Below are 57,671 nucleotides of genomic sequence, written 5' to 3'. Positions count from 1 at the left end.
CGACCAGCACGTCGGGCCGGCGCGACTTGTGCTCCAGCGTCTCGATATCCAGCACCAGCTGCTGGTTGTGCGTAAAGAAATCCCAGCGCCGACCAAACTCCTCGCTGACCTCGCCTTCGACCAGTGCCCGCCGGATGAACAGCTCGCGTGCGGCCGGCGGGTTCAGCGGCCCGAAATCAACTCGTCGGCACGGGTCAACGACGATGCCGTACAGCGTGATCCGCTCGAAGGCAATCGCCTGCATCGCCTTCTTCTCCCAGTGCGGGTCGAAGTGGCTGCGCTTGAGCAGGTGCGCGCCGACCAGCTCCAGCCACTTGGGATCGATACGCGCGACACAGCGCGCGAAAAGCCGTGTGGTCTCGCTGATCTCGGCAGCGACGATCCATTTGCCGGCCTTCTTCTGCAGTGCCGATCCCGGATGGATCAGATATTTGATGCCACGCGCACCAAGATAGTGTGCCGAATCTTCCGATTTAAAGCCGATGTTGCCGAGCAGACCGGCCAGCAAGGCGCGGTGGACGGCATCGTAGGTCGCCGGCACCTGATTCTGCCGCCATTGATGCTCGGCCGCCAACGCGTGCAACTGACCATGGACGTCGCGCCACTCGCGCATCCGCAGCGCCGACAAAAAGTGCGTGTGACAGGCCTCGACCAGTTTGCGCTGCGACTTCCGGTGCTCGACCTCGGCCTGGTACCAATCCCACAGTTTCAGCCACGAGAGGAACTCGGACTTGGGGTCGGCGAACTGCCGATGCGCGGCGTCGGCGCTCCCCTGCCGCTCCTGCGGACGTTCGCGCGGGTCCTGTACGCTCAGCGCGGCGGCAATCACCAGCATCTCGCGCAGGCAACCTTCGTCGCGAGCGGCGATGATCATCCGCCCCAGCCGCGGATCGAGCGGAATTTTCGCCAGTTCCTGGCCGGTCGGCGTCAGCGCGTTCTCTTCGGTCACCGCACCAAGTTCGAGCAGCAACTGGTAACCGTCGCTGATGGCCTTGCGTGGCGGCGCTTCGAGAAAGGGAAAATCCTCGATCTCACCGAGACGTAGCGCTTTCATGCGTAGAATCACGCCAGCCAGCGACGAGCGCAGAATCTCCGGTTCTGCGTAAGCCGGCCGCAGCGAGAAGTCCTGCTCGTCGTACAGGCGAACGCAGACACCCGCCGCCACCCGGCCGCAGCGCCCGGCGCGCTGGTTGGCGGATGCCTGCGCGATCTTCTCGATCTGCAGATGTTCGACCTTGTTGCGGTACGAATAGCGCTTGATGCGTGCCAGACCAGAATCGACCACATAGCGAATTCCCGGCACGGTCAGCGAGGTCTCGGCGACATTGGTGGCCAGCACGATGCGGCGGCCGACATGCGGCTTGAAGATGCGTCCCTGCTCCTCGGCCGACAAGCGGGCAAAGAGCGGCAGAATCTCGGTATGCGGCGGGTGATGCTTGCGCAGCGCTTCGGCCGCCTCGCGAATTTCCCGCTCGCCAGGAAGAAAGACCAGCACATCGCCCGGCCCGCATCGATCCAGCTCGTCGCAGGCGTCGACGATCGCCTGGTAGAGATCACGCTGGTCGTCGCCGGGCTGCTCGCCTTTGTCCGTCTGCAGCGGTCGATAGCGCAGCTCGACGGGGTGCAGCCGCCCCGAGACCTCGATCACCGGCGCGTCATCGAAGTGCTGCGAGAAGCGCCCGGCATCAATCGTCGCCGAGGTAATGATCAACTTGAGATCGCGACGCTGCGGCAAGATCTGCTTGAGATAGCCCAGCAGGAAGTCGATATTCAGACTGCGCTCGTGCGCCTCGTCGATGATCAACGTGTCGTACTGCTCCAGCCAGGCGTCGCCCTGCGTCTCGGCCAGCAGGATGCCGTCAGTCATCAGCTTGACGAAGGCGTCGGGCGAGGTACGGTCGCTGAAGCGGATCTTGTAGCCCACCAGCTGGCCGACATCGCTCTGCAGTTCGTACGCGATACGTGCGGCCGTCGAACGCGCGGCGATCCGGCGCGGCTGTGTATGACCGATCAATCCGGCCGTTCCGCGCCCGAGTTCCAGACAGATTTTCGGAATCTGAGTGGTTTTTCCAGAACCCGTCTCACCGCAGACGATCACCACCTGGTGCCGGTCAATCAACTCCGCAATCTCTAGCCGCCGCCGGTTGACCGGCAGATCGTCGGCAAAGACCGGCTTTGGTAGCCGCGCACGGCGGACTTCGACTGCCGCACGCGACTTTTCGAGCAGGCTGTCGCGCTCGGCCAGCCGCGCATCGCGTTTTGCGCCGAAGGCGTGGCGAAGGTCACGGGTCAGCGCGCGCAGCCGGCGCTGATCGAGCGCCAGGCAGTCGGCGAATGGGTTGACGGGCGGCACGGACATGCGACTGGCGATAGGGGTAGTTTCAGGAATCATCGGTCGGGGAAAATAGCGTGCCGGTAGGGTCGGTCAACATCGTCCGACGACCGCGCGACTATCGCGCCGGAACATCGCTGTGGCAACGGACTGCGACGTGGCCCGCGCGGTGCCATTCTACCGCAACGCGTCGACCGGGATGCGCGTGGGCACCGTGATGGCGTCAGGGCCTGTCGCCGCTGTTGCTCGCCGCGCCTCTCGCCATCTCGTTCAGTATCTGGCCCGTTCCCCAGAGCATCAGGGCAATCCCGACGACGACCGTGATCAGCGCGGCCGCCGTGCTGGTCGGGAAGTTGGGGATGAACAAGGTCTGTCCTCTGCCAAGCCACATCGCACCGCTCGAGAAGACGAGCATGCCGGCGACGTCAAAGAGGGCAAAGAACATGACCTTCAAGGTCACGCGCGGGCGCTTGCGGGCATACATGATGCGCTACTTGGCACGCATGCCGGGCTGCGCACCGGCGTCGGCCGAAAGCAGGAAGATGCCGGGCGTCTGGCCGTCAGCGTCAGATGCGGCAAGGACCATCCCCTCGGAGATGCCGAACTTCATCTTGCGCGGTGCCAGGTTGGCGACCATCACCGTCAGGCGGCCAACCAGTGTCGCCGGATCGTAAGCCGCCTTGATGCCGGCGAAGACCTGCCGGGTGCCCAGCGGACCGATGTCGAGCAGTAGGCGGACGAGCTTGTCTGCGCCTTCGACCTGCGTCGCCTCGACGATGCGCGCGATGCGCAGATCGACATTGAGGAAGTCGTCAATGCTGATGTGCGGCCCCGCACTTGCACCGACGGCGACCTGCGCGACGGCAACGGCGGCAGCTTTCTCCTGCTGTTCGGCATGACGTTGTGGCGCGGGAGGCGGAGTGGCGGTCAACGACTCACGGTTGGCCTCGACCAGCGCATCGACCTGTTTCTTGTCAACGCGCGTCAACAGGTGTTGGTAGGCGTTGATCGCATGCCCGGCGGCGAGCACCGAATTGCTATCTTCCCAAACGAAGGGCGAGACGTTGAGGAAAGCTTCGGCCTTGGCGCTGAGCGCCGGCAACACCGGTTTCAGCAGAATGGTGAACAGGCGGAAGAGGTTCAGCGCGTTGGTGCACGCCGCCTGCAGCTCGCCCTCACGACCCGGCTGGCGGGCGAGCTCCCACGGTTTGACGCTATCCACGTACTGGTTGGCGATATCGGTGAGCGCCATGATCTCGCGAATCGCCTTGCTGAACTCGCGCGCTTCATAGTGCTCGGCGATCAATGCACGGCGATCACGAACCGCCTGGATCGCCGGCAGTGATTCGTCGCAGGTGCACAGCTGGCCAGCGAAGCGCTTGACGATAAAACCGGCGGCACGGCTGGCGATGTTGACGAACTTGCCAACCAGGTCGGCATTGACGCGGGCGATGAAGTCGTCGAGATTGAGGTCGATATCCTCCATCGAGCTCGATAGCTTGGCGGCGTAGTAGTAACGCAGCCATTCCGGGTCGAGGCCCTGGACCAGATAGCTGTCGGCGGTAATGAAGGTGCCACGGGATTTCGACATCTTGGCGCCATCGACCGTCAGGAAGCCGTGCGCGAAGACCTTGCTCGGCGTCCGATAGCCGGCGTGCTGCAGTTCAGCCGGCCAGAACAGCGCATGGAAATAAAGGATGTCCTTACCGATGAAGTGATAAAGCTCGGCCGTCGACTCCGGGCCCCAGTACTCGTCGAAATCGAGGCCTTCGCGAGTACACAGATTCTTGAAAGCGCCCATGTAGCCGATCGGTGCATCGAGCCAGACGTAGAAGTACTTGCCCGGCGCACCAGGGATCTCAAAGCCGAAATAGGGTGCTTCGCGCGAGATATCCCAGTCGGTAAGCTTGCTCTCGCCGACCTCGCCCAGCCATTCCTGCAGCTTGTTGGCGGCTTCGTTTTGCAGCCGGCCCTCGCCCTGCGTCCAGCGCCGCAGGAAACCCTGGCAGCGCCGATCGGAGAGTTTGAAAAAATAGTGCTCGGACAGCCGCAACTCGGGCTTGGCGCCGGAAACGGCCGAATAAGGGTTCTTCAGCTCGTTTGCCGTGTACGCCGCGCCACAGCTCTCGCAGTTGTCACCGTACTGATCTTGCGCCCCGCACTTCGGGCAGTCGCCCTTGATATAGCGATCCGGCAGGAACATCTGCTTGAGCGGGTCGTAATACTGCTCGATGACGCGCGTCTCGATCAGGCCGGCAGCCTGCAAGCGCGCGTAGATTTCGTTGGCGCAGGAACGGGTCTCTTCGGAGTGCGTCGTGTAGTAGTTGTCGAAGCCGACGTGGAAGCCCGCGAAGTCACGGGTATGCTCGCCATGCACGCGCTCGATCAGCGCCTCAGGGGTGATCCCCTCCTTCTCGGCGCGAAGCATGATCGGCGTGCCATGCGTATCGTCGGCACAGACGTACCAGCACTGATGGCCGCGCATTTTCTGGAAACGCACCCAGATGTCGGTCTGGATATATTCGACCAGATGACCGAGGTGGATTGCGCCGTTGGCATACGGCAGGGCGGAGGTGACGAGGATCTTGCGGGTCATTGGACGTGGCGCAACCGGGGCAAAGCGGCATTCTACCAAAGCCGGCTCCGACCGGGCATTTCCAATCGTCAGTTGCTGAGACTGGCCGCCTGAAGCGGCGGCGCGCTGTCGGCGCCGCTGCCGGCTACGCCGCGCGCGACACGGACAGCTCGCACTGGATCAACCAATCATCTGATCGCGATATTTGCACAATTTGACGCATGCAAGCTTTTTTGGGTTCAAGAGGCATTGACCGATTCGGCTCAGGGGCAAGAATCCTGGTCTGCCGCCGCCGCCATCAATACCATCCGTACTGCCGCTTCATCTCGCGCGTCAAGCGCGGCGTTCAACTGTTCGATCAACCCGGCCAGAGTATCTGAATCGAGAGACGGTTCGTCGGCTTTCATGATTTTTGGGTGCATGGTGCTTACCGCGTTGCTGCTGGCAATCAGCAGTTCCTCGTAAAGCTTTTCGCCTGGTCGCAGGCCGGTGATGGCAATTTCAATTTCACCCTCGGGGTTGGCCTCGTCGCGCACGGTATAACCCGCGAGGCGGATCATGTTCCGCGCCAGATCGAGAACTCGTACGGGCTCGCCCATGTCGAGCAAGAAGATTTCTCCGCCATCGGCGAGACTGCCGGTCTGGATCACCAGTTGCACCGCTTCATGGATGGACATGAAATAGCGCGTCACTTCGGCATGAGTTACCGTTACCGGACCGCTCTGGGCAATCTGCTCCTTGAACAGCGGAATCACCGAGCCCGAAGAGCCAAGTACGTTACCAAAGCGAACGGCACAGAAGCGCTGGCCGGTCGCTTCTATCGTAGCCTGTCGGGCAAGGCCCTGAACGACAAGTTCCGCCCAGCGCTTGGTGGCCCCCATAACATTCGTTGGGCGCACCGCCTTGTCGGTGGAAACCAGCACGAAGGCTTCCACGCCCGCATCAAAAGCCGCTCGGGCAAGCACCAAGGTGCCCAGCACGTTGTTGCACGCTCCTGCCAGGACATTCGCCTCGACCATTGGGACATGCTTGTGGGCGGCAGCGTGGTACACCGTTTCAACCCCGTAGCTCGCCAACAGGTGCGATACCAGGGCGGCGTCGCCCACCGATCCGAGACAGGGGACCAACTCGCAGTCAAGCACGGACCGCAATACCCTGTGGATCTGGTACAGCGCATGCTCGCTCGCTTCAAGCAGTATCAGTCTGCCCGGCTGAAGCGCGGCGATCTGCAAGCACAGTTCAGAGCCAATCGACCCCCCTGCGCCAGTCACCAGAACCGCCTTACCGGTAATGCAACGCCCGAGCAGAGCCGGGTCGGCGGCCACGGGGTCGCGACCCAGGAGGTCGCCGATATCGACTTCGCGCACCATATTCACCAGGTGCCGACCGTTTGCAATATCCGTCAGTGCCGGCAGGATGCGGACCCGCAGAGGGTACTTCTCCAAGGACCCGACGACCTCACGCCGTCGAGCGCCCGATGCCGAAGGCAAGGTAACGATGACATCATGAATGTCGAAGCGCTCGATCAGCGAAGGCAACTGCTCCGGCGCATACACCCGCAGACCCGCCATGTCCTTCCCGTGCAGCGTACTATCATCGTCCAGAAAACCGGCCGGAAAGAGATCACGCCCACGCCGCAGTGATTCCGCAAGTTGCCGCCCGGCACCACCAGCGCCATAGATCAGTACCTGTCTGCCAGCAAAGCGATCCCGCACCGGAAACCAGAGAACCCAGCGCGCCCCAAAGCGCAAACCGCCGATCAGCACCATCCCGATCATCCAGTAGAGAAGCGGCACAGCCCGGGGTACACCTTCCACGCCGGTCATCTGTGTCATGAACGCCAGCGCGGCCCACAACAGCGCGGCCAGTGACATCGCCTTGACCACCGCCCATAGCGCCTGTTCGCCCAAGTAGCGAATCACCGAGCGATAAAGCCCCATTTTCAGGAAGACCGGCGTTGCCAGAAGCGGCGCCACGGCCATCAGCAGTGCTTGTTCCCGGTTTGGCACATGCCACTCGCCCAGGCGAATAGCATATGCTGCCCAGACGGCGAAGACCAACAAGGTCGCATCCGCCACCAGCATCATCCCCTGCTTGGCCGGGCGCGTCATAAGCACCAGATAGCTGGAAATCCGTTCGGGAACAAATCTCTTCATGATTCCGCTAAGCCGCCATCGGCCAATACCGTATCCATCGCCTGTAAGGTACCAATCAGTTCGTGGCCCTGAACGTATTCAGGTCCTCGGGTTAACGTCATGCGCACGGTCTTGGCCACCAGCGATCAACGGAGTCAGAGGCTGCAAAGAAATCGAAAACCCGACTCCGGACACCCCGTGACCATCTGCTTTACAACGCAGCTCATTTGCATATTGCCGCGTTTCGGGTGTTTTTCTAGACCTCGTCGTGATGCGCTGGTGCGCGACGCGCGGAGCGGCGGCGATGCGGCATGTTCTCTTTGCCCACCCGGGTAACCGTGCCGGCACGGCGCTACATTATGCCCCTTGGTGCACTGAAGGTAATGGGATTCTCGGTGCACACGGGCACAGCGCGCGCCTCTCGTCTGTTAAATCAAGCATCCGCTGCCGTTCCTGAGCCAATCCTCAGCCACGCGACGCAGTCCCTCATCTACGCTCACCGGTGGCGACCAGCCGAGCAGCGCCTTGGTGTTGCTGATATCCACCTGCAACGAGTCGCACAAACGTTGGGCGATGCCCGGTCGCCCGACGAGTTTTGCGCCCAGCGCAATCAATCCCGCCGGCAATGGAAGCAAGCGGGCTGGCCGCCCGAGGGCTGCTGCCAGCCGGCGCAGTAATGCAGCCGTCGATAGGTCTTCGTCATCGGAAACCAGGAAGGTCCGGTTGGCAGCAGCTGGATGGTAGATGCAGGCGACAATCAGGTCGACGAGATTGTCCAGAAAGACAAGACTGCGACGGTTTTCGGTGATCCCGCCCAACGGCAGTGGAATGCCGCTCGACAGCCAGCGCATCATCGCCAGGAAATTCGCCTCGACCCCCGGCCCATAGACCAGCGGTGGACGGATGATCACCACCTCCATGCCCGTATCCTGCGACACGACTCGCAGCCCCGCTTCGGCCTCGCACTTGGAAACCGCGTAGGGATCGCCAGGTTCAGGGTGCTGGTCGACGGTAAATGGTCGTCCGGGCTGCGAATAATCGCCATTCACCTTGATCGAACTGAGAGACACAAACCTCCGCACCCCCGCCTCGGCGGCTTGCCGCGCCAAACGCAAGGTACCCTCGACATTCACCCGACGGAACTCGGCCAAGGGATCGGCGGCTCGGTCCTTCATCATGTGCACGCGCGCCGCACAGTGAACGACGACGTTGACTCCCGGCATGCTACCCGTCCAATCCTGATCAGGAGACAGTGAAGCCTGGACTACGTCCACGCCTTCCGGCCATTCGCCCGCCACCCTTTTACGCACGCTAATCCGCAACGGACCCCGCTCACAGAGAGAAGCGCACAATGCCCGGCCAACGAAACCGGTTGCACCAGTAACCAGGATCATCGACGGTGCTCCCTTCGCCTGAGCTTACCCGTTCTACCCGCCGACAAATCCTCGAACCAGGACAGCAAGCGCGAAATCAGCGCCGCTCTGTCGAACTCCTCTTTGTAGAGCGCCAAACCACGTGCGCCCATTGCTTGCCGCCTATCGCTGTCCATGCAAGCGAGCTGCCGCGCAGCCACAGACAGCGCCTCTCCATCTCCGGCCGGGCACGAAAGCCCAGCGCCGGAGCGCGCAACAATCTCCGCGCCCTCACCATTCAACATGGCAAGAACTGGAATGCCCGCTGCCAGGTAAGACTGAAGTTTGCCAGGAATAGTCATGGCAAAAACCGGTTCATCCTTCAAGGACACCAACAACGCATCAGCACGTCGATAGAAAGAAGGCATACGGTTAATCGGGTAACGCCCCAGCATGAAAACGCAATGCTCAAGACCTCGCTGTCTTACCTCCGACTTGACCCAGTCGGAAGCACGGCCGTCGCCCACGATCAACCAGCGTATGCTCTTGTCTTCTTTGAGTCGCTCCGCGGCATCAAGAACTGACGGGAAATCCTGCGCATCCCCGATGTTCCCGGTAAACATGATGCTGAAAACTCCTTCGCTCGCAGGAACCTCTTTAGCCGCCTCGGCGGCCGAAGTATTGAACTCGGCATCCGACCAACTCGGGAAATACTCGACGACCTTGTCAGCCTTGCAATACCGGCGAATCTGAGGAATAAAGCTCCTTGACTGCGCCAAGACCATATCGCACCGGTTATAGATGAACGACACCACCAGGCCAACCGCCTTCAACACCTTTTTGGAGCTGACGACGCCCACGGCCTCAAGGGTTTCCGGCCAAAGATCCAGTACCCAGAATGCCAATGGCGCCCGTTTCAGGTAGCGGAGAAACACCGCCGGCAAGCCAACGGTGATGGGCGACGGCTCAAAGACAAATATGACATCGAACATCTCCCCACGTAGCCGCCACGCCCCAAGCGCCATGGCGCTGACGGCAAAGCTCGCATAATTGAGCATGAGCCGCAGACCACCCCTGCCGCGGGATACCATTGGCACGCGAACGATGCGCGCAGCAGCATAGGTTGTGTACGCGCTCGGATTTCTTTGGAACTCGGGGAAGACCTCGCCTGAAGGATAGTTGGGGTACCCGGTCAATACCGTAACCTCGTGCCCCCGCTCACAACACTCGGCCACCAGGTCATTGATCCTGAAGTTCTCCGGCCAGAAATACTGGCTGACGACAAGAATTCGCACGTCAGCCTCAATACCGCTTCCACACCACCCGGTTCACGTAATCCACGTAGCTGTGAACGATCCGCACCACCTTCTCTGCAACGTTCGGCACGCTGTAGTCGCCCACCAGCCGAAGACCACGACTGTCACCGCGCGGCTGGCTCTCCAGAATCGCCAGCGCCTGCATGACGCGCTCGACCTCCAGGCCGACCATCATCACCGCCGCCTCTTCCATGCCTTCGGGCCGCTCGTGCGCTTCGCGCAGGTTCAGCGCCGGGAAATTGAGGATCGAGGACTCTTCGTTGATCGTTCCGCTGTCGGATAACACTGCTTTGGCGGTCAGTTGCAGCTTGTTGTAATCCTTGAAGCCAAGGGGCTTTAACAGGCGAACCAAAGGACCAAACCGGATACTTAGGGCATCCACCCGATTTCGCGTACGCGGGTGGGTGGAAACGATCACCGGGTAGCCGTAGCTTTCGGCCAGCTGATTGACAACGCCGACCAGCTTGAGGAAGTTGCAGTCGGAATCGATGTTTTCTTCGCGGTGAGCGCTGACGACGAAGAATTTCCCGGCCTCGAGTTGCAGTCGTGACAGCACATCCGACTGCTCAATGCCTGCCCGATAGTGGTTAAGCACCTCGAACATCGGGCTACCGACCTTGATTACCATGTCGGGTGGCAAGCCTTCGCGCAGCAGATAGTCACGGGCGCTGGTGCTGTACGTCAGGTTGATGTCGGCGGTATGGTCGACGATGCGGCGGTTGATCTCTTCTGGCACACGCATGTCGAAGCAGCGATTACCCGCCTCCATGTGGAAGATCGGAATCTTGCGGCGCTTGGCCGGAATCACTGCCATGCAGCTGTTGGTGTCACCCAGCACGAGCATTGCATGCGGCTTTTCTACCGCCAAAACGGTGTCGACCGCAATAATGACCTTGCCGATGGTTTCGGCACCGCTGGCCCCGGCTGCATTCAGAAAGTGGTCGGGTGTGCGGATAGCCAGGTCGTCGAAAAATATCTGATTCAGTTCGTAATCGTAATTCTGACCCGTGTGCACGATCACGTGCTCGCAATGTTCGTCCAGCTTTGCCACCACGCGCGATAGGCGGATGATCTCCGGGCGGGTGCCTACCACGGTCATGACTTTCAGCTTCTTCATATCAAACCTTTGCGGCGATGGTATCCGAACGGGTGCGGTCGAAGATCTCGTTGGCCCACAGCATGACCACCATATCGTCAACACCGACATTGGTGATATCGTGCGCCCAGCCTGGCACGGTTTCGACGACCTGGGGTTTGTCGCCCGACGTAAGGACCTCGTACTGTTCATCTGTGACCACATGCCGGAAACCGAAACGTGCCGAGCCCTTGACGACCAGGAATTTCTCGGTCTTGGTGTGGTGATAGTGTCCACCCCGAGTAGTCCCCGGATGGGCGGTGAAGAACGAGAACTGCCCGGAATCCTTCGTCTTCAGCATTTCGACAAACACGCCGCGCTCATCGCCGTGTTTGGGGAGGTCGTAGGCCAACTTGGCGAGTGGTAGATAAGTGACGTAGGTAGCATACAAGGCGCGCACCAGCCCGGTCCCCACTCGCTCCGAAACCAAGCTATCGCGGCAGTTCCGGAAGGCGCCGATCTGCTCCGCCAGATCACCCAGCGTAATGCCGTAAACCGGGCTGACCACTCCCCTGCTCACACCGGCTGGCGCCGCACACAGCGTATCAATGAATTGGGCGACGAGATCATCCACATAGACCAGTTCAAGGGCGGCGGCAGGAGCCCTAATCTCGATCGGCAGATCATTGGCGACATTGTGGCAGAAGGTCGCTACCACTGAATTGTAATTCGGGCGGCACCATTTACCGAACACGTTGGGCAGGCGATAGACAACCACCGGATTGCCAGTCTTTTCTGCCAGCAATTCACCGGCCACTTCGGCAGCCCGCTTGCTCTCGCCATAGGGGTTGGCCAGAGCGGCTTGGGTGGAAGACGAGATGATCAGTGGGATCTTTCGGTTCGTTGCTGCGATCAAGTCACAAAGCTGTCCCGTCAGATCGGCATTACCCGCAGCAAACTCCTCGACGTTCTTCGGCCGGTTGACGCCTGCCAGATGCACAATGGCGTCGCTTCGAGTCACCCGTTCCGCGAGGTCGGCCAGCGAATCTTGACGATCAAATTCAATGGCTTCGAACGCCGCCAGCTCACCAAGGCGAACCATCAAGTTCTTGCCGATGAAGCCATTGGAACCGGTAACGAGAACTTTCACAGCCACTCATCCGAGTGGGGGGTTTCGCCACGCACCATCGCTTGAACGAAGCTCAAACGACGCAGGAGCTCCTTCATCTCTTCGACATCCAGCCGTTCGGTATTGTGGGAGTTGTAGTCGTCCGCAAGCGAAATTCTCGGTTCACCTTCTTCCACGAACTTGCCGTAATTCAGGTCGCGCAGATCGGGCGGCACGCGGTAATAGGCACCCCTGTCTTCCGCTGCTACGCGCTCCTCTCGGCTAAGCAGGGCTTCATACAGCTTTTCGCCGTGACGCGTACCGATGACCCGGATTTCATGATTCGGCACACCCATGATTGAAATCAGCGCCTTGGCCAAGGTGTCTACCGTAGCCGCCGGCGCTTTCTGGACAAAGATGTCACCAGAACTGCCCTGCTCAAAGGCATAAAGCACCAGATCGAGCGCATCATCGAGGGTCATCATGAAGCGCGTCATGTTCGGATCGGTGACGGTAATCGGCTTACCCGAGCGAATCTGCTCAATGAACAAGGGAATCACCGACCCGCGGGAGGCCATCACATTGCCGTAACGCGTACCGCAGATCACCGTTTCGCTACTGCCACGCGACTTGGCGACCATGACTTTTTCCATCATGGCCTTCGAAATCCCCATGGCGTTGATCGGATAAACGGCCTTGTCGGTGCTAAGACAAACCACCCGCTTGACCGAACAGCTAATCGCCGCCTCAAGCACGTTCTCCGTACCCAACACGTTGGTCTTGACCGCTTCGAGCGGGTGGAACTCGCAGGAGGGGACCTGCTTGAGCGCCGCAGCGTGAAAAACCAAATCGACGCCGCGCATGGCATTCAACACCGCCTGATAATCGCGCACATCGCCGAGGTAGAACTTCAGCTTGGCGTCGTGATAGCGCGTACGCATGTCGTTCTGCTTCTTCTCGTCGCGGCTGAGAATGCGGATTTCGCGCAGGTCGGAATTGAGAAACTGCCGGATAACCGCGCTACCGAACGAGCCGGTGCCACCGGTAATCAAAAGAGTCTTGTCTTTGAACATTAGGTCTCGCTTATGACAACGAATACGACGCAAGGCCGGCACGGCAAATCGCGTCCTTCTGCTCTGGCGTGGGATAGTTGATCAGAACAGCGCGATATGGCCCCTTGAAAACGAACAGACTACCAGCGGAAGCACCCACCACGCCACATGCACCCAGCAGCGCTTCAAGGTCGTGATGAGAGCCAGCGCCGCCTAGCAGAGTAAGCGGAATCCGCGATTCGCGCCGCATTCTGGTCGCCAGGGCCAGGTCGTAGCCCTTCATCTGGCCGTCACGCTCGATCGAATTGATGATGATCTCGCCCGCGCCGGCCGCCTGCATCCGCTCTGCCAGCTTGAAGGGGTCTCCACTTTGCGCTTTTTTGCCGTTGCCAGTGAAGACTTCGTAGCCGGAGGCGAAAAGTCCGGCTTTCCTGCGCACATCCAGAACGACCACCACACTTTGCCGGCCCACCGCGTCCGCCGTGCGGGAAACCAGCGTCGCATCTTCAACTGCCGCCGTGCTCATGGCGATCTTCTCGACGCCAAGGCCGATGATCTTCTTGGCCTGCTCCGGCGTCCGGACGCCACCGCCGTAACACAAGGGCATGCGGCACTCGGCGGCCAGATTGGCAATCATCCGGTAATCCGGTTCAGCCCCCTTGACCGTGGCATCGATATCGAGAACGATCAGTTCGTCCGCCTCTTTTTCATTGAAAATCCTGACCGCATTGATCGGATCACCAACGTATTTTGGGTCTTTGAATTCAACGGTTTTGACGAGCCCGCCCTGATGCACCAGCAAGCACGGAATGATTCTTGGGCGTAGCATCTCAGAGCTCCGCGAAGTTCTTCAAGAGCGCCGCACCCCAGTGATGGCTCTTTTCGGGGTGGAACTGTACACCAAAGACATTATCATTCTGCACTGCGCAAGCAAACCTGAAGCCGTAGTCCGCGCGTGCCACCGCACTTGTCACGTCTGCACATTCCAAGTAGTACGAATGCAGGAAATAGAAGCGGGCCTCATCTTCCAGCGTTTTAAACAAGCGGCACCCGGCAGCGGGAAGAACATCGTTCCACCCCATGTGCGGCATGGGCAAAGCGGCGGAAGCCGGATTGCCGGCAAAGCTGCGCACCTGCCCCTTGACCCAACCGAGGCCCGCCCCAACACCCTCTTCGCTGGAATCGGCAAGGATCTGCATACCAACACAAATGCCCAATACGGGCACGCGGTCCCGTTTCACCAGCTGTTCAAGCGCTTGGCGCATTCCAGAAGCATCAAGCAAGGCCATGGCATGGTCAAAAGCGCCGACGCCCGGGAGGATCAGCTTGTTCGCATCGCGCAGGTCATCCTCGCATCGAGCACGCACCGTCGCCACGCCCAGGCGCTTGTACATGGTGACAAACGCCTGGATGTTCCCCAAACCATAGTCCACGATGTGAATCATCGAAACAACCTTCTTTCCTGGCCGAGCCGACGCATTACGTCGGTACCAACGCCGATAGCCCAGCGCTTGTTCCGGTAGTCCCGGTAGGTCTTGTTCTCGCCATCAAAGATCTCCTGAAGTTCAGCCACCGTCAAGCCGAGCTTGTGGGCTACGTACTCGAACTCCTGCCTGAGAAACTCTTCGCCCATCTCGGGCCGTGCGAGACGCGCCAATGCGGCCTCGCGCGTCATCTGCCCGGTGAGGATCAGACTGGAGAAGTGAGCTCGGCGCTTGTGGTAACCGAACTTGCGCGGCATCCAGTAGTCTTCATAGAAACGCGTGAAGCGCGACTCGTGGTGTTTGTGCTGGAACTTCTGCCAGCCGAAGCGGCGTTCGAGCTCCCGCTCAGCCTCAGCCTTGATATACGGTACAAGATTCAAAGGTTTGACGACCTCCATTCCGAGAACCTTCTGATAGAGCACCTTGTACGTAAAGATGTCCACCAGCGGAAAGGTCTTCAACTGACGTTTGCCAAAGCGAGCGTGAATATCCTTGAACAGCGTTTTGTCAATGCCTGGATAGCCACCCCATGCTTCCGGTTCACGGCAGCATTCCGTTGACACATTTGAGCCGGTCAACACGTACTTGATGCGGTGCTTCCTGGCAAACTTGTAGAGGGCCGAGAAGAAGGCGCCATCCTGTGGCAAATCCTGGTCCGCGATCTGCGCACGCAGGAAAGCAAGTTGGAGATCCTTCATTTCTTCCCAGTTGATCACCTCGGTATAGAGATCAAGTCCAAGGCCATCGACCAGTTTCTCTATGTTTCCCACCGCCTGATCGGTGTTCCACCCGGCATCCACGTGGAACAGCAGCGGCCGCAAGCCCATCCTATCCTTCGCGATCAGCGCGGTATAGGAACTATCCAGACCGCCGCTCAACCCGATAATGCAATCAAAGCTCTTGCCCTTTCCCTCTACCTGGATTTTTTCAGCAAGAGAAGCAAGTTCCGTCTGGCCTTTGGTGTTTGGGTACCAGTTCGGTTCGATTTCATTCTTGAAGTTGCTGCAGTAGTCGCAAACACCCTCCTCATCAAAAGAGATGCCGGGATCCGTGGTGTCCATAATGCAATTGACGCATATCCTATATCGTTCACTCATAAAATTCCCCGAACAGCCAAACCTACCAGCCACTAAACAGACCGTAGCAAGATCGTCGAATCCAAAACAGGAATCCGTTGGTAATCGAAAGAGCACGCAGTCGATCAACGAAACCCGCGCCAGACAACATGACGCCAACCATATCTCCCTGAACTCGGGATTCCTCGCAACGCATTTTTGCTCGCAATATGGTCGACTGATCTTGACTGATACTATCTTTGAACTTCTCGTAGAATACGGGCAACGCACGAAATCTGGCGGTCACCTTTGAGTTGTATTCTGCAAATGGCAACATCATATTGATACTATTGCCAGAATGAACACGCCATCGGCACGCCACGACATTGGAGTGAATCACTAGGACGTCTTCAAGATGCAAGACAGCCAACTCCATCCATGTATCCTCGTTCGGCAAAAACTCCGGCACCGGAAAAACCAGCTCCAGCGCTTTCCGATTCATCAATGGCGACACGCCACTGAGAGCACCAACTCCCTTGGCCCGGGGAATAAGGAAGCCATCAAATTTGCTGACATCGGACATCGTCACGAGCTTCGAGAGTCCGATAACCGCGGTTTCCTGACCACTAGCCTGAATGGCATCAAGGCGACCCCGCAAACTGCCCTGGGGCATCACATCGTCCCCGGAAAAAATGCACACGTAGGCACCTCTGGCCTTGCTTACTCCGAAATTGAAGCCGCTGCACTTGCCCGAACCCTGATTACTGTAGACAGACAAGCGACGATCTCCCCGACCTATTTCGCAAGCAATATCTAACGTGCGGTCATTGGATCCGTCATCGACGAAAACGAGCTCAAGGTTAACGTCATTCTGAGCCAAAATACTACAAAGCGCCTGACGCAGATGATGTTCTTCGTTCTTCGCGGCCACCACCACCGAAATAAGAGGAGCGCCACCACATTGTGTATTACCACCAAGACGGCTATTCATTTAAGTGTCGGCCCAACGATTGATCAGTATTGTGTTCCGATACCTTGAAAAACAGGGCGCAAAGCACCAACCCTCCCCAACCATTACTTAGTACTGTCCCGATCAATGACCCCGAAAATAGCTGAAAGGCAAAAATCGGCCACAAAGCTTTGAACGCAATGTCGCTCGAGAACCGAAACAATCGGAAAATCTGCCCAGCAACCAGGCCATACAGAAAAACGCCGAGCCAACCAAAGTTAACAAAACCGTCGATAAAAAACACGGCGTTGGAGTTCGCAATCTGACTAGACCCACCAAATTGATAATCGGCAACATAGCGTTCTATGTTAATCCTGTCAAACCCAAAAACGAAGGCAAAGAAGGAACTGGTGGCGCCAAGGAGATGCTCGGAACTGAACGTCTCCCGGTGAACGGCAAGGGTGTCCGCGGCCGTAAATATCGGAACAGCGAAAATACGCCACACAAGATAGTCCAAACTCCCAACAGGAAGGTAAGACCCAGAAAAATAGCTTCCCGCAACAAGCGCTTCGGACTTGTTGCCATCATATGAAAACGCAACCAATCCGAGCAGTGCGATAAATGTGCCGGAAACAACAAAGAAAACCAGCCGCCGGCTGAGATAGCCTTTCATGGCAATCAATACAATAATTGGCATCAGCGCATTGAGAAAAAGCGCCTTCTGCATAAAACTAAGGCAGTAGATTATAAACAGGCCCAGAGTAATATAACGAATCCGGTACCCAAAGGCAAACGCATGCAGCAAAGCGTAGGGAACGAGGGTGCTTGTCAGGATAGTCGAGACATAAAGCAAAGCGCTCTCAACGCCCTGCCTCCCCTTCAAGAAGGCACCTCTTTCCTCACTTAGCGAGTACGCGTCAACCCCTTGCAAAGCGCTTAATAGCGGAACTGTCGGTGCTGTTAAAACAACGTACAAACCGAAAAATAAAAAGAGAAGACAAATAAAAGCGATGACATACTTCCCGTCCACTTCCACCAATTCTGAAGCGCCGCCAACGCGATGGTCGAAGATGGAGCAGTTGCCACCGAGCCACATGGCGAGAAGCGCCAAACACGTAAGGCTCGCCAAAAGCAAATACTCGTCGCTTGCACCCGCAGCAGCCCAGGCAAGAAACGGCACCATGCTGTAGGCCATCAGCAACAAGAAACCGAAAACCAACAAACTGTTATCTGGTGATAATAACGCTGTGGCCCACCGAGATCGCTCGGATTGACGCCTGAAAACGGATCCAAGGTCGATCATCACGACGCTAATCCACTGTAGTTATGTATAGTCCAAGCCAGCATCGCGCCGCAAATAATCCACGGCAGCGACCACAACAGGTTTTTAGCCAAAACGCCAGCCAACGCCCCAGGCCTTATTCTCAGGGAGTGAGCGACGATCAACAGGTAGTTACTGTACACAAAAAAGCCCGAGATGGCATAGGCTTCCCCTACGAGACCAGGCCAAACCTCGGCAGCCCAGAGTACAGAAAAAACACGCAGGCATAACGCGAAAAACTGGAAGCTCATGGCAGCACGCTGATTGCCAGTGACGTGCAAAGCCATTGATACCGGTGATGCGAGGAACTGGAGGACAAACCAAGGCGTCATCCAAGCGATGAGAAGGCCCGCTTTTTCCCATTCGCTTCCGAAAACGATCCAAAAAACACTTGGTGACAAAACCCCAATCGCAACCAGGGGGCCAACTCCTACCTTACAAAGTTTCCCTAAAACCTCTAATGTGAACTGATCCAGTCGGCCGACACGTAACCTCGACGGGGCCTCCGACAGATACACTTGAGAAATCGCCCCCCCAATTAATCCCATCGGCGCCTGAATTACGTACATCGCCAGCATTAGTTGACCTGCAATATCATTGCCAACCTTCCCCGCGATGAGAATAACGGGTACGTGGATGGCGGCAACGTTAGACAGGGCTTCCCAAGTAGAAAATGCCGGGAAGCGACTGTAGGTGCTAGCAAGCCTTCGCAGGTTTGCCGTGTTCAGAGCCAATTGCAAATCGTGGCTTTGTTTAAATAATTGAAAGCCTAGAAATCCAACCACTACGATGGCTGCAGCAACATACCCCATCAACAGCCCGATCACACCGATGCCCGACAATCCAAAGGCGATCTGTAGTGAACCACTGGTGCCGGCTTGACTCAACCTCGCTTTAGAGATTAAACCGAAATTTTGAGCCCGTATAAACCAGTTCTGTAAGGCGCTGCCAGTCGCTACCGCCAAGACAGCGGGTGGTACCAGCCATAGCCAAGTTGCCGCCTCTGGCTGATCCAGCCAGTCCACGAAGGTCGCGGTAGCCGACGTCACGGCCAGCAATCCCAGCAGGGAGATGACCAAACAACTGGCAACACTCAAGACCAAGAGCCCGAAGGCATCCGCGTCCGCTTCAGGAAGAGCAATTGCGATATCCCAGCGCAGGCATGCCGCCACCGAAATCGTCAATACAAGTCCAGAAAATACTGCCAATTGACCGAAGTCGGCGGGAGAGTACAAGCGGGAGAGCACAGGCATCGCCGCCGCCATTACAAGCTGCGCTCCCGCGGCACCTCCAGCAAGAATCAGGACGGAGCGTAGCAAACCACCACGTGCTGCCAAACGGTCGAACCAACTTATCATCATTGACGCTTATTGCGTTCAGCCAGGGACAGAACCGGAATCTCCACAGCATTATCCATGTTGGCGTTTACATAACTCCGCTCGATTGTGCCTCAACGCGTTCCCCAAGCAAGCAGAAAAACCCAAGCCAGTTGCTAGCACGACTGAATTTCTCAGTTCACAGGCTCGAGTTTAGTGATCGACGCCTTCTCAATCAAAACACTGGATCGGCCGAAATGCTCGACGCCGATCCGCAAAAATTTTCCATCGGGGTGAGGCCGGAAACGGCGCGCGAAATCCTGTCCGGGATGGCTTTCCGTAAGGGCTATTTCGCCGATACGTAAAGGCTTGCCTTTGTCGATGGTGTCATAAAGCACCGGTGCTCCTGTGCTGTCAAACTGCGCGATCCAGAGCCTCACGAACCCTTTCCCATGCAGACCTAGGTTTATCAGGTACTCCGCGTTCTCAATACCGATAAACGTCTGCTTCAGCGCACCCCAACCGATACCACCCGCAAAGCCCGTTGCCAGCAAAACGCTTTGATCCTGGTGATTTAAAAGAGAAGTGGTCACCGACTCTGAGGACTTGAATGGCGTCGGTTGAAAACCGATCAACTCGACAATGCTTTTAGGCACAAAAGCAGGAAACAGATGGCTTCGTGCCCACGGGAAACCCGGCGGGGCCAACTCGGTCGCTGTGCTTTTTTTTAACCCGCTTGAATGCAGGGAATATAGCTGCGACATTCCTACCGAGGACTCAAGACGGCTCAACTCCGGATCGGCCAATACCGACTGCAAAGCCGAGTTGTAGAACGGCGGCAGGCTGTAATCTGTCAACTGAATGAAATGTATTCCAAGCTCTTGAAGTTTTTGCGCTACCGCTCGCGCAGTTTTTTCGCGATACACACCTATCAGCCGAGGATCAAGATAGCTGACGAATCGCCGTTTCGTGTAGTACATATCTGCCGGGCGCATGCTGAGCACAAGAGAGTCGGCCGGAACGACGTCGTCAAGCTGTCTCGCTAGGCGAATCGACGGCCAATAATCTAGAATGAAGTCGAAACGCGGCGCCTTCGATTGGTTACCTTCTGCAGCATCTTCGGCGAATATATCTGGCTTAGGTTGTGATGGGACTTGGCGCCACTCAGCATATAGCCCGACCAAAAAATAGTTCAGAAGAATAATAGCACTGCATCCTATCGCCAATCCGAGGATGGCATCTCTTAACAACCCGGGCGTGGTGGTTCTGCTTAACAAATTGGTCGCGCGCTGGCAGGACAACTCAACGGCATAAGCGGCGAGGAAGACGAGCGCCGGCACCATCACCAGCATATATCGGCCATTACGAATCATGATGTCTACGCCCAACCCGACTGAGCACAGAACACCTAATAGATAAACAACTACAAAGGATCCAGACAGCCACAAAAGCTGCTGTTCTTGATCCAACAAACTCTGCCTTAAACCGGTTTTGCCGACCTTTTCATTTCGCCTGAACTGTCGCCAGAAGAGAAAAGCACCCAGCGTCCAAAGCCAGAAGGCGAAACCAAACGAGGTCGGAACAAACCAACCCTTCAAAACACCATATTGGATGATTGCTGCCCAATTATCCAGTCCGCGCGCATAGGAGAAATATCCAGACCAATCCAATTCTCGCAGGGCAAATACAGGAGGATTGTCACTGACCGCGGAGCCATAAATAGTCCAGTTCTTAAAATAGGGAGCGCCGCCAACCACTAAAGCGCAAATCGACACGATCACCGCTTCCTTGACAATCATAAGCCAATCTGCAAATCCGCGGCGGATAATCAGCATCGCGAAAACCAACGGAACGAAAAGTAATGCCTGGGAATGGGTCCACAGGGAGACGCCGAGAACCAAACCCAAGCTGATAGAATATTTCGCTGTATCGTTTCTGGCGCCCAGCAAGATCAAAATAATTAGGGTGACTCCGCTAACCGCTAGCGCGTCGATCGCGCCTGCACCTGCCCCGAGGAAAAGCAAGGGCGTTGATAAGAACAAAACTCCGGAGAGAAGGCCAAAGGTTTTCGAACGAAGTATTCCCAAACTCACGACGCCGAAAGTGGCGGTGATGAGAAACCACGGCGCGATCAGTCTCATCAAGCCGGGTGCATCAGCGTGCCTTTGAATAATAGACATCAGGTAGATCAGCGAGACGTAAAGCGGGGGATGGGTCCAGGGCCCGTAAAACCCGGAGAGATTTGTGTCCGGATTCAGAACCGGGTAGGCGTCGAGTGTGCGGACATGGAACAACTCTCGCCCAACCGTCGCATACTCGAGGGCATCGTTCGCAATTAGGGGTATGAAAACAGAGTTAACCAGCAGCGCCGATATCCACAGAATCAGCAGTGCGCAAAGGAGATAGAATCCCAGAGATGGAGACCGTGGATCAATTATTTGTTGGGGCCGCGACGACCATTTAGTGAGGCCGAGTGCGCACGGTATAAAGAGAATGAGCGCCGTGACCCAAAGATGAGTGGCGTGGGAGTCCCGCGGAAAAACATACAATGCCAATATTATCGCCAAACCCGCGAGGAATGGTCCTAGCGCGAGGCCGAAAGCCAAGTTCATTCTCGCCTGTCGAGCGGTGTCTGTCCAGGAGATAAAGCACGCAAATGCCAAGCCCGCGCCGCTGGCAAGGATTACAAGCAAGGAGAAGCCCAACCAGGCCTTGATTGAAAACTCAATCATCGGTCGACTTGTTATTCATTAGATATACACAGATTTGCTGGCGCGATAATCAACCATGAAGGCCAAGGTGATCTAATTGATTGATCCGCCGCACCGTGTCGTTGAAATCTAGCCCAACGACATCAAGGTACCATCTCAAGCTCTCGACTCTGGGTCTATTTTCGACCACAATAGCTTTCATTGCCTGTTCTCTCGTTATGTGGCCTTCGCGAATCTGGTTGCTGCGAAAGGTGTCGAACTCGGAAAAACCTCGGGCTGTCATGTAAATGTAATTGTAGAATGGCGCCGTTCCGTCTCCGATTCGCCAACTACTAGTGGAGTCAGGCGCAAGTTCGAAGTCATAGTCGCCGATGATCGTTTTGTTGACTTCATCTTCATTCCAAACCATATGGCTGAACATGAAGAAAAAATCACGTCGTGGCTCAATGTAATATGAGAGGAAGGCCTTCCCTGTATCCAGCAATGAGGAATTGACGTATCCCGGATTGGTTGCAAAGCGCGAAGCATAATAGATAGCCAGACGGAGCTTGCGACTCATCGAGAGATAGTCGACACGGCTTTTGTCGAAATCCGGCGGCACGCCGCAGAAACCGGTTTTGAAATCAGTGTTTTCGAGCGGGTTGGCGGACCAAAGGTCGAGCCGAATACCCGTCTGGCGCTTCAGATCGTTGACGATCTTGAAGAAGTGCTTATCGCCCGCCATGAATAGCGGCACCATACCGAGATCAGGTTTTCTCAACCAGGCAGCGACGTTCTTGCGGATATTTTCGCGCTTGGTCTTGATGTCCGCGGACACCAGTATGTTCTGAACGCCCAGCTTGCCACAGAGACGAGCGATGTTGCGGCGGGCCAGATCAGTCACCATTCCCCAGTCGTAGGTGAAAGTAATCGGGTTAAGCCCGAATTCCCGCTTTATTAGATGCAAGCCGTAACAGCTGTCGCGTCCACCACTGAAAGGTACGAGAACATCCGGCAAACCGTTCTCGCTGCGATACTTTTGTACCGACTGGATAAAATCAGCCTTGGCTTTTTCTGGAGAAATCCCTTTGTATTTTTTCTTGTAGCCTCTGCAATAGTTGCACAGGCCCTGCTGGTCAAACGCAATGAACGGGAAGGTTTCCGGCAAGACGCAGCAGGTACAACGACGGATTTGTTTCATGGCCTCTTCGCTGTAGCGCAGCAAAGACACATCAGCTTCACGAGCCACGACGGTAAATACTTTTGGGATATCTCCGGTGACATCTGATTGCCTGGTCTTTTCATCGCGCCGCCAGTAAATTCCTTTTGGCGGGACGTCGCGGTGGTCGGCAAGTCGAAACCGCTTTGCCGCACTCTCACCAGTCATCTCGAGGCAAAGACCAGTTCCTGCGTCAACCGGGATGGTCTGGCTGGCGATGTCTTGGTTGCCAACGGCATTCTCGAGAATGAAGCGCTCCGACGCAAAAACGAGCCCATTGCCTTCGGAAAGGTTGGCGCAATACAAGTCACCGGTGTTGGTTGCGATGGTCAAGGTGCTTGCTTGGCCATGGACCCACGCGACGGAGGCCGCGCCCTCGATCACGGAGTACGCTTCGGCTGTCGCCTGAACAGGGTCGAAATTATTCCCCATAGCGCTGGCGACCATGGCCGCCAGGACCTCGGTATCGACTTCAGCGTGACGAACCAAATTGGGAAGTTGAGCCCAAAGTTTGTCGACGTTAACGATGATGCCGTTATGGATCATCGTGACATCGCCCCAACGGACCGGCTGGTTATTCTCTGTCAACTCGGCACGACCGTTAGTCACCAGCCGTGAGTGGGCAATGGCAATGATCGGCTGACGTGGTACCGGGGACCCAGGGGCATACGCCAGATCAAGGGTGGCAGAAAGCGTTGCTTTGTACGCCGCCGACTCCAGCAATTCAGTTCCCGGCTTGGCGCCTTTGATGGTCCATGCCTGCCCTGCAGCTGGAAGGTAAAGATGCAGCCCGGCGGACTCCTTGCCGCGGCTTTCAGAGAGGATGTAGAGTCTCTTTAACAGCCCTTCGAAGCGATCTCTGGACAGGGCGGCGTTTTCCCTGATGCCGAGCCCGAAAATTCCACACATAGATTTTTACCTGGTTACCGCCCCACTGGGACCGTGTTACTGAGCAATCGCCAACCCAACAGTCGACTGGAGAAAATTACCAACATTAAAATGCCGCAGAGATAGCTAAGGGCGGTTCCCAAGGCAGCGCCCTCGATACCGATCAGTGGCAGCAGTACGGCTGCCATAATAATATTGGCTCCCACTGCAGTCATTTGCTGTGCGGCCTGATATCCCGGGTGACCGGAGACCACCATCAAGTTATCAAAGGGAACCAATACTGAAATCAGGTTCAAACCCGCCAAGAGAATCAGGAGCGATGGCAAGCCTTCAAGAAGCCCCTTTCCGGGAACCATCCAGGCGGCAAGGACGTAGTAGGCGATGACGAGGAGCATGGACAACACCAAGACTACCGGCTGGACAAACCTTCTCGATTGAATCCGCAGGCGTCGGGCCTGTTCCCAGTTACCGTCGCGCACCGCACCAACCAAGACTGGATTGAAGTTGATTCGAATCATCGCCAGGACCTGGTATAGACCATCCACCAGCATCGCGGCAAAACTGTAGATCCCCGTTGCGCGATCATTCAGAAAGAAGCCGATCAAGAGGACGTCGATTCGTGAATTGACTTCCGCGAACATTCCCCCTGCCAGGCCTTTTGTGCCAAATGCAAAATGCTTTCGCACCCAAACCGCGGAAAAGGTCATGGACTCCGTGGGCCGGCACTTGATGAACCAGACGACGGCGCCCAAGGCCGTTCCAACTTCGGCGACAAAAAAAGCCAAAGTCGCCAATTCGATGGGCAAGGAGGACGCGGCAATTGCCGTGACCGTCAGCATCACCATCAGATAGCGGAAGCCTTGCAAGATCGAAAATACCCTCATCTCTTGCAAGCCATTGAGATAAGCGAGGAGCACCTTGTTGAGGGGGAAGAGCAACAGGCCGAGCGCCGAATAGCGAACCGCAGCAGCGGTCTGCGAACTCTCAAAAATCGCCGCAAACAGTGGTTCTGCCAAGACAGTCAAGGCGGCTGCGAGCACCCCCGAAACAAGGGCCATAGCGGCGGCAGTAAAAAGCATGGTCCCGCGCTCTACCGGGTTCTCCTTGAAAAACGCGGCATGTCTCAAGACGGAATAATGGATGCCCCAGATCGCCAGCTGCGAAATGACAATGTAGACTGCATACGCAAGATTGAAGACGCCCAGCGCCGCCGCATCCCGCAATGCGGTGACAGCAACGTTGATGACAATGCCACTAATCGCGAGGACGAAGAAGCTGCCCATGGACCATGCAATGTCTCTCGTCAGTTTGTGCTTGCTTAGGCTGTCTCTTATCGTTTCGAACAGCGATACCATCATCCAGGCCTTGGCTTGCGCTTGATCTCCCGATGTTTCAATGGGGGATTGAGGTGCTTGTTCTCTTCATAGTCAAACCACATTGCAAAGAAAAGCGAGTTGAACCCCAGCGAGAAGGAAAACAACCAGCTCAGAAATGTAATTTCGGGGATATGCCCCTGGCCGACCCACAAAGCGATCAGACGAATGAATAGTGCCGCACTCAGGCCAACACCAAAAAAACTCATTGCGTAGAAAAATACCAGCGGGTGGAAATTGCGAATGATGTATTTTTCCTTGAGACGCCAGAAAAACAGACGAATCAGCAGGGAGCCAATCGTGAAGATAGCCTTGCGCACGTTGATGCCGGATTTCTCTCCAACGTTGTACACGGGCTCGATCGGTACATCGATAACGCGCATCTCGGCGACGTTCAGCTTCACCAGAAGATCGTTCGGCTGACCATAGCGCTTGTACATGTTGTCCCAGTCGATGGCCCGCAGCGCAGAGCGGTTGATGGCGGTGTAACCTGTCTGAGAATCAGCCACATGCCAGTAACCGGAGGCAATTTTGGTCAGCAGGGAAAGCGCCGAGTTGCCAAAAAAACGAACCTTTGGAATTTTCTTGAAGGCTTCGCCTGTCACCAGACGGTTTCCCTTGGTGTAATCCGCCTGACCATCGACGACCGGGTCGAGAATGGCGGGCAAATCATCGGGATCCATCTGCCCATCGCCAGCCATGACGACAGCCACGTCATAGTCGTGGTCTCGCGACCACATGTAGCCGGTCGCGATGGCCCCTCCGACACCCTGATTGACCTCGTGCTCGAGCAATGTGACCCGCCCTGCGCCATACTGGGGGTGCTGCCGAATGACTTCAGAGGTCTGGTCGCGACTGCGATCATTCACGATAACAATCATGTCGACGATGTCGGGCATGGTCTCGATTACGCGGGCAATCTGGGTTTCTTCGTCATACGCCGGCACGACCACCACGACGGAATTATTCTTGTACATGCTCCCCCCTCTTCAATCGGCAAAACACCCAATGATCATTTGCTGTTCAGCGTGCTCAAGGTAGGGATGCATCGGAAGGCTGAACACCCTGGAGGAGACAAGTTCAGCCGTCTTCAGAGTGCCGGAGGTCCGACAAATCCCCTGATAGGCAGGTTGAAGATGAAGCGGGACCGGGTAGTGAACTGCCGTCGGCACCCCTTTCACCGTGAAGCGATCAAGCACAGACTCCCGATTCTCAACCTGAACGGTAAACTGACCCCAAACGCAGGTTCTATCTGGTCGAATCACAGGCTGCTGGACAGAGGAAAGCCCCTCTAGCAGGCCGAGGTAGTGCTCGCCACGCAGCAAGCGCTGTTCGACTTCCCACTCGAAGTGTTCCATCTTCGCGAGAACGACGGCGCATTGCAGGGTATCCATGCGACCGCCGACGCCAATCCGCGTATGAACGTAACGTTTTTCCTGACCATGTACGCGAATTTCCCGCATCGCTTTGGCGAGTTGATCGTCGCTTGTAAAGATGGCCCCTCCGTCGCCATAGCAGCCAAGGGGCTTGCTCGGGAAGAAGCTGGTGCAACCAATGGTGGACAGATTACAACTCTTCTTGCCCTGATATTCGGCGCCAAAGCTCTGCGCTGCATCTTCGATGACCGTCAGCCCGTGCCTGGCCGCGATGGCATTTATTTCGTTCATATCCGCCGCTTGCCCATAGAGGCTGACCGGCATGATTACGCGAGTCCGCGGGCTGATCGCAGCCTCGATCTTCTTGACGTCGATGTTGCAGGTATCCGCTTCGATGTCGACAAAGACCGGGGTGGCGCCCAGCAAGGCGATGACTTCGGCCGTGGCGACGAAGGTGAACGGGGTAGTGATGATCTCATCACCCGGCTTGATATCGAGTGCCATCAGGGCAATGAGAAGCGCCTCGGTACCGGAGGCGACAGTGATGCATTGCTTCGCCCCGGTGTATTCAACGAGCTTGCCTTCGAGTTCAAGCACTTCGGGGCCCATGATGTACTGGCCGTGGTCGAGCACTTTCTGGATGCGTGCGTTGATTGAAGTCTTGAGCGCCTGATACTGGGCCTGCAGATCGATGAATTGAATTTTCACTTTTTCTTTCAATGCTGCGATTTGGTCAGCACGGCGGCAGCAAGTGCCCTCGCAGTGGTCCATTTGCCGCCAAAGACGTTGAGCAGCCGGCCCTGACGTTCAATCACCGATTCCCGACTAGCGGCGGAATAATCGGTTTTGCTCGCAACAATCGGGCGGATACCGGCAAAGCGTGCAAGTATATCCTGCTGCGCTATGGGTTCAGAAAAACAACGGTTGTAATTGTCGATCAGGTAGCCGACTTCGGCCTCGGTGGGCGCACAGTGGTCGGGGTCACTCTGGCTGACTTCCGTGGTGCCGAGCAGGGTACGTTCCCCAAGGGGGAGAACAAACAGGATGCGCTTCTCGCCGGGCACCTGGAGAACACAACCTTGCTCACGTTTGCCCGGTATGACGATATGGCTACCGCGGATCAGGTCAAGGCGGTAGGCGCTGGTCACGCCTGAGTCGGCAAGGAGCTTTTCCGCCCAAGGGCCGGCAACATTGACGACACGGTCGTAGCTGGCACTGGAGCCGCCAAAACTGACCTCTCCTGTCGTCGCATCGAGCCTCAGCACGGGAGTCTGCTCGTGCAGTCTGGCGCCTGCCTGCCTTGCTTTTTCAGCAGCCCACAGACCCAGTTGGTAGTCGTCCATCTGGGCATCCCAGTAGCCATAGGCGCCCAGCAGTTGCTCCCGTCGCAGCGCAGGGAAGCGGTCGACCACCTCGGTAGCGCTGTACCAACGGCCACGTGGGAACCCGGATCCGAGTGCCAGCAGGTCGTACAACCGGATGCCTGCTCCAACCAACCACTTCGCCCGCCCGCCTTGCCGATAGATTGGGATGAGCAACTGCAATGGGCTGGCAAATTGTGGTGCCTGCCGGACCCACCAGGAGCGCTCCTGCAGCGCTTCGCGAACCAAACCCAGATGACCGTGTTCGAGGTATCGCAATCCACCGTGCAGCATTTTGCTGGAGCTGCTGCTGGTGGCGGACATCAGTTGGCCTTTTTCGTAGAGATCGACGCTATCGCCCCGCCGGGCAAAGGCCCAGGCGGTCATCACACCGTTGATTCCGCCGCCGATCACCGCGACCCTCATTCAACCGCCAATGTCGTCCCCGTCAGCTTGTAGGTCTTGCCGGTGATCGGGCATTGGAGCAAGGCATCACCCTCGAGCGGAAGGTCGAGTCGGTCGCCATGCTCGTTCATCCAGCCGATCTGCCGTGCCGGCACGCCCGCCATCAAGGCATAGGGCTTGACATCGCGGTTGATTACGGCGCCAGCAGCGACAAAGGCAAACTCGCCCACGGTTACACCACAGACGATGGTGGAATTGGCTCCCAGCGTCGCCCCTCTTTTCACCGTCGTAACCCGGTATTCATTCTTGCGGGTAACCGCAGACCGCGGGTTATACACATTGGTAAAGACCATGCTCGGCCCGCAGAAGACATCGTCCTCAAGATGGACCGCATCGTAGATGGAAACGTTGTTCTGAACCCTGGCGTTGTTACCGATCGTGACATCATTGCCGACGAACACATTCTGGCCGAAGGAGCAATCCTGGCCGATGCGCGCACCGGCACAGATGTGGGCAAAATGCCAGACTCGGCTACCGTCGCCGATGACAGCACCCTCGTCCACGATCGCGGATGAGTGGATGGTAATTGCCACGTCAGTAATCCAGCGGCAAGGCGACCCGCTTGCCGTCACGCGCAGCCAGATAGGCGGCAATCAGCACTTCCAGCGACTTCAGCCCTTCGCGACCATCGGTTTCAGGCTCGGCCTCGCCACGCATGACTTTGATTACATTATCGTAGTAGAGCGGATGACCGAAACCGTAAACCGACGTGGTTTGGTAGTTGGCGGAAGCGATCTGCTCGTCTTCCGGCCGCTTCTCGGCGAACTCCCAGTGCTGGATCTCGTTGACTGCCACACCGCCAACCCGCACGGAACCCTTTTCACCTAGAATCGTGACGCTACCTTCCAGATTCCTTGGGTAGGTCAGCATCGTGACGTTCATCGAACCCAGCGCACCGGAACGCCAGCGAACGCTGAGCACCCCGGTATCCTCGACCTCGATGTTGCGCTCCAAAGTGGAGGTATAGGCCTGCAGGCTTTCGATGGGGCCGATCAGCCAGTCCAGCAGATCGACATAATGACTGGCCTGGTTCATGAAGGCGCCACCATCGAACTCCCAGGTCCCACGCCACTTGGCACTGTCATAGTACTCCTGCGGGCGGGTCCAGAAGACGTTGATATTGACCATGTAGATGCGGCCGAAGCGCTTCTGCTCAACCGCACGCTTCAAGAGCTGCAGAGTGGCGTTGCGCCGGTTCTGCTTGACTACGAACAGGCGCACGCCGATATCGTCGCAAGCCTTGACCATGCGCAGACCATCCTGCCAGCGGGTTGCCATCGGCTTCTCGGTCATCACATGACGGCCTGATTGTGCGATCTCGATAGTCTCCTCCGAGTGCAAACCACTCGGCGTCGACAGGACGACCACATCCGCCGTGGTCGTTTTGAGCATATCGGTCAGGCTCGCATGCCCTCTGGCGCCGGTACATTGGACGGCTTTGTCAAGCGCCTTGCGGTCAACGTCGCAAACATCGACGATTTCGATGTGCTCGCCGTGCTGCTGCATGGCGCTAAAGTGATTAGCCGCGATGCGTCCGCAGCCAACAAGCGCCATGCGGATCTTGCGACCGGTAATCGTGGGGTAGTTATGCATTGTTTCCTCTTGCAGGCGGAGTTCGGTACAGCCGACGTCGGCCCCAGCATGGCGATCGAACAGGCATTCCAGGTCGGCCAATAAGGGTTACTCGCTGCGGCATGGTGAGCGCCATTTCGAGATCCCGTCGTGACCAGCGGCGACCACCAACGAATCCACCGGATACCCATCATTAATGGTTACAAGCTGGATGCCGTATTGACGAGCAATCTATTCATCATTGAGCGGACAGCAGAATTCTACCAGCAAGTGACTGCGGCGAGAGGAAGCAGTCCACGAGACTTGTCGCACTGGCCCTCGTCGAAACCGGCGGGATCCACATCCCCGGTGACTTCGTCGACTAGCGCAAGGTGGGTATCAGTGTCGACCAACTCGCCGACTGGAACGGCCGCGCCGGTTGGCAGCGGCTGCTCAACTAGCGTGGCACGACCTGGAAAGGGCTTGCTGAAGACAAGCACGAGAACGCTCTTGCTCGCCAGCAACCCTGAAGCAGCTCGGACGCCCGCCCACCCAGTTGCGCGGTAGCTTCGCTGCTGGTCATCGACTGCAACGAGCCGCAGATCCGCGGCATGGGCAGGTGCAGCGCGGCCGTTGCCGCGGGCTCCGCTGCGGACCTGCTCGGTGAAGGCCAACTACAACTGGCGCTCGCCATGCCGTCAATGCACGAGCCTTACCAGAACATCGTGCCACTCACCGGCGACCGCATCGCCGAAATCTTCGAGCACTACCTCGGGCAATCGGAGCAGTTGCCAGCACGCCTGTTTCTCGCCACTTCGGCGGACGGTGCCGCCGGCCTCTTTCTGCAGCGCCTGCCCACCGCCGAACAACGCGACGCGGGCGGCTGGACACGTATCGAAGGGCTCGCCGCGACAGTGAAACCTGCTGAACTGCTGTCACTGCCCCCCCAACGAACTGCTGCTGCGCCTTTTTGGCCAGGAGACGGTCCGTCTCTTCGCCACCCGAGCGGTCGCCTATCACTGCCCGAAAGACTGGGGAAAGGTGCGTTTGATACCGCGCTCGCTCGGTCGCTGCGAAGTTTACGCGGCTCTCCCGGAACACGGCGAAGTCGTGATCAAGGACGATATCTGTAACCGTGAATACCGTCTTGACGCGCAGGCCACAGACGAGTTGCTTTGTGATCCGCCGTCAGACACGTCACCGACCGTCCACGAGCAGAGGAACCAGCCCACTCGGCGCGGCGCCCCGGAAATTGCCAAACGCTGCAGAACGGGCGTCCGCTTGATCGCAGGGATCATCTCGATCCCCAGCGGGTTCTTGCAGCGCCGGTTCCTCGCGTGTCAGGTGCCGGGATCCGTGTTTCGCGCTGGTGTGGTCAGCGGGCTTTCGGCGCGGCTACCCTAATCGGCCCATCGAGCCGCGTAAGAGCGGAGATCTGGGCGCGATGAACGGCCTTATGCCGTGGCAGTACTCTGCCACCAGCCCAATCAAATTCTCACGAACCGGTTTCGGCCTGCATGTTTCGCCTGGTAGAGAGCGTCATCTGCCCTTTTCAGTAGCGTATCCGGGGAGTCATCAGCGACCAGGGTTGAAATTCCGAGGCTGATGGTGACCTTGATGGGCTTGTCATCGAATCGGTTCTCCATCTCCTGAATATGTACTCTAAGGTTTTCGGCCACGGTTTCGGCGGCCTCGGCGCCCGTTTCCGGGAGCAGGCAGCAGAACTCTTCGCCGCCGTAGCGGGCGAAAAAATCGGTCTTCCTGATTACAGATGCCGCTTTTCCCGCAACGGACTGCAGGATTAAATCTCCGCCCTGGTGGCCATAGGTATCGTTCACTTTCTTGAAGAAATCGATGTCGATCATGATCAGGCTCAAGGGTCGAAGATACCTCTGTTGCCTTGTACACTCATCCTTCAGGCGCGACTCCAGAAATCGTCGGTTGTAGACCCCGGTTAGCGCATCTTTCGTATTCATCTCAACCAATTTCTGCTCGTAACTGGCAAGCTCGGTTACGTCCTGAACAATCAGGAAGATGCCGGAGATGCAATTGTCTTTGGAGCGAAGCGGCCCCATGCTGCAGCTCTGCTGCATCATGTCGAAGCGCGAACCGAACGAACTGTCCGGTTTGAATGGAAAGAGAAAGCGATGCAGTTTTTGAGAAAAGAATGCGAAGTTGCCGAAGGTCAAAACCGACTTGCAGTTTTTGTTGAAACTGGCGGTGTTCAATTGGGGAAAGAAATCGAGAACGGGTTGGCCGACAATCCGTGCCGCAGGTATTCCACTATGCATCGCCATCCAGCGATTCCAGTGCCGAATGGCCATGTCCCGGTCGAAAACGACCAGACCGAAGTTGACGGTGTCGAAGATCTGGCTGAGTTCGCTCTGGGTCACTCGTACTGCTCCATAAACTTCGCCAGGGCTTTTTTCAGCCAGACAATCGATTCATTGCTGGTAACCAGGAACAGGAAGCCATCAACGTTGCGCTCGTTGAAACAGAAGGTAGTTTTCAGAACGATTGCAGAGGAGTAGCTTTCAAAGATACTGCTCGGGATAGCGTCGTTGGAGGTGTTTTCGGTGACCACACGGGGGGGAGAATAGGTGACGGAGTCGCCCAGGAGCTCGGACAGCTTGCCAACGCAGGCGCCGATGAGAATATTGCCCACCTCCATCAGGGTTTCTTTTTCCAATCCGTAAATTGGCTCCGAGCCGAGTTCTTCGGTACCGTCGCCAAAAAGCGAGACCAGCTCTCTGCCGGCACTGGCTTGAAAAGCAAGAAAAGCACTTCCCTTGAACTCTCCCCAGAAATTCTGTTCGACAATGGTGATGCGGTGATACGCACTGACCTGCTTCTTAAGATATTCCGGGAGGTCCTGTGCCCTGAGCATCTGGATGTCGGGCACGCTGAGGACAACAAAAATATTGATCACCTCGGCAAGGTCGGCAGCGGCCTTGCCGAACGCAATGTTCATGATTTCCTGAAGAATATCCTTTTCTTCATCCGACACAACATCGAACGAGTAGTCATCCATCGGCCTGCCGCAGATTCTTTTCGGCTCTTGTCAGAGCATCTTCAACCGAAGCCTTTGAGGAGGGTTTTCTTACAACCAGCAGAGCGCCCAGTGCCAGTATCCTGGTAATCGACTTGACTTGAATATCTGCCGTGCAGGCAATGACGACGGCTCCTGGGTCAAGTTCGATAATCTTTGCGGTGGCTTCATTGCCATCCATGACCGGCATGGTCAGATCCATGAAGGTTACATCCGGTCGGATCTCTTTATACGCCTCAAATCCGGCCAACCCATCACTGGCTTCGAACAACTCGTAGCCACGATCTTGTGGAATGCAGCTCTTCAGCATCCTTCGGGAGATCGGCGAATCATCCACGAGAAGTATCGTTTTTATCATGATCGGCAGTCAATATTTCCAATAATCTACAAATAAAATCAAGAGGATAGCAGGAAGGGTTGGCGAACCGAACCATTCGGGAGTATAGGTACCGCCATCAAGCGCTGTCAATCGCGGAGTTGACTGCGGTTGACCATGCAAAGGGCCTGGACCCCGGCGTCGCTGGCTGCCGGAACGAACGGCAGCCGACGGCCAAACCCGCCTGCGGCCCTGGAAAAACCGATGCGCGAGTTTAACGACCACGCTGCGTTGGGATTAGCCGATCATGATCGCGCCTCTGGCGATTGTCGTCGTGGCGTGGCGAGACAAGATGGCCAAGTTGCCCGCGCGCACCACCATCGAAGAGCGGCGCACGGGCAGCCTGGATATCAGCGGCGGAAGCGTTCTTCGGCAATCACGTCGGCCACTTCGCCGGTCGGGCGTTGTTCCTGGCGGGCGCGGTCGAAAATTTCCATCAGGTTGTCGTAGATGCCATCGATGTGGTGGATCAGGGCATCACGGTCAAAGCCGATACGCTCGTGATAGATGTCGATGATGCCGCCGGCGTTGATCACGTAGTCCGGTGCGTACAGGATGCCGCGCTTCATCAGGTCCACGCCATGGCGCGTTTCGGCCAACTGGTTGTTCGATGCGCCGGCGATGATCGGCGCCTTGAGCTGCGGAATGGTCTTGTCGTTGAGCACGGCGCCCAGCGCACAGGGCGCGAAGACGTCCACGTCCTGCGCGTAGATCTCCTCCACTCCGACAACGGTGGCGGCCAGTTCGTCGCGGGCACGATCGACCTGCTCCGGGTGAACGTCCGCCACCCACAGCTTCGCTCCGGCCGCGTGCAGCTGAGACGCGAGATCGAAACCGACATTGCCGACCCCCTGCAGGGCGACGCGCAAGCCGTCCAGCGAGTCGCGACCGAGCTTCTCCTTCACTGCCGCGCGGATGCCGACAAAAGTGCCGTAGGCGGTGGCCGGCGACGGGTCGCCGCTACGCATGCCGACGTCGCTTTGCTTGTCCTCGATGCCGGCGATATGCGGCGTGATCTGGCGCATCAGTTTCATGTCCGCGACGTTGGTACCGGAGTCCTCGGCAGCGATGTAGCGGCCGTTCAAGCGGTCAATCGCGCGCGCCAGTGCTTGCAGCAGCTGCGGCGTCTTGTCGAGACGCGGATTGCCGATCACCACCGCCTTGCCGCCGCCCAATTTGAGGTTGGCCATCGCCGACTTGTAGGTCATGCCGCGTGACAGGCGCAGCACGTCGCGCACCGCGTCCTCTTCGCTGGCGTAGGCCCACATGCGGCAGCCACCCAGCGCGGGACCGAGATTGGAATTGTGCACGGCGATGATCGCTTTCAGCCCGCTCTTGTCGTCGCTGCAGAACACGACTTGTTCGTGGTCGGCGAAATCGCTCAGGGAAAATACGGCCATGTCTCTCCTTTTCTGGTCATCAAGGGTGTGCCAGGCCGGTCAAGGCTGGTTGCCTGGAACAGCGGCGCGGGGATCAGCCCGGGATCACCGCAATCGTCTTGCGCGGGCGCGGCTGCCCGCTGGCCGCAGGTGCTTCGCGGTTGCGAAAGGCAGTCAACAGCATGGCCTCGCGCTGTTTGGCGGAGGCATGGTAGCGCTCGCGCACATGGCCAAAACCCCGCACTTGCTCGGGCAGGCTGGCGAGCTCGAGGGCGGCCGCGTGGTTATCAGGCGCCAAGGCGGCGATGATCTCGGCCAGCACAGCCTCGTAGTCAACGATCAGTTGCCGGTCGAGCTTGCGCTCGGCGCTGCGCGCGAAAGGATCGAGCACACCGCCTCGCAGGCGCTTGAAACGCGTCAACAAACGCAGCCCTTTGAGCATCCAGGGACCGTAGCTGCGCTTCATCAGCTGACCACCGGGGTCCTTCTTCGCCAACAGCGGCGGCGCCAGGTGGAAGACAATCCGGTAGTCACCCTCGAAGCTTTCCTCGACCCGCTTGAGGAAATCGCCATCGCTGTATAGCCGCGCCACTTCGTACTCGTCCTTGTAGGCCAGCAGCTTGTAGTAGCCGCGCGCGACAGCCTCGGTGAGCAAGGTGATGCCTGGCGCCATGGCCTCTTCGGCCTCGCGCACGCGGCTCACCAACCGCGTGTAGCGGTCGGCGTAGGCGGCATCCTGGTATGCAGAGAGTTGCTCCCGGCGGCGTGCAATCACTTCCTCGACGCTGGTGGACAAGCGGTGATGCTCCGGCAGACCGCTTTGCGGCCGGGCGGCCTCGTTCACCGCTGCCGGATCAACCGCCGCGCGACGACCCCACTGGAACGCCGCCTTGTTGCCGGCGACTGCCGTGCCATTGATCTCGATGGCGCGCATGATTGCCGCCTTGCCGAGCGGCACCAGTCCCTGCTGCCAGGCGTAACCGAGCATGAACAGGTTGGTGGCGATCGAGTCGCCGAGCAATTCGGTGGCCAATCGCGACGCTTCGAGGAACTCGACGCGGTCTTCGCCGACGGCTTCGACGATCTGCTGTTCCATCGAATGGCCGGGAAAGACCGGGTCCGGGTTGGCCAGCACGTTGCCCGAGCGCGCCTGCGCGGCAAAGCCGCGGACGAACTCGCTGGTGTTGGTCTGGTCGCGGTTGATGACCACCCGGGTGTGTCCCAGGCGCATCTTGGCCAGCGATTCGTCGCTGGCGGCCACCACCAGGTCGCAACCGATCACCGCATTGGCCTCGCCGGCGGGCACCCGCGCCGCGTAGAGTTGATCCTGGCGGTCGGCGATACGCACGTGCGACCAGACGGCACCGCCTTTCTGCGCCAGACCGGCCATGTCGAGGACCGAAATGCCTTTGCCTTCGAGGTGCGCGGCCATCCCCAGCAGGGCGCCGATGGTGACCACGCCGGTACCGCCGACACCGGTGACGACGACACTCCACGGCGTCGTCGTGACGGGCAGTGTCGGGATCGGCAACTGGTCGAAGGCATCGCCGCCGGCCTCCGCCGCTTTACCCTTGCGCAGCTTGCCGCCCTCGATGGTGACGAAGCTCGGGCAAAAACCCTTGATGCACGAGAAATCCTTGTTGCACGACGACTGGTCGATCGCCCGCTTGCGGCCGAACTCGGTGTCCACCGGCACCACCGACATGCAGTTGGATTTGTCGCTGCAATCGCCACAGCCTTCGCAGACGCGGTCGTTGATGAGCACACGTTTGGCCGGGTCAGGGTAAGTACCGCGCTTGCGACGGCGGCGTTTTTCGGCGGCGCAGGTCTGATCGTAGATCAGCGCCGAGACGCCGGGCAGCTCGCGCAGCTCGCGCTGCACGGCGTCGAGTTCGTCCCGGTGGCGGATCGGTACGCCTGGTGGCAAGCCCGAACGCTCGTAGGCGCGCCCGCTGCCGTCGTTGACCACGACGATCTTCTGCACGCCTTCGGCTGCCAGCTGACGGGCGATGATCGGCACCGACAGGTTGCCATCGTGCGGTTGGCCCCCGGTCATTGCCACCGCATCGTTGTAGAGAATCTTGTAGGTGATGTTCACTCGCGCCGCCACCGCCGCCCGGATGGCCAGGATTCCCGAGTGCATGTAGGTGCCGTCACCCAGATTGGCGAAGACGTGACGGGTACTGGTGAAAGGCGATTGACCAATCCAGGGCGCCCCTTCACCACCCATCTGACAGAAGGTCGAGGTCGATTCCGGCGACAGCCAGGTGGCCATGTAGTGACAGCCGATGCCGGCCAGCGCGCGCGAGCCCTGTGGCACCCGAGTCGAGGTGTTGTGCGGGCAACCCGAGCAATAGTGCGGCACACGCTGCAGCGACGGGTGCGGCCTGGCCAGCGCCGCCTCCTTGGCTTCCAGGAACGCGAGGCGGTCCTTGATGCGTTCCGAAGTGTAGATGCGCGCGATGCGTGCAGCGATCACCCGTGCCACCATCGCCGGCGTCAGTTCGCCGGCCGACGGCAGCAGCCACTCGGCGTGCGGCAGCGCCCATTCGCCGGTTTCGTCGAACTTGCCGATGACTCGCGGGCGCACCGATTCGCGCCAGTTGTAGAGTTCTTCCTTGAGCTGGTATTCGAGAAACTGTCGCTTCTCCTCGACCACCAGGATCTCGTCCAGTCCGTCGGCGAAGGCACGCACGCCTTCTGCTTCGAGCGGCCAGACCATGCCGACCTTGTAGACGCGCAAGCCGATCTCGGCTGCCACCTTGTCGTCGATGCCGAGGTCTGCCAGGGCCTGACGGACGTCGAGATAACTCTTGCCGCTGGTGATTATCCCGAGCCTGGCGTTCGGGCTGTCGATGACGGTCTTGTTGAGTCCGTTGGCGCGGCAGTAGGCGAGCGCGGCGTAGAGCTTGTGATGCAGCAGGCGCTCTTCCTGCACCAGAGGAGGATCGGGCCAGCGCAGGTTGAGCCCGGCAGCGGGTAAGCGGAAGTCGGTGGGGATCACGGTGTGCACGGCGAACGGATCGATGCTCACCGATGCCGAGGTTTCCACCGTGTCGGTGAGTGCCTTGAAGGCCACCCAGCAACCCGAATAGCGCGACAGCGCAAAGCCGTGCAGGCCATATTCGAGGTAATCCTGGATGCCTGCAGGCGCGAGCACCGGCATCATCAGCGCCTTGAAGACGTGCTCGGTCTGATGCGGCAGGGTGGAAGACTTGGCCGCGTGGTCGTCGCCGGCGATTGCCAGCACACCCCCGTATCGCGACGTTCCCGCGGCATTCGCGTGACGAAACACGTCACCACTGCGGTCAACGCCGGGGCCCTTGCCGTACCAGATCGAGAATACCCCGTCGTAGCTGGCGTTGGGGTCGAGGTTGACCTGCTGCGACCCCCACACCGCGGTCGCTGCCAGGTCTTCGTTGAGACCGGGCTGAAAGCGGATGTGTTGCGGCTCGAGGTAGCTGGCGGCTTTCCAGTATTCCTGGTCTACGCTGCCCAGTGGCGAGCCACGGTAGCCGGTGACGAAGCCAGCGGTATTCAGCCCGGCGGCCTGATCGCGCCTGCGCTGCATCATCGGCAGGCGAACCAGAGCCTGAATGCCGGTCATGTAGGCCTGGCCGCTGGCCAGAGCGTACTTGTCGTCGAGACTCGCGTTGCGCAGGGCGCTAGCGCCAGCGTTGTCCTTGGGCTCATTCATGACCTGTCTCCTTGTTGGCTCTCTTTTTTATGCGCATGGTACAAACACTCTCTGCTATCGTAAATTCACAAATACATTGTCGAGGTATTCGAATAACAGATGGCAAAGGACGTCTCGCTCAGGCAACTGCGTTACTTCGCTGCGGCCGCTGAAACCGGCCAGTTCTCGATGGCCGCGGCCAAGTTGTTCGTTTCGCAATCGGCGATCACCAACGCCATTCTGCTCTTGGAGCATCGCCTCGGCGTAAAGTTGTTCGCCCGCCATCCGCACGGTGTTTCGCTGACGGCCGAGGGGCACAGCTTTCACCAGCACGCGAGGCATATTCTCGACTCCTTGCAGGACGCCCTGCGCGAGCCGCGATTTCGCGCCAGTCACCTCGACGGCAGCATCCGGATCGCCGCCAGCTACACCGTCCTCGGCTATTTCCTGCCGCCACTGCTAGCGCGCTTTCGCGCCAATTTCCCGGGCGTGGAACTCGATCTGCACGATATGGCCCGGCGCGACATCGAGTCGGCGGTGGACAGTGGCGAGCTCGAATTGGGTGTGGTGATCCTCTCGAACGTCGAGGCGCCGGAGCCCTTCGAGCAGCACGTACTGATGCGCTCGCGACGCCAGCTGTGGGCGGCCGGCGGACACCCGGTGCTGGCCACGCCCTATCCTTCGCTGGCGGATATTTCGGCGCATCCCTACATCCTGCTCACGGTCGACGAAGGCGAGGAGTCGAACCGACGCTACTGGGTGGCCCGCGGCATCGAGCCCGACATTGCCTTTCGCACCAATGGCATGGAAGCTCTGCGCGGCCTGGTGGCGCACGGCTTCGGGGTGACCATCCTGTCCGACATGGTGTACCGGCCGTGGTCGCTGGAAGGAAAGAAGATCGAGGCGCGCCCGATTCTCGATGCGATCCCCTACCTGGAGGTTGGCATGCTCTGGAAGCGGGAAGCCAGGCTGGGGGCACCCGCCGAAGCGCTGCGGCAATTCCTCATCCAGGCCTGTGGCATCTGACCGTCGCGTCGGGCTTGGGGCTGGCGCTCATTCGCCGACGGAAATTACATGGTGCGCCCAATCCAGCGCTTCGAGCATCAAGCCGGTGACTTCCGACGCAGCGAGTTCACACAACAGAGCGGCGGCAGCAATTTCATCCGGAGATTTTAATTCGACGGCTATCGCCAGTGATAGCGCATCGCGCAGGCCGCCCGGCTCGCCTTGCAACGCCAAAAGCACATCTTCTGGCAGCGCAACCTGTCGCAGGATGTCGGGGAGCGCTTGCCCCATCATCACATCGAGTAACGAGAACAGCCCGATCAGGAACAGCGTGTCCGCGGCACCACGAACTGCCCCGCGCCCGGCAAGCGTCTCCATGAAGCGGGCTCGCGTCAACGCCCGTTCGTTGAGGACGCGCCCGACGTAGCCGGGCTGATCGAGATCGAAGAGCAGCAAGGAAAGCCATCGGTAGAACTGCTCCCGACCCAGGATCAGTAGCGCCTGTGAGATCTTGTCGATGTGCTTGACCAGGCCGATGCCGGGCGAATTGATATAGCGCAACAGCTTGAAAGTCAGGATTGGGTCATTGCGCAGGCGCTCGCTGATGACACCGAACTCGGCGCCCGAGCGAATCATGCTCAGCACTTCGAAAACCAGCAACCGGTTGATCTTGCTCTTCGGTGGATGCCAGTTCTCGTGGCTGGCAACGAACGGCCCCATGAAGTAGTCGAAACCACTACGGTAACAAAGGCTGAAGTCGTCCGAGGTCCGGATTTCACTGGCAATCAACCGGGTTCCAGCTTTCGCTGCGCGAAAATCCGCGCACATTTCCTTCAGCTGAATGCCATCGAGAGCGGTGGTCTCGATTTCGATCAGTTCAGCCTGATCGAGAAACTCGGCAATCCCGGGAAGCGGGCGGTCGAGTGTCCATCCCTGTTTGACACCGATCTCCCGCAGGTACTGAAGGTCGGTGCGCAGGCCAGCGAGATCGGCCTCGGCCATCGCCCCAGGCGTGACCATAATCACCACGTTCCGATGGGCGAAGGTTTTCAACAGAGGGTTTCGCAGCGACACCGGCGACACCCGGATAAAGGCAAAGCGGTCACCCAACATCGATGACACGCCCAGCGGCACCAGATTCTGCAGCATGGCGTCATCATAGACGCGGCGTAGCTTCGCACTCTTGTCCAGCAGTGGTGATTGCAGGTTCCGCTCCAGCGCGAACTGGTAGCCGGCAATTCGCTCACTGCGATCGAGAAGCTCCTCGCGGCAAACGAAGGTACGCACTTCTGGTGTGTTGTTTGTTGCCGGTTCGCTGGCCTCGGCCTGCGTGGACTTCAGAGGCGCCACTTCGTCGAGCTGCTGGAAGGCGTCTTGCGGCGCCGGTGCAGCCGGGCCAAGCCCCAGCCAGCGAAGGACTGTCTTGAACACGCGGGTTCTCCCTCTAACCAATAACCTCGTTGCGTAGCGCGCTCGGCCCTCTGAGCGCGGCACCAGCCTGGCAAAATCTTCTCGCCTCGAGCTGGTCGGCGGCGCTCCGGATGATAGCAATCGCCGAGCTCCCGATATGCCCCAGTGCTACGCGATGGCAGGCTGCCGCATTCTACCGCATCCCGATGGGGTCGCCATGAAAAGGCCGGGGGCATCATTCCGGAAGCGTAGCCGCGCGATTTCGCGAGCCGTCGCGAACACGCCGCCTGCGAGCTAGCGCCCACACTCCCGCTCGACACGGCAGGCACCCGCAGCCGTTGGCTCAGAGCAATTTGCCGGGATTCATCAAGCCCTGCGGATCGAACGTTCGCTTGATCGCCCGCATCATCTCGATCTCGACCGGGCTCTTGTAGCGCAACAGTTCCTCGCGCTTCAACTGGCCGATCCCGTGCTCGGCGCTGATGCTGCCACCAAGCTGATGCACCAGGTCATGAACGATGCGGTTGACCGCCGACTGTGCAGCAATGAAGGCGGCGTTGTCGCCCGCTTCGGCTTTCGACTGGTTGTAGTGCAGGTTGCCGTCACCGATGTGCCCGAAGGTAACGATGCGAATATCCGGAAAAGCCTGCGCCAGTTGCCGGTCGGCGCGCTCGACGAACTCCGCGATGCGCGAAATCGGTACCGAAACGTCGTGCTTGATGCTCAGCCCTTCGATCTTCTGGGCTTCACCGATGTTCTCGCGCAAAGCCCATAGACGCCGCGCCTGTTCATTGCTCTGGGCCAGCACGGCATCGTTGACCGTGCCATTTTCCAGCGCCTCGGCCAGGAAGGCCTCGAGCGCCTGCTGCCCGGCTTGTGCATCGTCACCGCCTGACACTTCGATCAGCAAGTGCCAAGAGCTTGGCGAGAGCGTCGGCGAAGAACCCGGGAGATGCTTGCGGACCAGACCGAGAGCAAGGTCCGAGATCAGCTCGCAGGCGGTCAGCAGCGAGCCGAAAGAGGCCTGCAGGTCACCGAGCAAGCGCACCGCCACGGCCGGCGAGGCGATCGCCAGCCAGGCAGTCGCCGTCGCCCGCGGCAAAGGGAAGAGCTTGAGCACGGCCGCGGTGATGATTCCCAGCGTGCCTTCGGCGCCGATGAACAGATGCTTGAGGTCGTAGCCGGTGTTGTCCTTGCGCAGACCGCGCAGCCCATCCCAAACCTCGCCGCTCGCTAAAACCACTTCCAGACCCAGCGTCAGCTCGCGCGCGTTGCCATAACGCAGCACCTGCACGCCACCGGCGTTGGTCGACAGGTTGCCACCGATCTGACAACTTCCCTCGGCGGCAAGCGACAGCGGAAACAGGCGCCCTGCCTGCGCCGCCGCCTCCTGCAGCGTCTGCAGGACGCAGCCCGCCTCGGCAGTGATCGTGTTGTTCGCCGCATCGATGGCCCGCACGCGCTTCAGCCGCGACAGGCTGATCACCACCGACAGCGCGTCCGGCCCCGGCGTTGCCGCACCACACAGACTGGTATTACCCCCTTGCGGCACCATCGGCACCCCGGCTTCGGCGCAGGCACGCACTACCGCCGCCACCTCGGCCGTGCTGGCCGGGCGAACGACAGCGATCGCCGCACCGCGATAGCGCCCACGCCAATCGCCGAGATGGGGAGCCATGGCGTCGGGCGTCGTAAGCAGCTGCTCGGCACCAACGAGTTTGGCAAGTTTTTGCAGCAGATTCGCATGGTTCACTGACGGCCCCCGGAGAAGAACACCACGGCACAGCATCTGCCGGTGCCCGTTCATCGAGCACGCGACAGCAGCCATTGACACAGCTGACGATTGTACGGGTCTGCTGGAGGCTTGGCAGCAGGCTGCACGCGCTGCAACAGCAGATTGTGACAGCACCTTGACAGGACCCGCGTGCAACCGACAGACTCGCAAGGAATGACCCTGTTTCTTCCGGGGATCGCGCGGCCTCGCAGCATCGCTCTTTGATAAGCACCGTAATTGGTGCGAATATTCACGCCCGGCCATCGTTTTCGGCCTCCGGGCATTTCATCTCGAACCTGCAGCAGCCCTGCCACACTGAGCGGCAAGTGGTGGCCGCAGCTTGATCCACCGAATTCCATGGAAATCGCCCCTCTCCCGCCCCAGCATTCCACTTCGACGGCGTCATCCGACGCGGCCGTTGTTCCTTCCCGCGCGGAGGCTGCCGGCAGCCCGGCGGGCATGCTGGTTGCCGACATTGGTGGCACACGGGCACGCTTTGCGCTGCTCGATCACCAAGGCTCGCCGCATCTGATACGGATCATGGCGGTGGCTGACTTTGCCGGCCCAGTAGAGGCCATCCAGGCTTACCTTCGCGAGCTTGGCTGTAGCGCGTTGCGGGCGGCGGCGATCGCCCTTGCGGCGCCAGTACACGACGAAGTGATTCGATTGACCAATGGTTCGTGGACCTTCTCGCGCGAGGAAATGAAGTCGCGGCTGGGGCTCTCCCGCCTGCTGCTGCTCAACGACTTCACTGCCCTGGCGCTGTCGCTGCCGCGCCTGAACGCCAACGACTTGCGGCAGGTCGGCGGCGGCACGGCAGTGCCCCTGGCCGCCAAGGCGGTGCTCGGCCCGGGAACGGGCCTGGGCGTCTCGGGGCTACTTTTCAACCGCGGACACTGGCTGGCGCTGGCTGGCGAAGGTGGGCACTGCACGCTGGCCGCCGCCGATGAACGCGAAGCGGCGATCCTCGCCCTCGCCTGGCGTGAGCTGCCGCATGTGTCTGCCGAGCGCCTGCTTTCGGGTAGCGGCTTGCCGCTGCTGCACCGTCTGGTCGCCGAGGTCGACGGCCGCGCTGCTGGCGAAGCCTTGACCCCGGCGGAGATCGTTTCCCGGGCACTGGCCAACGGCGATGTTCAGTGCCGGGCGGTTCTCGATACTTTCTGCGCCATGCTCGGCTCGATGGCCGGCAATCTCGCACTGACCCTGGGCGCGCAGGGCGGCGTCTATCTCGGCGGTGGTATCATTCCACGCCTCGGCGAGCTGTTTGATCGATCACATTTTCGCACCCGCTTCGAGGCCAAGGGGCGCTTCGCCGCCTACTTGGCCACAATCCCGACCTATGTAATGCTCTCTCCCACGCCGGCCCTGCTGGGCGCTGCCCATGCCCTGGCCGAGAGTGAGGATGGCCCATGAAACCTACTGGAGTATTTGCGTGAAATCCGATGCCACTCAAGCCAAACCCGAAAGCGAAGCGCTGCGCTCGCAGATCGACCACAAGCTGCTCTGCCAGGTAGCTACCGAGCCGGAGGTCGCCAGCAAGGCCGAGTTCTACCATGCCCTGGCGCAGGTGGCGCGCGAGCAGCTGGCCAAGCGCTGGGTCGACACCCAGCACGCCGACCGCCAGAACAAGGCGCGGCGGGTCTATTATCTGTCGATGGAATTCCTGATCGGCCGGGCCATGAACAACGCCTTGTCGGCACTCGATCTTCGCGACTCCGCGGCCGCGGTGTTCACCCCGCCAGGCCCGTCGATTGAAGAAGTGATGGAATGCGAACCCGATGCTGCGCTCGGCAACGGCGGCCTGGGGCGCCTGGCGGCGTGCTTTCTCGATTCGATGGCCACCCTGGGGCTTCCCTCCTGGGGCTACGGCGTGCGCTACGAATACGGGATGTTCGCGCAGTCGATCGTCAACGGCCAGCAGGTCGAGAAGCCGGAAGCCTGGGTGCAGGATCGTTCGCCGTGGGAATTCCCGCGCGCCAGCAAGCACTTTACGGTCCATTTTGGTGGCACCGCTGAACACCACGGCGAATGGGCCGAGTGGAATCCTGCCGACTCGGTCGAAGCCAAGGCGTTCGACCACGTCATACCCGGCTATGGCACCGAGCGGGTGAGCACCTTGCGGCTGTGGAAAGCGGCGGCGCCATCGCAGATCGATCTCGGCGCCTTCAATACCGGTGACTACCAGCGTGCCGCCGAACTGAAGAACCGCTTCGAAAACATCTCCTGGGTTCTCTACCCCAACGACAGCACTTCCGCGGGCCGCGAACTGCGTCTGCGGCAAGAGTACTTTTTCGTCTCGGCGTCGATGCAGGACATCCTCGACCGCCATCTTGCCGAGTACGACAGCTTCGACAATCTGTCGGAAAAGATCGCCATCCACCTCAACGACACCCACCCGGCGATCGGCGTCGCGGAGCTGATGCGCCTGCTGGTCGACGAGCACAAGATGACCTGGAATGCCGCCTGGGATCAGTGTCGGCGCATCTTCTCCTACACCAACCACACGCTGATGCCGGAAGCTCTGGAAACCTGGAAGGTGACCCTGATCCAGCGCGTGCTACCACGGCACATGCTGATCATCTACCGCATCAACCAGGAATTTCTCGACGAGGTGGTCCGCCTCTACCCAAGCGACATCGACCTGATGCGAAGGGTGTCCCTGATCGACGACGGCAATGGCCACGAAAAGGACAAGCGCGTGCGCATGGCGCACCTGAGCATCGTTGGCAGCCACCGCATCAATGGCGTCTCGCAGTTGCATTCGGACCTGATGGTGCAGACCATTTTTGCCGATTTCGCCCGCCTCTACCCCGAACGTTTCCACAACAAGACCAACGGCGTCACGCCACGGCGCTGGCTGGCGCAGGCCAACCCCGGCTTGTCGGCGCTGATCGACCAACGCGTCGGCAAGGATTGGCGCCTCGATCTCGACCGCCTGGAGGGGCTGCGCGCCAGTGCCGACGATACCGCCTTCGGTGCGTCTTTCGAGGCCGCCAAACGAAGCAACAAACTGCGCCTGGCCAATTATGTCGCGCGCGAAACCGGCGTCAACCTGGACCCGGACAGCCTGTTCGACGTGCAGGTCAAGCGGATCCACGAATACAAGCGGCAATTGCTCAACGTGCTGCACGTCATTACCCGCTACAACGCGCTGCTGGACGGCAAAAGCGACGGCCTTGCGCCACGCAGCGTGATCTTCGCCGGCAAGGCGGCGTCGTCGTATCACATGGCCAAGCAGGTGATCCGGCTGATCAACGATGTCGCGACGGTGGTGAACAACGACCCGAGAACCCGCGACTTGCTGCAGGTGGTCTTCATCCCCAACTATGGCGTCTCCGTCGCCGAGCTGATCATGCCGGCAGCCAACCTCTCGGAGCAGATTTCCACCGCCGGCACCGAAGCCTCGGGCACCGGCAACATGAAGCTCTCGCTCAACGGCGCGTTGACCATCGGCACCGAAGACGGCGCCAACATCGAGATTCGCGACCAGGTCGGCGCCGAGAACATCTTCATCTTCGGCAACAACACCCCACAGGTCGAAGCAATCAGGAAAGCGGGCTATCAGCCCAACGACATCTACCAGAACGATCCGGCGCTCAAGGAAGCCCTCGACAAGATCGACGGCGGCTTCTTCTCGCCCGGGGAACGCTCGCGCTATCACGACGTCTTCAACTGCCTGGTGCACTATGGCGACCACTACCTGCTGCTCGCCGACTATGCCGACTACGTAGCCACCCAGAAGCGTGTTGACGCGCTCTATCTGACGCCCGCCGAATGGCAGCGCAAGGCCATCCTCAACGTCGCCGGAATGGGCCCCTTCTCGGCCGACCGGACGATTCGCGACTATGCCGACGATACCTGGAACCTGAAAACACTCACCAATAGCTGAGGAACTCGCAGATGATTGACAATGCAGAGATCATTTCCCTTTGCCGGGCAGAGCACGGCAACCCTTATGCCGTACTCGGCATGCACACCGACAGCGACGACAAACTGTGGGTCCGCAGCCTGCAACCAGGCGCACGTGCGGTTGCCGTACTGGACGCCAAGACCGGCAAGCAGGTCGCCGAACTCGCCCAGCGCGACGTCGAAGGCGTGGAAGGCTTCTTCGAAGGCGTCATTCCCCGCCGGCGCAACGATTTTGCTTATCGCCTGCGCATCACCTGGGAGCACGGCGTCCAGGAAACCGATGACCCCTACCGCTTCTGGGCGGTGCTCGGCGATATGGACGTCTGGCTGCTCGCCGAAGGCTCGCATCTGCGACCTTTCGAGCGTCTCGGTGCGCACCTGACGGAAATCGATGGCGTTGCCGGTACCGCTTTCGCAGTCTGGGCGCCCGACGCACAGCGCGTCAGCGTGGTCGGCGACTTCAATACCTGGGACGGTCGCCGTCACCCGATGCGTCTGCGACGGGAAGCCGGGGTGTGGGAGATTTTCCTGCCAGGCGTGACTGCCGGCGCGCGCTACAAGTACGAAATACGCTCTCGTCACGGACACCTGCTGCCGCTGAAGGCCGACCCCTACGGTTTCGAAGCCGAACTGCGGCCATCGACGGCCTCGGTGGTCTGTGCCCTGCCGCCACCCGTGGAACCGGCCCCGATACCGGCCGGCGAACAACTCGGCGCCCCGCTGTCGGTCTACGAAGTGCATCTGGCTTCGTGGCGGCGAACCGACGATGGCGGCTTCCCGGACTGGCAGCGCCTCGCCGAAACGCTGATTCCCTACGTCGTCGACCTTGGCTTCACCCATCTCGAGCTGTTGCCGATATCCGAGCATCCCTTCGATGGCTCCTGGGGCTATCAACCACTGGGGCTCTACGCACCGACCGCCCGTCACGGCAGCCCGGCGGGCTTCCGCCAGTTCGTCAGCGACTGTCACGCGGCCGGACTGCGGGTGATCGTGGACTGGGTGCCAGCGCATTTCCCGACCGACGAGCACGGCCTCTCCCGCTTCGACGGCACGCCGCTCTACGAACATCAGGATCCGCGCGAAGGCATGCACCAGGACTGGGGCACGCTGATCTACAACTTCGGCCGCCGTGAGGTGAGCAACTTCCTGATCGGCAATGCATTGTTCTGGATCGAGCGCTACGGTGTCGATGGCCTGCGCGTCGATGCCGTCGCCTCGATGCTCTACCGTGACTACAGCCGCTCCGAGGGACAGTGGGTGCCGAACGTCCATGGCGGCCGCGAGAACCTCGAGGCCGTCGCCTTCCTGCGCCGGGTGAACGAGGTCCTCGGCCAGGAGCACCCCTCTGCCGATACCCATGCCGAAGAGTCGACCGCCTGGCCATCGGTCAGCCGCCCGCCGTCGATGGGTGGCCTGGGTTTCCACTACAAGTGGAACATGGGCTGGATGCACGACGTCCTCGCCTACATGTCCCAGGACCCGGTGCATCGCAAGTACCATCACAACAAGCTCAGCTTCGGCATGATGTACGCCTTCACCGAAAACTTCGTCCTGCCGCTGTCGCACGACGAAGTGGTGCACGGCAAGGGCTCGCTGATCAACAAGATGCCCGGCGACCCCTGGCAGAAGTTTGCCAACCTGCGCTCCCTGTACGGCTACATGTGGGCACATCCGGGCAAGAAGCTGCTGTTCATGGGCGGCGAGTTCGGCCAGTGGAGCGAGTGGAATGATGCAGGTTCCCTGGACTGGGCGCTGCTCGACTTCCCGACCCACAACGGCGTACGCAACCTGATCCGCGATCTCAACAAGCTCTACCGCAGCCATCCGGCGCTGCACGAGGTTGATTTCGAACCGGCTGGTTTCGAGTGGATCGCCGCCGACGACGCAGACACTTCGATCGTCGCCTTCGTTCGCTGGACGCGTGATCGTTCGCGCGCCATGCTCTATGTCGGCAACTTCACGCCGGTTGTTCGCGAGGGCTACCGGATCGGCGTGCCGATGGCCGGCAAGTATTGCGAGCGCCTCAATACCGACGCCGAGCATTATGGTGGCAGCAATGTCGGCAACGGGTCAGATGGGGTACACGCGGAGCAGGTATCGGCGCACGGTCGGGAGTTGTCGATCAGCCTGACCCTGCCACCGCTCGGTGCGGTGTTCCTCGAATGGGTGCCGTGAGCGACGGCACGGTGCTCGAAGCCGGGCGGCCGTGCCCGCTCGGCGCCAGCTGGGACGGGCGCGGCGTCAACTTTGCGCTGTTCTCGGCGCATGCCGAAGCCGTGGAGCTGTGCGTCTTCGATGGCCAGCTGATACATACGCTGCCCCTGCGTCGATGTACTGACCAGGTCTGGCATGGCTACCTGGCCGGGGCAGCTCCCGGGCTGCGCTACGCTTACCGGGTGCACGGACCCGACGCCCCCGAACGGGGCCAGCGCTTCGATTCCGGGCGACTGCTGCTCGACCCCTACGCCCGCGAAGTCGTCGGCCACTGCGCTTCCCCAGCGCAGGATGATCCCGTGGTGGGCGTGCAGGCCTGCGTCGTCGACGAAGACTTCGACTGGCAGGGCGATGCACCACCGGCCACACCCTGGGCCGACACGGTGCTCCACGAAGTCCATGTCAAGGGCGTCAGCCGGCAGCACCCCGAGGTTCCCGAAACACTACGCGGCACCTACGCCGGACTCGCCTCGCCGGCGATGATCGCGCACTTCCAGCGGCTGGGCGTCACCGCCCTCAGCCTGCTGCCGGTACACCACTTTCTCGACGAGCAACGCCTGAGCGACGCGGGTCGCGTCAACTACTGGGGCTACAACACGCTGGCTTTCTTCGCTCCCGAACCGCGCTATGCGGCTGGGATCGAAGGCCAAGCGCTGATTGCCGAGTTCAAGACGATGATCCGGACCCTGCACGCCGCCGGCCTCGAAGTGATCCTCGACGTGGTCTTCAACCACACCGCCGAAACCGACGCATTCGGCCCGACACTGTCGTTTCGCGGCATCGACAACCACAGCTACTACCTGCTGCCCCCAGGCAATCTCGCCGCCTACGAGAACTTCAGCGGCTGCGGCAACACCTTCAACCTCACCCAGCCGCGCGTTCTGCAGCTGGTCATGGATGCGCTGCGCTACTGGGTCGGCGTGATGCACGTCGACGGCTTCCGCTTCGACCTCGCCGCCGCCCTCGCTCGCAACAGCGCGTTTCTCGCCACGCTGCGGCAGGATCCCTTGCTGCAGCAGGTCAAGCTGATCGCCGAGCCCTGGGACATGGGACCGGACGGTTACCAGCTCGGGGGCTTTCTGCCCGGCTGGAGCGAATGGAACGATCGCTTCCGCGATGACGTTCGCGCCTTCTGGCTGACCGGCGAAGTGGGCGCCGGCGCACTGGCGCAGCGGCTGTCCGGATCGAGCGAACTGTTCAGCAAGTCGGGACGCGCGCCGCAGGCCAGCGTCAACTTCATCACCGCGCACGACGGCTTCACACTGCGCGACCTGGTCAGTTACCAGGAAAAACACAACGAGCTCAACGGCGAGAACAATCGCGACGGGCATGGCCACAACCTCTCCTGGAACTGCGGCGAGGAAGGCGAGAGTACCGATCCCGTGGTACTCGAAAAACGCCGCCGCTTGCAGCGCGCGCTGCTGACCACCCTGCTGATCGCCCAGGGCGTTCCGATGCTGCAAGCGGGCGACGAACTCGGCCGGTCGCAGGGCGGCAACAACAACGCCTACTGCCAGGACAACGAGATGACCTGGCTCGACTGGCAACACGCCGACACCGAGCTGATCGATTTCGTCGCCGAACTGCTCGCCTTGCGACGGCGCTTCCCGCAGCTGCGGCAAGACCGCTGGCTGACCGGCGAGACCAACGACGACGGGCTGCCCGATGCGCTGTGGTGGCATCCGGCGGGACGGCCGATGGGCGGCGGCGACTGGCAGTCGGCCAAGCTCGGCGCTTTCGGTCTGCAACTCGCCTCCCGGGAAGCCGGCAGCGGCAAGGCGAAGGGCGGGCCGACCTTGCTCTGCCTGATCAACCGCGACGAAATACCCGTCCCTTTCCTGCTTCCGCCCGGCGTCTGGAAGCAGATCTGCGACAGCAGCGCGAAAACACCCTTCACCAGCTGTCGACGCGAGAAGACCAGTCCCGTCGCCGCGCGCAGTGTCCAGCTGCTCAGCCTGGAGTGATGGCGGAGGGGCGATGGGACGGCAGCGCAAGCTCCTTTCCGTCGTCCCCCTCCTGTTCGCGCTGGTCGCCTTTGAAGCCGGCGCCGAAGCGATCACTGCCGCGCAGTATTCGGCGCCGGTCGATCGCTATGGGCATTTCGCGCTTGGCCGGCCACACGAATACGCACGCCTGACAGCGACCACCGACCATGGCCGCAGCCTCGCACTGGAACTGCCCGGAAACGAGGTGTTCGAGGATCTGACGCCACGCCTGGTCCGGCTGGCGCCCAACGAGCCGGAGGAGATCCTGGCCATCGTCAGCCGGCGAGACAGCGGCGCGCGGCTGGTGCTGATTCGCTTACGCGCGGGCCACCTGGAGATAGACGCTCAATCGCCGGCGATCGGCATGCCGATGCGCTGGCTGAACCCGGTCGGCGTTGCCGACCTCGACGGCGACGGGCAGGCCGAGCTGGCGGTGGTGAGCACGCCGCATATCAGCGGCACGCTGAAGATCTACCGGCGGAGCGGCAAGCAGTTGGTCGAGGGTGCCGCGCTGCCGGGCTTTTCAAATCACGTCTTCGGCTCAACCGAGCTGGGCCTGTCGACCGCACTTTCCATCGCTGGCCGCATGCAGCTGCTGGTCCCGGACACCACCCGTCGCCGGCTGCGCATCATCGCGCTGCAGGGCGACCGCCTGGTCGAAACAGCGCAATGCGCTCTCACCGAGCCACTGACGACCGCGATCACCCTGACTTCAGCATCCGCGATCTCGGTCGGCTCGCCCTCGGCACGACAGTTGATCGTCCCGAACGACTGCCCCGGTAGCCCGTGAGCAGTGGCGGCTGGAAATCAGCTCAGCGCCAGCCACGCATCAGCGCGACGCCGTGCCCGCCCGCAGTACAGGCCGTTTCAAGCATTTCGGGCTGCAGCCCACCCAGCGCATAAACCGGTAGCGGCGAGCGTTCGACCAGCGCCGAGAACTGCGGCCAGCCGATGCCACTCGAGCCGGGGTGACTTGGCGTCGGCAGTAGCGGACCAAGGACGACGAAATCGAGCCCGAGTTCCGCCGCCCGGGTGAGATCGGCGGCGCTGTGGCAGGAAGCGGCGACGCATTCGAAATCCGGCCGTCGATCGACCTGCCAGAGCCGCTGCGACGACAGATGCACCCCGTCGGCCCCGACCATGCGGGCAAGTTCCGCATCGTCGTTGATCAGCACGCGGGCCCGCTGGTAGCGGCGCGCCGCCGCCACGGCTGCCCGTGCAAAATGCTGGCGCTCAGCGGGCGCCAAGGACTTGTCGCGTATCTGGAGCAGCTGCAGCCCCCCTGACAGCGCGCGCTCGATGCGAGCCAATTCCGCTGCCGGCCCATTCTCTTCGGCATTGCTCAGCGCATACAGCGGCGGTAAATCGAGGGCGCGCAGGATCGGCCCATTGGCGGGCAGGATCGGCTCGACGCTCGCCGGCTCGCCGACCTTCAACCAGGCGAAGGCGCTGTGCTCGATCGGGGAGATCACCCCGTGCCACGAGCTGACGCGAAAGAAACGCAAGCGTACGGTGGCGTGCGGATAGCTGAACTCACGGCAGAGCCACGGCCAGGCCTGATCCACCGTGATGCCAAGCTCTTCCTGCAATTCGCGCACCAGTGCTTCGAACGACGTCTCGCCGGGTTCGAGCTTGCCGCCAGGAAATTCCCAGTAGCCCGCATAGACCTTCCCCGGCGGGCGTTGCGCGAGGAGAAACTCCGGCGCCGCCGGGTCGCCACGCAACAGGACCGCCGCGGCGACTTCGGTAACTTTGCTGACCTTGGTGGTGGCTGCGGCGACGGGCGTCATCTGCCGACCGGCGCTGCAGGCAGGCAGAGCGAGCGACTCACGGCGCGCCTGCCGGACGTTTTCTGGACGGCGCCGCGCCCGCACGCACCGAAGGAGTGCGCTGGCGCCGTGGACGGTCTGCTGCAGCGAGATGCCGACCCGCCCAGTCGCGAGCAAACTGCCAGGCGACGCGGCCGCTGCGCGAACCGCGTTCGAGCGCCCAGTTGAGCGCATCACGTTCGGCACGGGCGACTTCCTCCTGGCGGCAACCGAAAGACTTCAGCCAGTGGGCAACGATGTTCAGGTAGGCGTCCTGGTCGAAGGGATAGAAGGAAATCCACAGCCCGAAGCGCTCCGAGAGGGAGATCTTTTCCTCGATCGCTTCGCCCGGATGGATCTCCTCACCGACCCGCTTGCTGTCGAGGTTTTCGGCGAAATACTCGGGCATCAGGTGGCGGCGGTTGGAAGTGGCGTAGATCAGCACGTTCTCCGGCGGGGCACAGATCGAGCCGTCGAGGACGACCTTCAGCGCCTTGTAGCGCGCGTCCCCGGAGTCGAAGGAAAGATCGTCGCAGAAGATGATGAAGCGCTCCGGCCGCCCGTCGATCAGGTCAACGATGTCCGGCAGATCGATCAGGTCGCCCTTTTCGACTTCGATGACGCGTAGGCCCGCCGCCGCGTAAGCATTGAGCAGCGCCTTGATCAGTGACGACTTGCCCGAGCCGCGTGAACCGGTGAGCAAGACGTTGTTGGCCGGTTGCCCGGCGACGAAATGACGCGTGTTGGCGTCGATACGTGCCTTCTGCTGATCGATGTCGTGCAGATCGGCGAGCTGTATTTCCGGTAAGCGGGTGATCGGCTGCAGGTAGCCGGTGCCGCGGCTCTTGCGCCAGCGGAAGGCGTTGGCGGCAGCCCAGTCGGGCACCGGCGACGCCGGTGGCAACAAGGGCTCGAGTCGATCGAGGAACTTCTCGGCGCGAACCAGAAAGCTCGCAAGTTGCCTGAAAGGGTCAGTCATCGGACGGTATACTCGGCGGGTGACAAACCCGACACTCTAGCCAAACCATGCTCAAAAGCCAACCGCGCCGCTTCGCTGTTCTTGCCGCTGCATTGCTTGCCCTGCTGCTCACCGCCTGCGGCACCAAACGCGAAGCGCCGCAAGGCGACTGTCCCGCTTGCCCGGCGTGCCAGCCATGCGAGCCGGCAGCGACCCCGGCGACGCCCACACCACGCTTCAAACCCCTGCAGCCCGCACGCTGGAGTGAGCTGCCGGGCTGGACAGAAGACGACCTGCGCGCCGCCTGGCCCGCCTTCCTGCAATCGTGCCGGGCGCTGGCCAAGCGCCCGCAATGGCCGCTGTGGCGGACCGCCTGCGAGCAGGCGAAGGCATTGCCGGCGCCGTCGACAGCCGCCATCCGCAATTTCTTCGAGGCGCGCTTGCAGCCCTGGCTGCTGACCAACCCCGATGGCAACTCGCAAGGGATGGTCACCGGCTACTACGAGCCCCTGCTGCGCGGCTCGCGAACACGCGGCAAACCCTATCTGCAAGCCGTGCTCGGCGTGCCGCCCGATCTGCTGAGCATTGATCTGGGCTCGGTGCAGCCAGAGCTCAAGAACCTGCGCCTGCGCGGTCGCCTGCAAGGCAACAAGGTCGTTCCCTATTTTTCGCGAGCGGAGATCAACAGCCGGGAGCAGGCTTACAGCGACCGCGTCCTGCTGTGGGTCGACGACCCCATCGAGCTGTTCTTTCTGCAGATTCAAGGGTCCGGGCGGGTCAAGCTGCCGGATGGCAGCATGGTCCGCCTGGCTTTCGCCGACCAGAATGGTCACCCCTATCAGTCGATCGGCAAACTACTGGTCGAGCGCGGCGAGTTGACCCTCGACCAGGCCTCGATGCAAGGCATCAAGGAGTGGGCGCGGGCCAACCCGAGCCGACTCACCGATCTCTTGAACGCCAACCCGAGGTACGTCTTCTTCAGCGAGCAAGCGCTCAAAGGCGGCGAAGGCGACGGCCCCAGTGGCGCCCTGGCGGTGCCGCTGACACCCGAGAGAAGCATCGCCGTCGACCCTGCCCACGTTCCCCTTGGTGCTCCCGTTTTCCTGTCCACTACGCAACCCGCGACCACGACGCCACTGCGCCGCCTGATGCTCGCGCAGGATACCGGCAGTGCGATTCGCGGCGTCGTCCGCGCCGACTTCTTCTGGGGCTTCGGGGCGACGGCGGGTACGCAGGCCGGGCGGATGAAACAGCAGGGACAAATGTGGGTTCTCCTGCCACCGGGCGCCGCACCAGAATAGCCCAGGCGCGGCGGAAACTGGTGCATCGAGCCCCATCACGGTGCTTGCCAAGCCCGCTTCCGCACCATACTAGTGCGCCGGTGGGGTTGATCACTCTCGAATCGCCGGTGGTGCGCACCAATTAGCGTTGGCGCGGAACTTGCTTGGTGGCTTCCACAAGATTTTCAGGAGGAACCATGGAAGTTCTCAAGTCTGGTAGCGACGTTCTCTTCATTCTGCTCGGCGGCATCATGGTCTTGGCCATGCACTCCGGCTTTGCCTTTCTCGAACTCGGTACGGTCCGCAAGAAGAGCCAGGTCAACGCGCTGGTGAAAATCCTTACCGACTTCTCGGTATCGACCATCGCCTATTTCTTCGTCGGCTACAGCCTGGCCTACGGCACCAATTTTTTCCACGGCGCCGACACCTTGCTGGCAAAGAACGGCTTCGAGCTGACCAGGTTCTTCTTCCTGCTCACCTTTGCGGCCGCCATTCCGGCGATCATTTCGGGCGGCATCGCCGAACGGGCGAAGTTCAACCCGCAACTGGCGGCGACCTTCCTGATCGTTGCCTTCATCTATCCTTTCTTCGAGGGCATCGCCTGGAATCAGGCCTACGGCATCCAGGCCTGGCTGAAAGCGACCTACGGCGAAGAGTTCCACGATTTCGCCGGATCGGTCGTCGTGCACGCGATGGGGGGCTGGCTGGCACTGCCCGCCGTGCTGCTGCTCGGTGCCCGTCACGGGCGCTACAACAAACAGGGCGGCATCTCGGCACACCCGCCATCGTCGATCCCCTTCCTGGCGCTCGGCGCCTGGATTCTGACCGTCGGCTGGTTCGGCTTCAACGTCATGAGCGCGCAAACGATCGACAAGATCTCCGGCCTGGTGGCGATGAACTCGCTGATGGCGATGGCGGGCGGCACGCTGGTCGCCCTGGTGGCCGGCAAGAACGACCCCGGCTTCCTGCACAACGGCCCACTGGCCGGCCTGGTCGCGGTCTGCGCCGGCTCCGACATCATGCACCCGATCGGTGCGCTGGTCGTCGGCGGCGTCGCCGGCGGACTGTTCGTGATGATGTTCACGCTTACCCAGAACCGCTGGAAGATCGACGACGTCCTCGGCGTCTGGCCATTGCACGGGCTTTGTGGCGCCTGGGGCGGCATCGCTGCCGGCATCTTCGGCAGCAAGACACTGGGTGGTGTTGGCGGTATCGCCTTCATGCCACAATTGCTGATGACCGGACTGGCCATCGTCGTTGCCCTGACCGGCAGTTTCATCGTCTATGGCCTGCTGAAAGTCACCGTCGGGCTGCGCCTCGATCAGGAACAGGAATACAACGGTGCCGACCTCTCGATCCACAACATCACCGCCACCCCGGAACGCGAGAGCAACTGGTAAGCAACTGCCTGCCCGGCCGGCGTGGCGCTGGCCGGCATGAAAGTCATCGTTCTCGGCGCCGGTGTGGTCGGTACGGCCACCGCCTGGTACCTGATGCGCGATGGCCATCAGGTCACCGTGGTCGACCGCAACCAGGGACCAGCACGCGAAGCGAGCTACGCCAACGGCGGACAGTTGAGCTACAGCTACGTGGCGCCGCTGGCCGACCCGAGCGTGTGGACCAAACTGGCTCCCTGGCTGCTTTCGCCGACATCGCCGATACGTTTTCGTCCGCAAGCAGACCCAGCGCAATGGCGCTGGTGCCTGCAATTCCTGGCTGCCTGCACCCGCACGCGTAGCACGGAGAGCACCCGCCACCTGTTGCGCCTGGGGCATGCCAGCCGGCGCCTGATGCGCGACCTGCTCACCCAGGAGCCCGCCCTCGACTTCGGCCATTCCGACAGCGGGAAACTGGTGATCTACCGCAATGCGGCGTCGCTGGACAGCGCCCGCCGTCAGCTCGAGCTCCAGAACCGATTGAGCGGCGATCAAGACACTCGCCAGCAAGTGCTCGACAGCGCAGCCTGCGTCGCCACCGAACCCGCCCTCGAGCGCATCCGCGGCAAGATCGTCGGCGGCGTCCAGACGCCGAGCGAGGAAACCGCCGACTGCCATCGTTTCAGCGTCGGACTGCTTGAGCGAATTCGCGCTGCCTCACCCGGCAACCTCTGCCTGTTCGACACCGTGATTCATCGGCTGCGCGTCAGACACGGCGAGATGGTCGGTGTCGACACCAGCCAGGGCTTGCTCGAAGCCGACGCCTACGTCCTCGCCACCGGCTGTGACACCCCTCGCCTGGCCCGCCCGCTGGGCCTGTCCTTGCCAATCTACCCGCTCAAGGGCTACAGCCTGACGGCGCCGATCGCCGAGCCGGACGCCGCGCCGACAATCAGCGTCACCGACTTCCAGCGCAAGATCGTCTATGCCCGCATCGATGGCCAGTTGCGCGTAGCCGGCATTGCCGACATCACGGGTTACGACCGCGCGATCGAACCGCGGCGCCTGGCCCTGCTGGTGACCGAAGCACGCGCGGTCTTTCCGGACGCGGTCGACTACCGGCAGCTTGAAGGCTGGGCCGGCCTGCGACCAGCGACGCCGAGCGGCCGGCCGATCCTGGGGCCGGGCGGCTACCGAAAGCTCTGGCTCAACGTCGGCCACGGTGCGCTCGGATTCACCCTGTCGCTGGCCAGCGGCCGTGCCGTAGCGGACCTGATTGGCGGAAAGCAGCCGTTCGTAGCGCTGGATGGCCTGACGCTGGCGCGTACAGGAGGCCGCCCGGCCGGCCGATGATCGTCGGTCGACCGCGCTGGCGCTTGCCGCGGCGAGGACCGATTCTCGCCGAATGGCAACCTCGAGTGCAGCCAGCGCAGGGAACGCTGGCACGGCCTCCATGAAACAGAAACCCGTTTCATACCT

General features: G+C 60.2%; 42 protein-coding genes and 1 pseudogene (1 of these 43 running past the window's edge). 11 read left to right on the top strand and 32 right to left on the bottom strand.

The annotated features are described in order from the left end of the window. The 23 genes from hrpA to RUW20_RS03255 all read right to left on the bottom strand — a co-directional run. Positions 1-2,359 carry the 5' portion of an ATP-dependent RNA helicase HrpA gene (hrpA, locus tag RUW20_RS03365; RefSeq protein ID WP_313950782.1) on the bottom strand. It extends 1,547 nt beyond the left edge of the window, so only the first 2,359 of its 3,906 coding nucleotides appear in the window; the start codon lies at positions 2,357-2,359; the stop codon falls past the left edge of the window. A gap of 196 nt (positions 2,360-2,555) precedes the next feature. Continuing rightward, the gene (locus RUW20_RS03360) at positions 2,556-2,816 is read right to left on the bottom strand and encodes a hypothetical protein (RefSeq protein ID WP_313950781.1); all 261 of its coding nucleotides are present in this window, start codon (positions 2,814-2,816) and stop codon (positions 2,556-2,558) included. Between the two features lie 6 nt (positions 2,817-2,822). Then, positions 2,823-4,928 (bottom strand): methionine--tRNA ligase, encoded by a 2,106-nt coding sequence (metG, locus tag RUW20_RS03355; RefSeq protein ID WP_313950780.1) that lies wholly within the window; start codon positions 4,926-4,928, stop codon positions 2,823-2,825. 242 nt (positions 4,929-5,170) lie between these two features. Then, entirely contained in the window at positions 5,171-6,991 is a 1,821-nt protein-coding gene (locus RUW20_RS03350; protein ID WP_409559294.1) for a polysaccharide biosynthesis protein, read from the bottom strand. Positions 6,992-7,470: 479 nt separating this feature from the next. Next, positions 7,471-8,436 (bottom strand): SDR family oxidoreductase, encoded by a 966-nt coding sequence (locus RUW20_RS03345; protein WP_313950779.1) that lies wholly within the window; start codon positions 8,434-8,436, stop codon positions 7,471-7,473. Next, positions 8,433-9,689: a glycosyltransferase family 4 protein gene (locus RUW20_RS03340; protein ID WP_313950777.1), complete on the bottom strand. Its 1,257-nt coding sequence runs from the start codon at positions 9,687-9,689 to the stop codon at positions 8,433-8,435. The genes RUW20_RS03345 and RUW20_RS03340 overlap by 4 nt, the downstream gene beginning before the upstream one ends. Before the next feature lie 7 nt (positions 9,690-9,696). Further along, positions 9,697-10,827 (bottom strand): non-hydrolyzing UDP-N-acetylglucosamine 2-epimerase, encoded by a 1,131-nt coding sequence (wecB, locus tag RUW20_RS03335; protein ID WP_313950825.1) that lies wholly within the window; start codon positions 10,825-10,827, stop codon positions 9,697-9,699. A 1-nt stretch (position 10,828) separates the two neighbouring features. Continuing rightward, positions 10,829-11,935, bottom strand: a complete 1,107-nt coding sequence (gene wbjC, locus RUW20_RS03330; protein ID WP_313950776.1) for a UDP-2-acetamido-2,6-beta-L-arabino-hexul-4-ose reductase — start codon at positions 11,933-11,935, stop codon at positions 10,829-10,831. Further along, entirely contained in the window at positions 11,932-12,966 is a 1,035-nt protein-coding gene (locus tag RUW20_RS03325) for a polysaccharide biosynthesis protein (protein ID WP_313950775.1), read from the bottom strand. The genes wbjC and RUW20_RS03325 overlap by 4 nt, the downstream gene beginning before the upstream one ends. Positions 12,967-12,976: 10 nt before the next feature. After that, positions 12,977-13,774: an AglZ/HisF2 family acetamidino modification protein gene (locus RUW20_RS03320; protein ID WP_313950774.1), complete on the bottom strand. Its 798-nt coding sequence runs from the start codon at positions 13,772-13,774 to the stop codon at positions 12,977-12,979. Position 13,775: 1 nt separating this feature from the next. Beyond that, complete coding sequence (gene hisH, locus RUW20_RS03315) at positions 13,776-14,390, bottom strand: imidazole glycerol phosphate synthase subunit HisH (RefSeq protein WP_313950773.1); 615 nt, start codon at positions 14,388-14,390, stop codon at positions 13,776-13,778. Continuing rightward, positions 14,387-15,526, bottom strand: coding sequence for an N-acetyl sugar amidotransferase (locus RUW20_RS03310; protein WP_313950772.1), 1,140 nt, complete (start codon positions 15,524-15,526; stop codon positions 14,387-14,389). The genes hisH and RUW20_RS03310 overlap by 4 nt, the downstream gene beginning before the upstream one ends. Positions 15,527-15,548: 22 nt before the next feature. Then, positions 15,549-16,475 (bottom strand): glycosyltransferase family 2 protein, encoded by a 927-nt coding sequence (locus tag RUW20_RS03305; protein ID WP_313950771.1) that lies wholly within the window; start codon positions 16,473-16,475, stop codon positions 15,549-15,551. Next, positions 16,468-17,739: a hypothetical protein gene (locus tag RUW20_RS03300; protein ID WP_313950770.1), complete on the bottom strand. Its 1,272-nt coding sequence runs from the start codon at positions 17,737-17,739 to the stop codon at positions 16,468-16,470. Before RUW20_RS03300 ends, RUW20_RS03305 begins: the two co-directional genes overlap by 8 nt. Further along, positions 17,736-19,115, bottom strand: coding sequence for a lipopolysaccharide biosynthesis protein (locus RUW20_RS03295; RefSeq protein WP_313950769.1), 1,380 nt, complete (start codon positions 19,113-19,115; stop codon positions 17,736-17,738). The genes RUW20_RS03300 and RUW20_RS03295 overlap by 4 nt, the downstream gene beginning before the upstream one ends. Before the next feature lie 149 nt (positions 19,116-19,264). Beyond that, positions 19,265-21,802, bottom strand: coding sequence for a hypothetical protein (locus RUW20_RS03290; protein ID WP_313950768.1), 2,538 nt, complete (start codon positions 21,800-21,802; stop codon positions 19,265-19,267). A 49-nt stretch (positions 21,803-21,851) separates the two neighbouring features. After that, a complete protein-coding gene (locus RUW20_RS03285) occupies positions 21,852-23,888 on the bottom strand; it encodes a hypothetical protein (RefSeq protein ID WP_313950767.1) in 2,037 nt (678 codons plus the stop codon). 14 nt (positions 23,889-23,902) lie between these two features. Then, positions 23,903-25,225 carry an oligosaccharide flippase family protein gene (locus RUW20_RS03280; RefSeq protein WP_313950766.1) on the bottom strand — a complete coding sequence of 441 codons (1,323 nt, stop codon included), beginning with the start codon at positions 25,223-25,225 and terminating at the stop codon, positions 23,903-23,905. Continuing rightward, positions 25,222-26,217, bottom strand: coding sequence for a glycosyltransferase family 2 protein (locus RUW20_RS03275; protein ID WP_313950765.1), 996 nt, complete (start codon positions 26,215-26,217; stop codon positions 25,222-25,224). The genes RUW20_RS03280 and RUW20_RS03275 overlap by 4 nt, the downstream gene beginning before the upstream one ends. Before the next feature lie 12 nt (positions 26,218-26,229). Next, the gene (locus RUW20_RS03270) at positions 26,230-27,318 is read right to left on the bottom strand and encodes a DegT/DnrJ/EryC1/StrS family aminotransferase (RefSeq protein ID WP_313950824.1); all 1,089 of its coding nucleotides are present in this window, start codon (positions 27,316-27,318) and stop codon (positions 26,230-26,232) included. A gap of 14 nt (positions 27,319-27,332) precedes the next feature. Then, positions 27,333-28,403, bottom strand: coding sequence for a glycerol-3-phosphate dehydrogenase/oxidase (locus RUW20_RS03265; RefSeq protein WP_313950764.1), 1,071 nt, complete (start codon positions 28,401-28,403; stop codon positions 27,333-27,335). After that, the gene (locus tag RUW20_RS03260) at positions 28,400-28,975 is read right to left on the bottom strand and encodes an acyltransferase (RefSeq protein WP_313950763.1); all 576 of its coding nucleotides are present in this window, start codon (positions 28,973-28,975) and stop codon (positions 28,400-28,402) included. The genes RUW20_RS03265 and RUW20_RS03260 overlap by 4 nt, the downstream gene beginning before the upstream one ends. 1 nt (position 28,976) lies before the next feature. Continuing rightward, positions 28,977-30,035 carry a Gfo/Idh/MocA family oxidoreductase gene (locus tag RUW20_RS03255; protein ID WP_313950823.1) on the bottom strand — a complete coding sequence of 353 codons (1,059 nt, stop codon included), beginning with the start codon at positions 30,033-30,035 and terminating at the stop codon, positions 28,977-28,979. A 569-nt stretch (positions 30,036-30,604) separates the two neighbouring features. On the opposite strand from RUW20_RS03255, the pseudogene RUW20_RS21620 reads away from it, so the two are divergent. Both RUW20_RS21620 and RUW20_RS21615 read left to right on the top strand, forming a co-directional pair. Next, positions 30,605-30,889, top strand: a pseudogene (locus tag RUW20_RS21620) (Hsp33 family molecular chaperone HslO); the annotation flags it as partial. Positions 30,890-30,914: 25 nt separating this feature from the next. After that, positions 30,915-31,397, top strand: coding sequence for an Hsp33 family molecular chaperone HslO (locus tag RUW20_RS21615; RefSeq protein ID WP_409559293.1), 483 nt, complete (start codon positions 30,915-30,917; stop codon positions 31,395-31,397). Between the two features lie 83 nt (positions 31,398-31,480). On the opposite strand, the gene RUW20_RS03245 is transcribed toward RUW20_RS21615, so the two are convergent. From RUW20_RS03245 to RUW20_RS03225, 5 genes are all read right to left on the bottom strand, one after another. Further along, positions 31,481-32,386, bottom strand: a complete 906-nt coding sequence (locus RUW20_RS03245; protein ID WP_313950761.1) for a diguanylate cyclase — start codon at positions 32,384-32,386, stop codon at positions 31,481-31,483. Continuing rightward, positions 32,383-33,024, bottom strand: coding sequence for a chemotaxis protein CheC (locus RUW20_RS03240; RefSeq protein WP_313950760.1), 642 nt, complete (start codon positions 33,022-33,024; stop codon positions 32,383-32,385). Before RUW20_RS03240 ends, RUW20_RS03245 begins: the two co-directional genes overlap by 4 nt. Then, entirely contained in the window at positions 33,017-33,379 is a 363-nt protein-coding gene (locus RUW20_RS03235; RefSeq protein WP_313950759.1) for a response regulator, read from the bottom strand. Before RUW20_RS03235 ends, RUW20_RS03240 begins: the two co-directional genes overlap by 8 nt. 389 nt (positions 33,380-33,768) lie before the next feature. After that, positions 33,769-34,818, bottom strand: coding sequence for a Glu/Leu/Phe/Val dehydrogenase (locus RUW20_RS03230; protein ID WP_313950758.1), 1,050 nt, complete (start codon positions 34,816-34,818; stop codon positions 33,769-33,771). Positions 34,819-34,891: 73 nt separating this feature from the next. Next, a complete protein-coding gene (locus tag RUW20_RS03225) occupies positions 34,892-38,494 on the bottom strand; it encodes an indolepyruvate ferredoxin oxidoreductase family protein (RefSeq protein ID WP_313950757.1) in 3,603 nt (1,200 codons plus the stop codon). Positions 38,495-38,593: 99 nt separating this feature from the next. Between RUW20_RS03225 and RUW20_RS03220 the strand changes: the two genes are divergently transcribed. Further along, positions 38,594-39,499 (top strand): LysR substrate-binding domain-containing protein, encoded by a 906-nt coding sequence (locus RUW20_RS03220; protein WP_313950756.1) that lies wholly within the window; start codon positions 38,594-38,596, stop codon positions 39,497-39,499. A 27-nt stretch (positions 39,500-39,526) separates the two neighbouring features. Here the strand turns inward: RUW20_RS03220 and RUW20_RS03215 are convergent, their stop codons facing one another. Beyond that, positions 39,527-40,909 (bottom strand): HDOD domain-containing protein, encoded by a 1,383-nt coding sequence (locus RUW20_RS03215; protein WP_313950755.1) that lies wholly within the window; start codon positions 40,907-40,909, stop codon positions 39,527-39,529. A 322-nt stretch (positions 40,910-41,231) separates the two neighbouring features. Then, positions 41,232-42,566: an FAD-binding oxidoreductase gene (locus tag RUW20_RS03210; protein WP_313950822.1), complete on the bottom strand. Its 1,335-nt coding sequence runs from the start codon at positions 42,564-42,566 to the stop codon at positions 41,232-41,234. A 555-nt stretch (positions 42,567-43,121) separates the two neighbouring features. Here RUW20_RS03210 and glk point away from each other — a divergent pair. Genes glk through RUW20_RS03185 form a run of 5 tightly spaced genes read left to right on the top strand, consistent with a single transcriptional unit; the run spans position 43,122 to position 51,560 of the window. Further along, complete coding sequence (glk, locus tag RUW20_RS03205) at positions 43,122-44,075, top strand: glucokinase (protein ID WP_313950754.1); 954 nt, start codon at positions 43,122-43,124, stop codon at positions 44,073-44,075. Positions 44,076-44,094: 19 nt separating this feature from the next. Beyond that, entirely contained in the window at positions 44,095-46,551 is a 2,457-nt protein-coding gene (locus RUW20_RS03200; protein ID WP_313950753.1) for a glycogen/starch/alpha-glucan phosphorylase, read from the top strand. Positions 46,552-46,562: 11 nt separating this feature from the next. After that, on the top strand, positions 46,563-48,746 hold the full coding sequence (gene glgB / locus RUW20_RS03195; RefSeq protein WP_313950752.1) for a 1,4-alpha-glucan branching protein GlgB: 2,184 nt from the start codon (positions 46,563-46,565) through the stop codon (positions 48,744-48,746). Next, positions 48,734-50,749: a glycogen debranching protein GlgX gene (gene glgX / locus RUW20_RS03190; RefSeq protein WP_313950751.1), complete on the top strand. Its 2,016-nt coding sequence runs from the start codon at positions 48,734-48,736 to the stop codon at positions 50,747-50,749. The genes glgB and glgX overlap by 13 nt, the downstream gene beginning before the upstream one ends. Before the next feature lie 13 nt (positions 50,750-50,762). Continuing rightward, positions 50,763-51,560, top strand: coding sequence for a VCBS repeat-containing protein (locus tag RUW20_RS03185; RefSeq protein ID WP_313950750.1), 798 nt, complete (start codon positions 50,763-50,765; stop codon positions 51,558-51,560). A 22-nt stretch (positions 51,561-51,582) separates the two neighbouring features. Here RUW20_RS03185 and RUW20_RS03180 read toward each other — a convergent pair whose 3' ends face one another. Together RUW20_RS03180 and RUW20_RS03175 are read right to left on the bottom strand one after the other, a co-directional pair. Further along, positions 51,583-52,560, bottom strand: a complete 978-nt coding sequence (locus RUW20_RS03180; protein ID WP_313950749.1) for a Nudix family hydrolase — start codon at positions 52,558-52,560, stop codon at positions 51,583-51,585. 37 nt (positions 52,561-52,597) lie between these two features. Beyond that, on the bottom strand, positions 52,598-53,557 hold the full coding sequence (locus RUW20_RS03175; protein WP_313950748.1) for an ATP-binding protein: 960 nt from the start codon (positions 53,555-53,557) through the stop codon (positions 52,598-52,600). A 47-nt stretch (positions 53,558-53,604) separates the two neighbouring features. Here RUW20_RS03175 and RUW20_RS03170 point away from each other — a divergent pair, with 47 nt between their 5' ends. The 3 genes from RUW20_RS03170 to RUW20_RS03160 all read left to right on the top strand — a co-directional run bounded on the left by RUW20_RS03170 (position 53,605) and on the right by RUW20_RS03160 (position 57,545). Then, positions 53,605-54,837: a murein transglycosylase A gene (locus RUW20_RS03170; protein WP_313950747.1), complete on the top strand. Its 1,233-nt coding sequence runs from the start codon at positions 53,605-53,607 to the stop codon at positions 54,835-54,837. Positions 54,838-55,013: 176 nt separating this feature from the next. Then, positions 55,014-56,216 carry an ammonium transporter gene (locus RUW20_RS03165; protein WP_313950746.1) on the top strand — a complete coding sequence of 401 codons (1,203 nt, stop codon included), beginning with the start codon at positions 55,014-55,016 and terminating at the stop codon, positions 56,214-56,216. Positions 56,217-56,237: 21 nt separating this feature from the next. After that, positions 56,238-57,545, top strand: a complete 1,308-nt coding sequence (locus RUW20_RS03160) for a D-amino acid dehydrogenase (RefSeq protein WP_313950745.1) — start codon at positions 56,238-56,240, stop codon at positions 57,543-57,545. Positions 57,546-57,671: the final 126 nt, after the last annotated feature.

The organism is Accumulibacter sp. (assembly GCF_032229525.1).
Classification (GTDB): domain Bacteria; phylum Pseudomonadota; class Gammaproteobacteria; order Burkholderiales; family Rhodocyclaceae; genus Accumulibacter.
Note: the sequence above shows the minus strand (reverse complement) of the source record. Positions and strands in the feature narration are given on the sequence as shown.

Bases quoted from the DNA above. Each gene is read 5' to 3' on its own strand.
- metG (WP_313950780.1), bottom strand. From the start codon at position 4,928: ATGACCCGCAAGATCCTCGTCACCTCCGCCCTGCCGTATGCCAACGGC.
- RUW20_RS03220 (WP_313950756.1), top strand. From the start codon at position 38,594: ATGGCAAAGGACGTCTCGCTCAGGCAACTGCGTTACTTCGCTGCGGCC.
- RUW20_RS03275 (WP_313950765.1), bottom strand. From the start codon at position 26,217: ATGTACAAGAATAATTCCGTCGTGGTGGTCGTGCCGGCGTATGACGAA.
- RUW20_RS03295 (WP_313950769.1), bottom strand. From the start codon at position 19,115: ATGATGATAAGTTGGTTCGACCGTTTGGCAGCACGTGGTGGTTTGCTA.
- RUW20_RS03210 (WP_313950822.1), bottom strand. From the start codon at position 42,566: ATGGCTCCCCATCTCGGCGATTGGCGTGGGCGCTATCGCGGTGCGGCG.
- RUW20_RS03345 (WP_313950779.1), bottom strand. From the start codon at position 8,436: ATGATCCTGGTTACTGGTGCAACCGGTTTCGTTGGCCGGGCATTGTGC.
- RUW20_RS03285 (WP_313950767.1), bottom strand. From the start codon at position 23,888: ATGTGTGGAATTTTCGGGCTCGGCATCAGGGAAAACGCCGCCCTGTCC.
- RUW20_RS03305 (WP_313950771.1), bottom strand. From the start codon at position 16,475: ATGAATAGCCGTCTTGGTGGTAATACACAATGTGGTGGCGCTCCTCTT.
- RUW20_RS03180 (WP_313950749.1), bottom strand. From the start codon at position 52,560: ATGACGCCCGTCGCCGCAGCCACCACCAAGGTCAGCAAAGTTACCGAA.
- RUW20_RS03280 (WP_313950766.1), bottom strand. From the start codon at position 25,225: ATGATGGTATCGCTGTTCGAAACGATAAGAGACAGCCTAAGCAAGCAC.
- RUW20_RS03185 (WP_313950750.1), top strand. From the start codon at position 50,763: ATGGGACGGCAGCGCAAGCTCCTTTCCGTCGTCCCCCTCCTGTTCGCG.
- RUW20_RS03265 (WP_313950764.1), bottom strand. From the start codon at position 28,403: ATGAGGGTCGCGGTGATCGGCGGCGGAATCAACGGTGTGATGACCGCC.
- RUW20_RS03165 (WP_313950746.1), top strand. From the start codon at position 55,014: ATGGAAGTTCTCAAGTCTGGTAGCGACGTTCTCTTCATTCTGCTCGGC.
- RUW20_RS03320 (WP_313950774.1), bottom strand. From the start codon at position 13,774: ATGCTACGCCCAAGAATCATTCCGTGCTTGCTGGTGCATCAGGGCGGG.
- RUW20_RS03225 (WP_313950757.1), bottom strand. From the start codon at position 38,494: ATGAATGAGCCCAAGGACAACGCTGGCGCTAGCGCCCTGCGCAACGCG.
- RUW20_RS03230 (WP_313950758.1), bottom strand. From the start codon at position 34,818: ATGGCCGTATTTTCCCTGAGCGATTTCGCCGACCACGAACAAGTCGTG.
- wecB (WP_313950825.1), bottom strand. From the start codon at position 10,827: ATGAAGAAGCTGAAAGTCATGACCGTGGTAGGCACCCGCCCGGAGATC.
- glk (WP_313950754.1), top strand. From the start codon at position 43,122: ATGCTGGTTGCCGACATTGGTGGCACACGGGCACGCTTTGCGCTGCTC.
- RUW20_RS03350 (WP_409559294.1), bottom strand. From the start codon at position 6,991: ATGCTGGTGGCGGATGCGACCTTGTTGGTCTTCGCCGTCTGGGCAGCA.
- RUW20_RS03175 (WP_313950748.1), bottom strand. From the start codon at position 53,557: ATGACTGACCCTTTCAGGCAACTTGCGAGCTTTCTGGTTCGCGCCGAG.
- RUW20_RS03310 (WP_313950772.1), bottom strand. From the start codon at position 15,526: ATGAGTGAACGATATAGGATATGCGTCAATTGCATTATGGACACCACG.
- RUW20_RS03360 (WP_313950781.1), bottom strand. From the start codon at position 2,816: ATGTATGCCCGCAAGCGCCCGCGCGTGACCTTGAAGGTCATGTTCTTT.
- RUW20_RS03170 (WP_313950747.1), top strand. From the start codon at position 53,605: ATGCTCAAAAGCCAACCGCGCCGCTTCGCTGTTCTTGCCGCTGCATTG.
- RUW20_RS03325 (WP_313950775.1), bottom strand. From the start codon at position 12,966: ATGTTCAAAGACAAGACTCTTTTGATTACCGGTGGCACCGGCTCGTTC.
- glgB (WP_313950752.1), top strand. From the start codon at position 46,563: ATGATTGACAATGCAGAGATCATTTCCCTTTGCCGGGCAGAGCACGGC.
- hisH (WP_313950773.1), bottom strand. From the start codon at position 14,390: ATGATTCACATCGTGGACTATGGTTTGGGGAACATCCAGGCGTTTGTC.
- glgX (WP_313950751.1), top strand. From the start codon at position 48,734: ATGGGTGCCGTGAGCGACGGCACGGTGCTCGAAGCCGGGCGGCCGTGC.
- RUW20_RS03290 (WP_313950768.1), bottom strand. From the start codon at position 21,802: ATGATTGAGTTTTCAATCAAGGCCTGGTTGGGCTTCTCCTTGCTTGTA.
- RUW20_RS03240 (WP_313950760.1), bottom strand. From the start codon at position 33,024: ATGGATGACTACTCGTTCGATGTTGTGTCGGATGAAGAAAAGGATATT.
- RUW20_RS03255 (WP_313950823.1), bottom strand. From the start codon at position 30,035: ATGCATAACTACCCCACGATTACCGGTCGCAAGATCCGCATGGCGCTT.